Annotated in this window: 63 protein-coding genes and 1 pseudogene; 33 read left to right on the top strand and 31 right to left on the bottom strand. The window is 45.5% G+C overall.

Features of this window, described 5'->3' with window-relative positions:
• Window positions 1–169: 169 nt before the first annotated feature.
• Window positions 170–808 (bottom strand): annotated as a pseudogene (locus QUA00_RS21625) (phycobilisome rod-core linker polypeptide); the annotation flags it as partial.
• Between the two features lie 166 nt (window positions 809–974).
• Window positions 975–4682 (bottom strand): WD40 domain-containing protein, encoded by a 3708-nt coding sequence (locus QUA00_RS21620; protein WP_333141706.1) that lies wholly within the window; start codon window positions 4680–4682, stop codon window positions 975–977.
• 121 nt (window positions 4683–4803) lie between these two features.
• On the opposite strand from QUA00_RS21620, the gene QUA00_RS21615 reads away from it, so the two are divergent.
• From QUA00_RS21615 to QUA00_RS21605, 3 genes are all read left to right on the top strand, one after another.
• Complete coding sequence (locus QUA00_RS21615; protein WP_333411068.1) at window positions 4804–4926, top strand: hypothetical protein; 123 nt, start codon at window positions 4804–4806, stop codon at window positions 4924–4926.
• 312 nt (window positions 4927–5238) lie between these two features.
• Window positions 5239–5979 carry a hypothetical protein gene (locus QUA00_RS21610; protein WP_333411067.1) on the top strand — a complete coding sequence of 247 codons (741 nt, stop codon included), beginning with the start codon at window positions 5239–5241 and terminating at the stop codon, window positions 5977–5979.
• 87 nt (window positions 5980–6066) lie between these two features.
• Window positions 6067–7998: a S8 family serine peptidase gene (locus QUA00_RS21605; RefSeq protein ID WP_333411066.1), complete on the top strand. Its 1932-nt coding sequence runs from the start codon at window positions 6067–6069 to the stop codon at window positions 7996–7998.
• Between the two features lie 377 nt (window positions 7999–8375).
• Here QUA00_RS21605 and QUA00_RS21600 read toward each other — a convergent pair whose 3' ends face one another.
• On the bottom strand, window positions 8376–11150 hold the full coding sequence (locus QUA00_RS21600) for a phycobilisome rod-core linker polypeptide (protein ID WP_333411065.1): 2775 nt from the start codon (window positions 11148–11150) through the stop codon (window positions 8376–8378).
• A gap of 657 nt (window positions 11151–11807) precedes the next feature.
• Here QUA00_RS21600 and QUA00_RS21595 point away from each other — a divergent pair.
• Window positions 11808–12986, top strand: coding sequence for a class I SAM-dependent methyltransferase (locus QUA00_RS21595; protein ID WP_333411069.1), 1179 nt, complete (start codon window positions 11808–11810; stop codon window positions 12984–12986).
• Between the two features lie 435 nt (window positions 12987–13421).
• Here QUA00_RS21595 and QUA00_RS21590 read toward each other — a convergent pair whose 3' ends face one another.
• From QUA00_RS21590 to QUA00_RS21580, 3 genes are read right to left on the bottom strand one after another with little or no spacing between them, the layout of a single operon-like run.
• On the bottom strand, window positions 13422–13700 hold the full coding sequence (locus tag QUA00_RS21590) for a hypothetical protein (RefSeq protein WP_333411064.1): 279 nt from the start codon (window positions 13698–13700) through the stop codon (window positions 13422–13424).
• A 29-nt stretch (window positions 13701–13729) separates the two neighbouring features.
• Window positions 13730–13861 carry a hypothetical protein gene (locus QUA00_RS21585; RefSeq protein WP_333411063.1) on the bottom strand — a complete coding sequence of 44 codons (132 nt, stop codon included), beginning with the start codon at window positions 13859–13861 and terminating at the stop codon, window positions 13730–13732.
• Entirely contained in the window at window positions 13862–14143 is a 282-nt protein-coding gene (locus QUA00_RS21580) for a hypothetical protein (protein WP_333179978.1), read from the bottom strand.
• A gap of 469 nt (window positions 14144–14612) precedes the next feature.
• Here QUA00_RS21580 and QUA00_RS21575 point away from each other — a divergent pair, with 469 nt between their 5' ends.
• From QUA00_RS21575 to QUA00_RS21565, 3 genes are all read left to right on the top strand, one after another.
• Complete coding sequence (locus QUA00_RS21575) at window positions 14613–14744, top strand: hypothetical protein (RefSeq protein WP_333170347.1); 132 nt, start codon at window positions 14613–14615, stop codon at window positions 14742–14744.
• A 137-nt stretch (window positions 14745–14881) separates the two neighbouring features.
• Window positions 14882–15127 carry a hypothetical protein gene (locus QUA00_RS21570; RefSeq protein ID WP_333411062.1) on the top strand — a complete coding sequence of 82 codons (246 nt, stop codon included), beginning with the start codon at window positions 14882–14884 and terminating at the stop codon, window positions 15125–15127.
• 350 nt (window positions 15128–15477) lie between these two features.
• Complete coding sequence (locus QUA00_RS21565) at window positions 15478–15768, top strand: hypothetical protein (protein ID WP_333411061.1); 291 nt, start codon at window positions 15478–15480, stop codon at window positions 15766–15768.
• A 224-nt stretch (window positions 15769–15992) separates the two neighbouring features.
• On the opposite strand, the gene QUA00_RS21560 is transcribed toward QUA00_RS21565, so the two are convergent.
• The 5 genes from QUA00_RS21560 to QUA00_RS21540 form a co-directional block, all read right to left on the bottom strand.
• Window positions 15993–16223: a hypothetical protein gene (locus QUA00_RS21560; RefSeq protein ID WP_333411060.1), complete on the bottom strand. Its 231-nt coding sequence runs from the start codon at window positions 16221–16223 to the stop codon at window positions 15993–15995.
• Window positions 16224–16253: 30 nt separating this feature from the next.
• Window positions 16254–16469 carry a hypothetical protein gene (locus tag QUA00_RS21555; protein ID WP_333411059.1) on the bottom strand — a complete coding sequence of 72 codons (216 nt, stop codon included), beginning with the start codon at window positions 16467–16469 and terminating at the stop codon, window positions 16254–16256.
• A gap of 249 nt (window positions 16470–16718) precedes the next feature.
• Window positions 16719–18218, bottom strand: a complete 1500-nt coding sequence (locus tag QUA00_RS21550) for a hypothetical protein (RefSeq protein ID WP_333411058.1) — start codon at window positions 18216–18218, stop codon at window positions 16719–16721.
• Between the two features lie 183 nt (window positions 18219–18401).
• Window positions 18402–18578, bottom strand: coding sequence for a hypothetical protein (locus QUA00_RS21545; RefSeq protein WP_333411057.1), 177 nt, complete (start codon window positions 18576–18578; stop codon window positions 18402–18404).
• Window positions 18575–18718 carry a hypothetical protein gene (locus tag QUA00_RS21540; protein WP_333411056.1) on the bottom strand — a complete coding sequence of 48 codons (144 nt, stop codon included), beginning with the start codon at window positions 18716–18718 and terminating at the stop codon, window positions 18575–18577. The genes QUA00_RS21545 and QUA00_RS21540 overlap by 4 nt, the downstream gene beginning before the upstream one ends.
• Before the next feature lie 66 nt (window positions 18719–18784).
• Between QUA00_RS21540 and QUA00_RS21535 the strand changes: the two genes are divergently transcribed.
• On the top strand, window positions 18785–19378 hold the full coding sequence (locus QUA00_RS21535) for a Uma2 family endonuclease (protein WP_333198153.1): 594 nt from the start codon (window positions 18785–18787) through the stop codon (window positions 19376–19378).
• Window positions 19379–19448: 70 nt separating this feature from the next.
• A complete protein-coding gene (locus tag QUA00_RS21530) occupies window positions 19449–20039 on the top strand; it encodes a Uma2 family endonuclease (protein WP_333411055.1) in 591 nt (196 codons plus the stop codon).
• Here QUA00_RS21530 and moaA read toward each other — a convergent pair.
• Entirely contained in the window at window positions 20036–21025 is a 990-nt protein-coding gene (gene moaA / locus QUA00_RS21525) for a GTP 3',8-cyclase MoaA (RefSeq protein ID WP_333411054.1), read from the bottom strand. The two genes, QUA00_RS21530 and moaA, sit on opposite strands and share 4 nt — an antisense overlap.
• A 190-nt stretch (window positions 21026–21215) precedes the next feature.
• Between moaA and QUA00_RS21520 the strand changes: the two genes are divergently transcribed.
• From QUA00_RS21520 to QUA00_RS21480, 9 genes are all read left to right on the top strand, one after another.
• The gene (locus QUA00_RS21520; protein WP_333411053.1) at window positions 21216–21665 is read left to right on the top strand and encodes a nitrate reductase associated protein; all 450 of its coding nucleotides are present in this window, start codon (window positions 21216–21218) and stop codon (window positions 21663–21665) included.
• Window positions 21666–22132: 467 nt separating this feature from the next.
• Entirely contained in the window at window positions 22133–22594 is a 462-nt protein-coding gene (locus tag QUA00_RS21515; protein ID WP_333411052.1) for an ATP synthase subunit I, read from the top strand.
• 55 nt (window positions 22595–22649) lie between these two features.
• Window positions 22650–23408 carry a F0F1 ATP synthase subunit A gene (atpB, locus tag QUA00_RS21510; RefSeq protein WP_242717111.1) on the top strand — a complete coding sequence of 253 codons (759 nt, stop codon included), beginning with the start codon at window positions 22650–22652 and terminating at the stop codon, window positions 23406–23408.
• Between the two features lie 128 nt (window positions 23409–23536).
• Window positions 23537–23782: an ATP synthase F0 subunit C gene (gene atpE, locus QUA00_RS21505; RefSeq protein ID WP_242717122.1), complete on the top strand. Its 246-nt coding sequence runs from the start codon at window positions 23537–23539 to the stop codon at window positions 23780–23782.
• A 97-nt stretch (window positions 23783–23879) separates the two neighbouring features.
• Window positions 23880–24365: a F0F1 ATP synthase subunit B' gene (locus QUA00_RS21500; RefSeq protein ID WP_242717123.1), complete on the top strand. Its 486-nt coding sequence runs from the start codon at window positions 23880–23882 to the stop codon at window positions 24363–24365.
• 86 nt (window positions 24366–24451) lie between these two features.
• Window positions 24452–24979 carry a F0F1 ATP synthase subunit B gene (locus QUA00_RS21495; RefSeq protein ID WP_190740265.1) on the top strand — a complete coding sequence of 176 codons (528 nt, stop codon included), beginning with the start codon at window positions 24452–24454 and terminating at the stop codon, window positions 24977–24979.
• Window positions 24980–24982: 3 nt separating this feature from the next.
• A complete protein-coding gene (gene atpH / locus QUA00_RS21490; RefSeq protein ID WP_333411051.1) occupies window positions 24983–25528 on the top strand; it encodes an ATP synthase F1 subunit delta in 546 nt (181 codons plus the stop codon).
• Window positions 25529–25639: 111 nt separating this feature from the next.
• Window positions 25640–27157 (top strand): F0F1 ATP synthase subunit alpha, encoded by a 1518-nt coding sequence (gene atpA, locus QUA00_RS21485; protein WP_333037344.1) that lies wholly within the window; start codon window positions 25640–25642, stop codon window positions 27155–27157.
• Between the two features lie 380 nt (window positions 27158–27537).
• Window positions 27538–28491, top strand: coding sequence for a F0F1 ATP synthase subunit gamma (locus tag QUA00_RS21480; protein WP_333411050.1), 954 nt, complete (start codon window positions 27538–27540; stop codon window positions 28489–28491).
• A 296-nt stretch (window positions 28492–28787) separates the two neighbouring features.
• Here QUA00_RS21480 and QUA00_RS21475 read toward each other — a convergent pair whose 3' ends face one another.
• Together QUA00_RS21475 and QUA00_RS21470 are read right to left on the bottom strand one after the other, a co-directional pair.
• Window positions 28788–29339, bottom strand: coding sequence for a Uma2 family endonuclease (locus QUA00_RS21475; protein WP_333306947.1), 552 nt, complete (start codon window positions 29337–29339; stop codon window positions 28788–28790).
• A gap of 67 nt (window positions 29340–29406) precedes the next feature.
• Window positions 29407–29709, bottom strand: coding sequence for a DUF2442 domain-containing protein (locus QUA00_RS21470; protein WP_333411049.1), 303 nt, complete (start codon window positions 29707–29709; stop codon window positions 29407–29409).
• A 63-nt stretch (window positions 29710–29772) separates the two neighbouring features.
• Here QUA00_RS21470 and QUA00_RS21465 point away from each other — a divergent pair, with 63 nt between their 5' ends.
• Window positions 29773–30141, top strand: a complete 369-nt coding sequence (locus tag QUA00_RS21465) for a hypothetical protein (RefSeq protein ID WP_333411048.1) — start codon at window positions 29773–29775, stop codon at window positions 30139–30141.
• Between the two features lie 35 nt (window positions 30142–30176).
• Here QUA00_RS21465 and QUA00_RS21460 read toward each other — a convergent pair whose 3' ends face one another.
• Both QUA00_RS21460 and QUA00_RS21455 read right to left on the bottom strand, forming a co-directional pair.
• Complete coding sequence (locus tag QUA00_RS21460) at window positions 30177–30389, bottom strand: helix-turn-helix domain-containing protein (RefSeq protein ID WP_190735550.1); 213 nt, start codon at window positions 30387–30389, stop codon at window positions 30177–30179.
• A gap of 56 nt (window positions 30390–30445) precedes the next feature.
• The gene (locus QUA00_RS21455; protein WP_194009260.1) at window positions 30446–30658 is read right to left on the bottom strand and encodes a helix-turn-helix domain-containing protein; all 213 of its coding nucleotides are present in this window, start codon (window positions 30656–30658) and stop codon (window positions 30446–30448) included.
• Window positions 30659–30802: 144 nt separating this feature from the next.
• Between QUA00_RS21455 and QUA00_RS21450 the strand changes: the two genes are divergently transcribed.
• Window positions 30803–31246: a hypothetical protein gene (locus tag QUA00_RS21450; protein ID WP_333411047.1), complete on the top strand. Its 444-nt coding sequence runs from the start codon at window positions 30803–30805 to the stop codon at window positions 31244–31246.
• A 132-nt stretch (window positions 31247–31378) separates the two neighbouring features.
• On the opposite strand, the gene QUA00_RS21445 is transcribed toward QUA00_RS21450, so the two are convergent.
• Window positions 31379–34486, bottom strand: a complete 3108-nt coding sequence (locus QUA00_RS21445; protein ID WP_333411046.1) for a CHAT domain-containing tetratricopeptide repeat protein — start codon at window positions 34484–34486, stop codon at window positions 31379–31381.
• A gap of 50 nt (window positions 34487–34536) precedes the next feature.
• Window positions 34537–35313, bottom strand: coding sequence for a hypothetical protein (locus tag QUA00_RS21440; protein WP_333411045.1), 777 nt, complete (start codon window positions 35311–35313; stop codon window positions 34537–34539).
• A 385-nt stretch (window positions 35314–35698) separates the two neighbouring features.
• Here QUA00_RS21440 and QUA00_RS21435 point away from each other — a divergent pair, with 385 nt between their 5' ends.
• From QUA00_RS21435 to QUA00_RS21395, 9 genes are all read left to right on the top strand, one after another.
• Window positions 35699–36340, top strand: coding sequence for a PD-(D/E)XK nuclease family protein (locus tag QUA00_RS21435; protein WP_333411044.1), 642 nt, complete (start codon window positions 35699–35701; stop codon window positions 36338–36340).
• 194 nt (window positions 36341–36534) lie between these two features.
• On the top strand, window positions 36535–37074 hold the full coding sequence (locus tag QUA00_RS21430; RefSeq protein ID WP_333411043.1) for a Uma2 family endonuclease: 540 nt from the start codon (window positions 36535–36537) through the stop codon (window positions 37072–37074).
• Window positions 37075–37270: 196 nt separating this feature from the next.
• Complete coding sequence (locus tag QUA00_RS21425; RefSeq protein WP_333411042.1) at window positions 37271–38452, top strand: GTPase; 1182 nt, start codon at window positions 37271–37273, stop codon at window positions 38450–38452.
• A gap of 154 nt (window positions 38453–38606) precedes the next feature.
• On the top strand, window positions 38607–38735 hold the full coding sequence (locus QUA00_RS21420) for a hypothetical protein (protein ID WP_333411041.1): 129 nt from the start codon (window positions 38607–38609) through the stop codon (window positions 38733–38735).
• Complete coding sequence (locus QUA00_RS21415) at window positions 38736–39281, top strand: Uma2 family endonuclease (protein ID WP_333411040.1); 546 nt, start codon at window positions 38736–38738, stop codon at window positions 39279–39281.
• 243 nt (window positions 39282–39524) lie between these two features.
• Window positions 39525–39842, top strand: a complete 318-nt coding sequence (locus tag QUA00_RS21410) for a 2Fe-2S iron-sulfur cluster-binding protein (protein ID WP_333318936.1) — start codon at window positions 39525–39527, stop codon at window positions 39840–39842.
• A 57-nt stretch (window positions 39843–39899) separates the two neighbouring features.
• A complete protein-coding gene (locus tag QUA00_RS21405) occupies window positions 39900–40091 on the top strand; it encodes a hypothetical protein (RefSeq protein ID WP_333054545.1) in 192 nt (63 codons plus the stop codon).
• Entirely contained in the window at window positions 40088–41326 is a 1239-nt protein-coding gene (locus QUA00_RS21400; protein WP_333283894.1) for a DUF3326 domain-containing protein, read from the top strand. Before QUA00_RS21405 ends, QUA00_RS21400 begins: the two co-directional genes overlap by 4 nt.
• 234 nt (window positions 41327–41560) lie before the next feature.
• Complete coding sequence (locus tag QUA00_RS21395) at window positions 41561–42154, top strand: CPBP family intramembrane glutamic endopeptidase (protein WP_333145034.1); 594 nt, start codon at window positions 41561–41563, stop codon at window positions 42152–42154.
• 252 nt (window positions 42155–42406) lie between these two features.
• On the opposite strand, the gene QUA00_RS21390 is transcribed toward QUA00_RS21395, so the two are convergent.
• The 9 genes from QUA00_RS21390 to radA all read right to left on the bottom strand — a co-directional run bounded on the left by QUA00_RS21390 (window position 42407) and on the right by radA (window position 47425).
• Window positions 42407–42814: a TIGR02588 family protein gene (locus tag QUA00_RS21390; RefSeq protein WP_333411039.1), complete on the bottom strand. Its 408-nt coding sequence runs from the start codon at window positions 42812–42814 to the stop codon at window positions 42407–42409.
• A complete protein-coding gene (locus tag QUA00_RS21385; RefSeq protein WP_333411038.1) occupies window positions 42811–43665 on the bottom strand; it encodes a TIGR02587 family membrane protein in 855 nt (284 codons plus the stop codon). The genes QUA00_RS21390 and QUA00_RS21385 overlap by 4 nt, the downstream gene beginning before the upstream one ends.
• Window positions 43666–43793: 128 nt before the next feature.
• Window positions 43794–44051, bottom strand: a complete 258-nt coding sequence (locus QUA00_RS21380) for a type II toxin-antitoxin system PemK/MazF family toxin (protein WP_333145029.1) — start codon at window positions 44049–44051, stop codon at window positions 43794–43796.
• A 282-nt stretch (window positions 44052–44333) separates the two neighbouring features.
• Complete coding sequence (locus tag QUA00_RS21375) at window positions 44334–44573, bottom strand: DUF2283 domain-containing protein (protein WP_333411037.1); 240 nt, start codon at window positions 44571–44573, stop codon at window positions 44334–44336.
• 13 nt (window positions 44574–44586) lie between these two features.
• Window positions 44587–44838 (bottom strand): DUF4258 domain-containing protein, encoded by a 252-nt coding sequence (locus QUA00_RS21370; RefSeq protein ID WP_333314620.1) that lies wholly within the window; start codon window positions 44836–44838, stop codon window positions 44587–44589.
• A 102-nt stretch (window positions 44839–44940) separates the two neighbouring features.
• Window positions 44941–45096 carry a DUF2281 domain-containing protein gene (locus tag QUA00_RS21365; protein ID WP_333145026.1) on the bottom strand — a complete coding sequence of 52 codons (156 nt, stop codon included), beginning with the start codon at window positions 45094–45096 and terminating at the stop codon, window positions 44941–44943.
• A gap of 153 nt (window positions 45097–45249) precedes the next feature.
• Window positions 45250–45582, bottom strand: a complete 333-nt coding sequence (locus QUA00_RS21360) for a type II toxin-antitoxin system PemK/MazF family toxin (protein WP_333145025.1) — start codon at window positions 45580–45582, stop codon at window positions 45250–45252.
• A gap of 3 nt (window positions 45583–45585) precedes the next feature.
• Window positions 45586–45822, bottom strand: coding sequence for a hypothetical protein (locus QUA00_RS21355; protein ID WP_333145024.1), 237 nt, complete (start codon window positions 45820–45822; stop codon window positions 45586–45588).
• A 49-nt stretch (window positions 45823–45871) separates the two neighbouring features.
• Entirely contained in the window at window positions 45872–47425 is a 1554-nt protein-coding gene (gene radA / locus QUA00_RS21350) for a DNA repair protein RadA (protein WP_333411036.1), read from the bottom strand.
• A 162-nt stretch (window positions 47426–47587) separates the two neighbouring features.
• Between radA and rpaB the strand changes: the two genes are divergently transcribed.
• Both rpaB and QUA00_RS21340 read left to right on the top strand, forming a co-directional pair.
• Entirely contained in the window at window positions 47588–48319 is a 732-nt protein-coding gene (gene rpaB / locus QUA00_RS21345) for a response regulator transcription factor RpaB (protein WP_071587789.1), read from the top strand.
• 167 nt (window positions 48320–48486) lie between these two features.
• Window positions 48487–49128 (top strand): cofactor assembly of complex C subunit B, encoded by a 642-nt coding sequence (locus tag QUA00_RS21340; protein ID WP_333154030.1) that lies wholly within the window; start codon window positions 48487–48489, stop codon window positions 49126–49128.
• 407 nt (window positions 49129–49535) lie between these two features.
• Here the strand turns inward: QUA00_RS21340 and hpsJ-A are convergent, their stop codons facing one another.
• From hpsJ-A to rfbB, 4 genes are all read right to left on the bottom strand, one after another.
• On the bottom strand, window positions 49536–50213 hold the full coding sequence (gene hpsJ-A, locus QUA00_RS21335; RefSeq protein WP_333411035.1) for an HpsJ-like protein, cyanoexosortase A-associated: 678 nt from the start codon (window positions 50211–50213) through the stop codon (window positions 49536–49538).
• Between the two features lie 178 nt (window positions 50214–50391).
• Complete coding sequence (locus QUA00_RS21330) at window positions 50392–51060, bottom strand: cyanoexosortase A system-associated protein (protein ID WP_333145019.1); 669 nt, start codon at window positions 51058–51060, stop codon at window positions 50392–50394.
• Complete coding sequence (crtA, locus tag QUA00_RS21325; protein ID WP_333411034.1) at window positions 51060–51911, bottom strand: cyanoexosortase A; 852 nt, start codon at window positions 51909–51911, stop codon at window positions 51060–51062. The genes QUA00_RS21330 and crtA overlap by 1 nt, the downstream gene beginning before the upstream one ends.
• Window positions 51912–52297: 386 nt before the next feature.
• On the bottom strand, window positions 52298–53404 hold the full coding sequence (gene rfbB / locus QUA00_RS21320; protein ID WP_333145016.1) for a dTDP-glucose 4,6-dehydratase: 1107 nt from the start codon (window positions 53402–53404) through the stop codon (window positions 52298–52300).
• 357 nt (window positions 53405–53761) lie between these two features.
• Here rfbB and QUA00_RS21315 point away from each other — a divergent pair, with 357 nt between their 5' ends.
• Together QUA00_RS21315 and QUA00_RS21310 are read left to right on the top strand one after the other, a co-directional pair.
• Complete coding sequence (locus tag QUA00_RS21315; protein ID WP_333145014.1) at window positions 53762–54307, top strand: hypothetical protein; 546 nt, start codon at window positions 53762–53764, stop codon at window positions 54305–54307.
• A 466-nt stretch (window positions 54308–54773) separates the two neighbouring features.
• Window positions 54774–55379, top strand: coding sequence for a DUF1517 domain-containing protein (locus QUA00_RS21310; protein WP_333411033.1), 606 nt, complete (start codon window positions 54774–54776; stop codon window positions 55377–55379).
• Window positions 55380–55475: the final 96 nt, after the last annotated feature.

Below are 55475 nucleotides of genomic sequence, written 5' to 3'. Positions count from 1 at the left end.
CGTCCAGAAAGGGCGGGCTATAAGCCCAACCCCTACTCCCCACTTTCAAGAGTGTAAATTATTTAATTCGCGATCCTAAAATCTGCGGTTGCAAAAATCCCCCGCTACAGCATTACCATAGCGAGGGATTTTTGTCAACCTACCAACTCAATTTTCTTGCAGTTTGTTGTTAGCTTCTGTCAGTAGCAGCTACTGGTTCAAAGCTTGGAACCACCAACTCACCATTCTGCTTAGTGAGTTGATTGTACAGCCTTTCGGTATTCGGGAAATTCGCAGCCGGCAGAGTCGGAAAGCGACGGTAAGGAACAGTATCCTCGCCAAACGCCTCCGCATATTCAACGCTGTTCAACATCGCGTTGATAAAGCCCTTAATCCCTTTACTTGCCAAGATTTGGTTGTACGTCCGAATCTCCGCTTGATTGCGGGGAGCGCGGCCCAAGAAGTGCTTCGTTCCCAACTCAATCACCTTAGTATTGGGATAAGGTGCGTAGAACTGTTTGACGTACAGCGATGAGCAGCCCAAAGCCTCAATGAACTCCTTGAGATTGATTTCATTGTTGCCAAGTTTGCTTTCTAGGGCCGTAAATTCATTCTTCACAACGTAGGGATTCAAGTCGCGTTCAAAAACTTGACGGTAAGCAGCTTGAATTAAAGTTTTCAAAGCTACTTTGTCAGAAGTAGTCGTCAGCTTGAACACCTTAGTTTGTTCGCGCCGCTTGCTGACACCTTGAGCGAGGCTATTTTGTAACTCGAATTCGCCCCGATCGAGCGCAGCGCCCAATTCGATAAACCTCGGAGTTTCTTCCTCAGTCTCGACAGTTTGCTCGACAACAGAACCGCTGCGCGTAGTCACAAGCGAGCTTAACGAAGAGAACCTCTCTTCGTTAAGATCCGAAGAAAGGCAATCGCAGAAGTTTCGAGTTATTTACATTCTGTTACATAAGCGGGTTTATTTACGCCTACCTACTGAAATTTCATAATTGGTTTTCTATCGCTCCTAACGCCTTTAATGTTGCTTTTTGAGGTTCCGTTAATCCGGTTACTCCAGTAATATTCATGCCTTCATATAACCGATCGGGACGGAGAATCTTGAGACATTCTCCTGTTTGAACATTCCACAATCGCAGGGTTTCATCATAGCTAGCACTGGCTAGAATCAGCGGACGATCTGAAGAAACGCCATCACAATGCGGTTGAAACGCAATAGAAATGACCGCTCCTGTGTGTCCTTGCAGCACTCGCAGGCACTGCCAAGTTGTTGTATCCCACAGGCGAATTGTGCGATCGGTACTGCTGCTTGCCATTAATCTACCGTCTGGGCTGAAAGCAATAGAACAAATCGAACTCGTATGTTCCTGCAAAGTAACGCAGCATTGACCTGTATTAATGTCCCACAACTTCAACAAATGGTCATCACCACCTGTTGCCAGCAAGTGCCCCTGGGGATGAAAGGCCGCTGTCCAGTTGCGACTGGTATGACCCTGCAAAGCCATACAACGCTCGCCAGTGTTTGCATTCCACACTCTGACTAACGGATCGTTACTCACGCTTGCTAGGAGATGAGCTTGCGGATGAAACGCGATTGCTAGTACATTCCAATGCCCCCCATCAAATAGGGTTTTAATCGTGGTTTCAGTAGTAATATCCCAGAACCGAATCATTGCATCGCCATGACCCATCACTAAAATATCGCTTTGAGGATGAAAGCCGATCGCTTGCACCCAATGGGTATGCTGGTAAACCGTCTTAAGACGACAGTCAAATGCAGTTTCTGAAGCTTGACTGAGAGTAGAAGGTTGAGCAATTACCTCAAACTCCCACAGGCATACCTTGCCACCCAAATCGGACGTAGCAAACCAGTTTTTTTGGGGATGAAACGCAGTACCCCAAACCTGTATAGTATGTTCTGCTATAACTTTCAAGCAGCGTCCAGTTGCTATATCCCAAATTCTTACTTGACCATTTTCACTGCCACTAACCAGTAGAGTTCCCTGGCTGTTGCAGGCGAGGGTTCTAAAAGCAATCATCTTTCCTTGCAAAGTTCTGGTACATTGCCCGATTGTTGTATCCCAAAATCTGATGGTTCCGTTAACGCTGCCACTGACAACGATCGAACTGTTCGAGAAACAGCCAATTGCGAAGACAGCATCTCCATCGCCTTGCGACAGAACTTTAAGACATCTTCTAGTCCGGACATCCCAGAGGCGAACGGTGCCATCGCTACTGCCACTTACCAAAATGCTGCTATCAGCAGTGTAGCCGATCGCATTTACAGGACCTTTGTGACCTTCCAAAGTATGGAGACAGTCCCCCGTTTCTAGATCCCAGATTTTGACTGAAGAATTTGCTCCACCCGTCGCCAGATGAGTACCGTCAGAATTAAAAGCAACTGACCACACCATATCTGTATGGACAAATGTCTGCAAACATTCTCCAGTCGAGACATCCCAGAGTCTGACTGTTAGTTCGGCCCCAGCACTCGCCAGTAGCCTGCTGTGAGGGTGAAATGCCAACCCAATACCTTGAGCCTGACTGCCTGAAAGCACCCTGAGACATTGCCCGGTTTGGACATCCCACAGTTCGATCGTATTGCCATCTTTACTGCAGGCAACTAGCTTACCGTCTGGGCTAAATATCGTTACTAGCACAGAATTACCAACGAACCAGCTTTGCAGGCATCTTCCTGTTGTGACATCCCACAACTTGACGAGATGATCGTAACCACCACTCACCAGCAATCGTCCGTCTGGGCTAAAATCCAAACCTTTCAAGACTAAAGAAGTGTGGGCTGCTAAGGTAAGCACTCGTTGACCTGTTGCCACCTGCCAAACACAAATCATGCCATCGTTACCGAGCTTTGCGACTAAGGTATTGTCTGGGCTGACGGCAACTGCATTGAGGCTGCCCAGTAATTCGGCAAAGACTGAGTTAATCAAATGGGTATCAGCTAAATTAACTTGTTTAAGCGACACTTGTCGCAAATCTGCTTGACGAATCGTTAAGCCAGAAAAATCATATCCACTCAGATCGGCGTGCAATTGAGATAGTAGATTGATTAAGTTACCAGCTCCATATCCCGATCGGAGGTGAGGTTCTCGTTTCAGGCGTTCTAGCATTGGCTGTAATTGTTGCGCGATCGCCTGTTGAGTGCCAAAATGACCCAACAGTTGAGCAATCAGAGGTTGCACGAGCGCTCGCAGTTGCGCCTCTCGAATGTAATCTTTTGCCTGCGCTTTTAACAGTGCGTAGGTTGATAATAATTGCGGTGCCTGCTGACAAATTTCATCACAAACAGTTTCGATCGACTTCTGTGTCATGTATTCCATGACAACAGGTTGCTGGGTAAATCCTTGAGTGCTGCATTCAATCAGCGATCGCCGCCGCAAGTATTCTAATGCTTCTAGCAGTTTGGCTTTAGAAAGCGCAGGGAAAAAATCATTTTGCAATTCCTGAGTTGTTACCCAGTCTCGATTAATAGCCAGCCAATACATTACCTGTTTTTCTATATCCGACAGACGATTGAATTGCCCATCAAGTAACAACCGAATTCCGTTAAAAACAGCAGTTTTTTCCTGTATAAACGCAGAAATATTGCCGTCAAATACTTCGCTAATCGAGGTGGCGACAATCTTTAAAGCCAGAGGATTTCCCCCATAAAGTTCATTAAGCTGTTGGCGATCGGCATCTGAACCGCTCAAAGACTTACTTGAGAAAATGCCATCGCTTTCTGCAGCGCTTAAACCGATCGTTTGCAGTACCCGCACTAGAGAGATTTCTCCTGCTAGAACCGCAACTTCGTCTGGTTTTTCACGACTGGTAAAGACTAAACAGCTTTGATGGCTGCTCTCGCCAACACGCTGCAACAATTGTCCGTAGCCTTCATACTGAGGTAAATAGTGCCCGGCTCGATCGCCGCTCTGCAAGATCGATTCGCCATTATCTAGAATCAGCAGACAGCGATGTTTTTGCAAGTATTGCAATAAACGAGAAGTTTGTTCGTAAGTCGATCGAGGCAGCTCAATGTCTTGTTGCTGGGAAAGTATTAGAATTAGGTCTTTGAGCAAGTCTTCTAGGGGAGGCGCGTTCCGCAGCGATCGCCACACAACAAACTCGAAGTGTTCTTGAATCTGCTGGGCCAGTTTTACTGACAGTGCGGTTTTGCCAATGCCACCCATCCCTAACAGGGCGACTAATCGACAGCGCTCCCGCACTATCCACTGGGTTAGCTTGCCTAATTCTTGAGTGCGTCCGTGAAAAATGGAGACATCGATCGCTTCTCCCCAATCACAAAGAGGATCCACATTGAGGCAGCCGATCGCAGTGGCTGGTGTTTGGGCAAGGCTAGCTTGATGGTCAGCAAGAACAGGAGCATTTTTTTGTTTTTCTGTGTCTTGTCCCTGTTGTTGTGCAATTATTTGTCCGGCCGCAAGGCGTTCTATACAAGCACGAAAGCTTTTCTTCGTTACAGATTCGCCAAAGGCAGTTGATAAACGTTGCCATAACTGGGGTGCAAAGGTACGGCTGAGGTAGCTGGCAGAGTAGTTAGTTGTCTGTGCGATCGCTTCGTAGGTTTGTCCCAACCACGCACCTCTAAGCAGCGCAATTTCCATAGCAGTCAGAGGATTGCCCGTGCGATTTTTCACCAGCCGATCGACCCATTCAAGTCCGTGTTCCAGCTCCATACTTTATCGATAAAAGTATTAATTGTTACAAAAATTACCTATCGAACAATATTTCCTTTGAAGCTTACCAAATAATTTACGAATTTCAGCTATTGACAGGAAACGGATTTTGTGAATTGCAATGCGGTTAAATTTTTTGGACTCTAACCGACTGCCAGAAGTTGGCTCAAACTCCTTTAAGTTCAACAGTTTGGCTGTGGCAGATACCCTGCACGAACTTGCTCTGTGGAAAATCGATCTGTAACGCGAAGTTTATCTATCGACATGAAAGCCTGAATTCGAGATGCTGGTACACATGATGCAAACAACACCTTGCATTAGATTGAGAATAAATCGAATTAGAAATCAGCCAGTCCCAAAAATTATCGTATCCTATCGTGTAGGCGCGAGCGACCGCAATAACTATGCTTCGTATTCTGGACTTTAACCCGCACTATCCTGCTGCATAAAGTCCGCACTACAAACAGTTTTTGTTATGGTAATCGATCGGACACGAGCTCGGTTATCTGCTTGCTAAAACTTGCCGATAATTGCAAATATTTGTGAGGCTAAACCGATGAAATTACAAAAATCAATCCTAACAATGAAAGCAAAATTTGTTTCTACAGTCATGGGAATTTCACTGTTAAGCGTACCGGTGCTGTCTGATATTACCAATGCCCAAACCCCATCACCCGCCCTGCAAACCGGATTGCAATTTCAAGCATCTGAGGAATTCAATGTCGGTGCAGTAACTACTTTATCTGTCACTACAACTTACCAAGTAGACTCAGGCAAGTGTGTCGGTCAGTTCTACCACCCTAATATGGAGACTCACAGCCGCACCCACGAAGAGCTAGTCTTCGGGAGAGCAGCCTTCATTTCCCAAACTACGCCACCCGCTCCAGGGTTGCGCGTTACTATCAGAAATGTCACCCCCGGGCTCGATCGCAACCCTTCTCCTTATACCGATCGCGGATACGATAAAGCTCCAATGTCGCAAGGATTTAAAGTGTCTTTTGACATCACACACAAGGGTAGCTATTTAGCCGTACAACCTGGCAATAATGACTTTTCCTATGAGATAAAACGCGGTAATACCATCATTGAATCCGGGACTTTTACCGCCAGAATCGATCGGAGAAATCAAAGCATCACCCGCAACGAAAATTTCAGTTGGAACATGGGCTTTGGCTTAAATGACGACAAAAAGCGGTGTCAACAACAGCCTGCTTCCCAGCAGAATGGCTTCCCAATGCCGCCCCTCGATTGGCCGCCTAACATCCCAAGAGATTTGTTTAGGGATATGAAGCCGTAATTAAACGACTAAAAAGCACATGCACCGACAGCACCTAAGTGATGTCTAGTTTGGCGTGAAAAAATTTTGGAATTTGGCATAACTTCTATGAACATCGATCCTGTAAATATCAACTTATCTACTTTCCTCGATCGCCACAATCTGCTGCTAGCCAGTAACATGAAAAGCCCGATCGCGCTGCCCAACAATTTCAACGATTTGATGGCAAGATTCAACCATGTCAGCGATGCAATAAACAATCAAAGTGGCGATCGCATCAATGGACTTAGCGATAATGACATCCTGTTGGGCGATGTCGGCAACGATACGATTTGGGGGAATGCTGGCAGCGATTTGCTCGCGGGCGACGCGGGGCTAGATGTATTAATCGGCGGGACTGAGAGCGATATCTTCGTGTTGGAAGCCCAGGAAGGAACTGATATTCTCACTGACTTTAATCTTAACGATCGCGATCGGCTCGGTTTAGCTGCGGGGTTAACCCTTGATGAATTAATCGTTTATCAAGGCACAGGCGACAACAGCGACAGTACATTAATTAGCACTAAGACTGGGAATTTGCTGGCAATTATCAAAAACACCAGTGCCAGCGCGATCGACAATTCAGCCTTCCTCACTTTAAAACCTCCTGGATCTGTAACCAGCCTGGGCGATCGGGCCATGCGATCGGATCTCGCTAGAGAACAGTTTAAGGTAGATGGCACGGGCGTTAAAATCGGGGTTATATCTGATAGTTTCAACCGTTTGGGTGGAGCAGCCGCAGATATTAAAAGTGGCGATTTGCCTGCAAATGTTAAGGTGTTAGCAGAATATACGAACAATAAATTTTTACCTACCGATGAAGGCAGAGCTTTGCTGCAAATTATCCACGATATTGCTCCAGGAGCCGATTTGTTATTTCATACAGGCTCTGCAGCGGGTGAGTTTAACAGCTCTCTAGAATTCTTCAAAGCAAGTCAAAGAATTGTGGCTGATGGCATTCGCTCGCTGGCAGCACAGGGAGCGCAAATCATTGTAGATGATGTGGGTTTCCTATCTCAACCGATGTTCCAGGATGGCATCATTGCCCAAGCGATCGAGGAAGTAGTTAAAAAAGGAGTTGTCTACTTTACTTCGGCAGGTAATAAAGCTCGCGCTAGCTATCAAAGTGCTTTCAACTCGGCTGGTTTCTTTGCTGGTTTTGGAGAATTGCATGACTTCGATCCGGGGATTGGAGTCGATATCTATCAAAGCATCACGCTAGAGAAAGATGATTCCTTCACCATCTCATTCCAATGGGACTCACCGATGGGTCGATCGACTAACGACCTCGATATTTACTTTGTTGACAGTACAAAACAAAAAGTATTGGCTCACAGTATGCTGTCAAATGTAGGAGGAGATCCGCTCGAGGAGCTGACATTTCGCAATGATGGTTCCTTTGGCTCCAATTTATTCAATCTCATGATTGCCAAGCGATCGGGTGCTGCTCCCGGTTTAATGAAGTATGTGGCGGGCGTTTCTGCTACTTTCAAAATCAACAATTACAACACCAATAGTTCAACTGCATACGGAAAGGCAAATGCTAGAGGAGTCGCAGCAATCGGAGCAGCCTCTTACTTGCTCACCCCTGAATACGGTGTAAATCCTGCTATATTGGAAGACTTTTCTTCGGCTGGCGGTACTCCTATTTTGTTTAACGAAACGGGCGATCGTCTATCTAAACCTGAGTTGCGCCCGCAGCCGAGTTTCGTCGCTCCCAACAATACCAATACGACGTTCTTTGGCAACGATATTCTGGAAGATGCTGACAGTTTCCCCAATTTCGCGGGCACATCTGCAGCGGTTCCTCATGCGGCGGCAGTTGCGGCTTTGATGCTGCAAGCAAATCCCTACTTAAGCCCAGCGGACATTAATAGAGTCCTAGCGCAAACGGCTTTGGATATGGACGATCCAAACACGCCCGGTTTTGATGTTGGATTTGACCTTGCCAGTGGATATGGTTTGATTCAAGCCGATCGGGCGATCGAGCTAATTAGTTAAAAGTGTTCGGTTGTAGGCATTAGGTAATAGCTATGAGGTGATAGAGTTCGGTTGTAGGTGTTAGGTTTGAGGTGTGAGGCTATTTTCGCAAGTTGCCGAAATTAGCATTTCATATCATCCCATCAGCGTTTATCCGCGTTTATCCGCTAAGGAATGAGAATTAAATAACTTAGAATTTTGATGGTTCTTGTGGGATGGGCGTCCCGCCCGTCCAGAAAGGGCGGGCTATAAGCCCAACCCCTACTCCCCACTTTCAAGAGTGTAAATTATTTAATTCGCGATCCTAAAATCTGCGGTTGCAAAAATCCCCCGCTACAGCATTACCATAGCGAGGGATTTTTGTCAACCTACCAACTCAATTTTCTTGCAGTTTGTTGTTAGCTTCTGTCAGTAGCAGCTACTGGTTCAAAGCTTGGAACCACCAACTCACCATTCTGCTTAGTGAGTTGATTGTACAGCCTTTCGGTATTCGGGAAATTCGCAGCCGGCAGAGTCGGAAAGCGACGGTAAGGAACAGTATCCTCGCCAAACGCCTCCGCATATTCAACGCTGTTCAACATCGCGTTGATAAAGCCCTTAATCCCTTTACTTGCCAAGATTTGGTTGTACGTCCGAATCTCCGCTTGATTGCGGGGAGCGCGACCCAAGAAGTGCTTGGTTCCCAACTCAATCACCTTAGTATTTGGATAAGGTGCGTAGAACTGTTTGATGTACAGCGATGAGCAACCCAAAGCTTCAATGAACTCCTTGAGATTGATTTCATTGTTGCCCAGTTTGCTTTCCAGCGCCGTGAATTCATTCTTCACAACATACGGGTTGATGTCGCGCTCAAAAATTTGACGGTAAGCAGCTTGAATTAAAGTTTTCAAAGCTACTTTGTCCGAAGTAGTCGTCAGCTTGAACACCTTAGTTTGTTCGCGCCGCTTGCTGACACCTTGAGCGAGGCTATTTTGTAACTCGAATTCGCCCCGATCGAGCGCAGTGCCGAGTTCGATAAACCGAGGAGTTTCGGGCGTCCGAGCTTGGACATTTTGCTCAGCGACGGAACCCGATCGCATCGTCCGCATCGACAAACCACCGGGAGTTACATAGCGCTCGTAGGGCACTGTATCTTCCCCGAAAGCTTCGTTGTACTCCATGCTGTCCATGATGCTATCGACCAGCGCGTAGAAACCCTTCTTGGCGCAAATGTCAAAGTAAGCGTTCATTTCCTGGCGGCCATAGGTAGGGCGTCCCAGGAGTCGGCGGTGAATGTATTCGATCGCCTTACAAACGTAGAGCTTGCTCCAGTACATATTGCGGAACACGTCAGACTTCGCCAACATCCGAATAAACTCGCGCATCGGAATCTCGCCGTTTTCCAGCTTAATTTCCGCTACCTTTTGGCGCTGGCCGTCGAACACGTCGCGACCAAACACTTGCAGGTAAGCAGCCCGAATCACCGCTTGGGTGGAACTTTCGGTAAATTTGACACTGGAAGCATTGCTGTAGCTGCTGGAGACACCGCGGGCAGTTTTCTTGGAAGCAACATAGTTGCTCGGTAACTGGTCTAATTTAAAGACCTTGGGGCCCAGAGAACCAGGAGCAGCACCGCGAGCAGCCGGATTGCTCAACTGATTGTCAATACCTGCACCTTGACGGATCAGGATGCGGCGAGTGTCTTTGCCGAAGGGAGCCGGACGGCTCTTGGGGTTGCGAGTTTCTTTCGGGAAAATCGCGCCGAACTGAATTTCTAAGGGGTCATTGCCAACACCGTAAACGTGCTGGTCTGGCAGAGGCTGGGTGTAGCCGGCAAACAAGGTGATGAACTGAGGAACCTTGCGGAACGGAGCGCTGAAATTGAACAAATCAATTTGCGGGCCCCAGTTGCGACACTCCTGAGCTTCTTGGCCCAAACCGCGCAGGTAAGGCACTGTTTCTTCGCCGAAATAGTCGGAATATTCCTGGGAATAAACCATCGCGTCTACAAGGGCTGGCAGGCCGCCTTTGCTGACGATCGCAAAATACTTGCTAAATTCCTCCCGCGAGCTCAAACCGCGGCCGAGGAAGTGGCGGGCGGCAAGTTCTACAGCGCGGCTGTTGACAAACGGCTCGTAGAATTGCTGACGGTACAGAGGAGATTTGCCAAGGCGGCGAATAAACTCTTTCATCGAGATTTCGCCATTTTTGACCTTGGATTCCAAGTCAGAAATGCTTTGGCTGTATGCGCGGGTAATATCGCGCTCGAATACTTGGCGGTAAGCTGCTTTGATTACTTCTAGCTTTTCTGCCGAAGACAGACCGGTTTTCATGACGAATTTCGATCGGCGCTCGGCTGCGTTGAAGTAGATTTGAGGCAGTTGCAGCCCTTGCTGGTCGTTGCTTTCGCGCTGCCGCACCTTGTCTGAAGGTGTGGGAGCTTTGAATTCGGTAATAGCTACGTCGAAATACTGTCCGACGATCGCACTTGCCTCTGCATTGTTTCGGAAATAGCCCAAAGATGCTGCCTTCATTTCCTGCATTGCCACAATTGTGGCCGCCGAAGAGCAAGCATTTTCGATGATTTCCCGCAATCCGCGCACGTTCACCGAAATAATGTTCGGGTCGCCAGCTACGATCGCGTAGGTGATGTAGCGCAAAAACCAGCTCAAGTCGCGCAGAGATTTGGTCATGTTGCCCGGGCCGTAGCGCGAGACATTGATCGGCTGAAATCCTGCGGGCAGTGGGCCGCTGTAGCCGCCACCGTTGCCAGCAAATAGATTTCCTAGCCCCAAGAATCCGCCGCCGCCACCGCCGTTGCCGCCGCCTGCGCGACCTTCAACGTAGGTGACAGTTCCCAGTTTCATGCCTTCAGAGACATTGCCCGATCCGCCGCGAGCCGCGCCTGCTACAGCCATCGCAGGTTCTTGTGGTCTTTCCAAAAATGCCAGCGGGGAACCGCCGGTAAAAATCCGGTTGGCTGCGCGGGATACTATCAGTTCCGAGTTTTGGGTCAGCGTCGCAGAGATATCGATCCGAAGAGCCCCTGAACTGAAATAACTTGCCAGTTCGCTGAGTTCGCCCCGCTGTAGAAAGCGGTCTTGCTGTTCTGCTTGCGAAATTGTTGCGACCGGTACAGTTTGATATAGTTGCGGACGCGCAACCGAGCTTCCACCACTTGCTTTTACAGTCATTAGACTCTTTCGCTCCCTATCCAAATAGTTGCAGCATTTAACCAGACTAACCTTGCCTTCTGATGCAGGTCAAAGTAGGTATTTTTGCTTTGTTTACTTTTTGCCTTTACCTGTCACGAGGTTCGGGCGCGCTTACTTTCTTAGATTAAAATGTTTTGGTTTCATCTTTCTGCCTGCGGGGAAATGTCCGATCCGAAGGCAGGCACGGGGTACTCCCTCCGCTGCACTCCGCCGGCATACCCGTGGAAAAAAAGACTCGGCAGGAGAGTTGCCTTTGGGCGATCGCAGCCAGTGCCTTGAATTAAAGGAAAAGAAAATCAAAAATTTTCTTCTGCCTGTTTCGGGGCTTTTGACTTTCTGCGGAAAGACGCCTCCGCTTTACCCGACAGTTCAGCGGTGGGCTATTGACAGTCCTTGTTTGTTAAAAAGCCTGTCGAGATTTATTGTATAGATTTAAGAGAGCTTATATGAGAAAAAATGATAAGTTTTATTACGCAGAAGCTGTCAACCGATTTTAGATTTTAGATTTTAGATTTTAGATTGAAGAATCGACCCCACCGATAAATCCGGGGGGCGCGGATCAAATTGCTGTCGGTCAGTGGTCAGCGGTCAGTTGTCAGTCCAATCCCGAATCCCCAAGCGCAACAAATGTCACCTATGGATACTACACCAGATATCAGTGCTGCCGTGCGGCGGCTTTACGATACTTTCCCTTTCCCGCCCGATCCTTTGTCAGATGAACCGCCGCCTGGGTACAACTGGCGCTGGAGTTGGCCTGATGCTTACAATTTTTGCACTGGCCAAAAGCCGCCAAAACTCGATATTCGGATTTTAGACGCTGGCTGCGGGACTGGTTCGAGCACCGATTATCTGATTCACCTCAATCCCGAAGCTTCGGTGACGGCGATCGACCTGAGTGCGGGTGCTTTGAAGGTAGCACAAGAACGCTGTCGCCGATCGGGAGCGCGCGAAGCTGATTTTCGCCACCTCAGCCTGTACGATGCCGCCGAGTTAGAGGGTGAGTTTGATTTGATCAACTGTGTCGGCGTGCTGCACCACTTACCCGATCCGATCCGGGGCATTCAAGCGCTGGCGGCAAAGTTGGCCGAGGGCGGTTTGATGCACATTTTTGTGTATGCTGAGCTCGGACGCTGGGAAATTCAACTGATGCAAAGGGCGATCGCACTTCTCCAAGGCCCGCAAAAAGGTGACTATCCCGATGGTGTGAAAGTCGGTCGTCAAATCTTTGCTTCTTTACCAGAAAACAACCGTCTTGTCAAGTACGAAAAACAGCGTTGGGCAGGAGAAAATCAGCGGGACGAATGTTTTGCTGATATGTACGTTCACCCGCAGGAAATTGACTACAATATTGAGACTTTGTTCGAGTTAATTGACGCTTCGGGATTGGAATTTCTCGGTTTTTCAAATCCGGGATATTGGCAGTTAGAAAGACTTTTGGGGAAAGCGCCGGAATTGATAGAAAGAGCTCAGGGTTTGACGGAACGGGAGCTTTATCGATTAATTGAATTGTTGGATACGGAAATCACTCATTACGAGTTTTTCTTGGGCAAAAAGCCTGTTAATAAAATTGATTGGTCGGACGATAAGACACTTTTGGCGGCAATTCCTGAGTTGAGTGGTTGTATGCACGGTTGGCCGAGTCAACAAGTGTTTGATTGCAACTACCAATTGGTCAATTTGTCAAGTCCGGAATTTGAGTTTTTGCAAGGTTGCAATACCAAAACTGTGGGAGAGATTTTGGCGGATGTGGAGATGGGATTGGATGAAGTGCGATCGATCTTATCAAAACAGCTAATTTTGCTAACACCAAGTTGAGTCGTAGGGTGCGTCAGTCGCCGTTATTTTCGCGAAAAATCGATAATCTACGAACTGACGCACCTTACTTTAACTGATGTGGAGATTGGATTGGATGAAGTGCGATCGATCTTATCAAAACAGCTAATTTTGCTCACACCCGGTAAAATCTAAGGGCGGGCAAGATGCTTAACTCCTACTCCCCACAATCAAATTAGCTTGTTGTGGAACAGGCATCTTGCCTGTTCTTTGCTCGGAGTATAATTTACAGCATATTCCATGTAGATGTGGTACACACAATCTTCTAGCCCGTGTAAGGTGCGTCGCCACCCGTCAATCTGTAAGTTTTATCGACCAATATTTCGCAGCGACGCACCCTACAGATTAACACCACACAATATATTTATAGTGTACTTCATGAACCTGGAAAAGGCTGTATGTTAAATTCCCAATTAATCAAGGCTTTACAGTTGGAGGATTAACAGCCGTAATTTGTGAATAACGAGCGAAATCAGCAATGTTAAAAGTTAGGATATGGGTTAAACCATGAACTAGCATAGCAGCAACTAGCCGCGCATCATGAACGTTAACACCTACCACCTTATGTGTTATCACCAGTCGCTCCCATTCTTGATAAATTGCTTGGGTATCCAACAACAGAGGAAAAAGCTGTTTTAAGCGATTAATTTCTGCCTCGGCTTCTATTGCAGTACGCCCTAATCCATTTCTCTGCATGGGGCGCGTGCAAACGTTCCAAAACTCGATCAAATTTTGGGGTACGATATAAAGTTCCCGCGATCGCGCAGAGTAATCACGGCATTAACGGCATCAGGATTCATTGGGTGTGCTGTATCGATGCTACGCAGCAGTATGTTTGTATCTACGAGAAACGGCATTTAACCTCTGTCTCCATAAATGCTCTCTCTGCTAATAGCTTCATCTGAAAGAGTGGGGAGATTTAGGGTACGATGACTGTCAACCCATTCTTGAAATGCTATTGACCATTCTGTTGGGGTAGCTGTTTCATAAAATGGAGGTTGTTGAGGTTCAATTAGCTGTTTGAGCATGGCATCTAGTAATGGTTTAATCTGATCCGCCGTGCGGTTGGTGATTTTTCCCAAAACTTGAGTAATCGTCTGTATCTCTTGTTCGTGAGATTGCTGAAGATTGTGCAGCATAATTATCCTTGAGTGCAAGTTTTTGGGCTGATGATAGCGGGGTCGATCGCACTTTTTAAATTGATTTTAATATTCTAACTCTAGCGCAAAGCCTAGGAAGTAGGCGATTGCTCGTTCCTAGACTCTAGCCCATTGGTGACAACTTAAGACTGAAACCATTGATAAATCTCGCATTTAGCTAAGTCTAGATCCCCCTAAATCCCCCTTAAGAAGGGGGACTTTGAGAAGACTCTTGTCCCCCCCTTCGTAGGGGCGGTGCCCCCGTGCCCGCCCTAGGCGCCGGGGGGATCTGAGCTTAATACTCAAACAGCAGTCTGTGATTGGGTTTGACGTTAAGTTGTCGCGAATGGGCTCTAGCCTGGGAACCAGTTAATCCTGGATGCACGTACTAGGATTTTCTGTTATTGCGAAGGTAGTGAAGCAATCTCAAAGCTGACGCACCTTTCCCAAATCCCAAATCCCAAATGGATTGACACAGGCCCCCCTCTGCGGCTACGCTTTGAAGTTAGAGGTTGCTTTGCTTGTAGAGGAAGTAGCCCGCGTCGCCCAAAAATCTAGTTGCACTGCCCAAAGCTGTTGCGAGCAGCAATGGACAGCATAACCGCCAAACTGATCACAGCAGTCTGGAGGCTAACGGAGTATCTTAACATCCTCTGTAGCCGCCCTGCTATGTGTTGAAATGCGGGGCGGCTGGGTTTTTGGGTTTTTCTAGAAAACCCAAAACCAGGAGAACATATTATGTCACAGGAATTCTTGCCTGACGACAACAAATTTGCACGGCCAAATGACGACTCAGCAGCAGAATCGGAACAGGATGTGGTGTGTGTAACGGTTACAGGTTCGCCCCAGGGTGTCAGGGAAACCATACTCACTTTGTACCGCCTGGGATTTGCCCAAGTTGGCGATTGGAGTCCCGTACAACGTGCAGCTAATCCGAAGCAAGTAATGAGTGTGCTGATTCGCCGTCGCAAGCGCAAAGCGTAGGTGTTTGCTCGTTCCCAGGCTAGAGCTTGGGAACACGTTCCATGAGCATCTGCCTCCTGTTTTTGTTTTTATCCGCTAGCGAGGCAGAGCCTCTGGATCTCGGTTCCCAGGCTAAGGCCTGGGAACCAGTTAAGAAGACAAATATCAGGCACGTTATTTTACTAAATCAGGATAAGAGCATATCCTGATTTAGAGGCTGAAACATCTATAAATCAAGCTAGGCGGGGATACTCAAATTTCCCCGCCTAAGCTCTGTAACCCTTTCAGAATGGATGATGTGGTATGTAAACACTTTATATGTTATGTTAAAGTTAGCGTACAAAATTATTACAATCAACCGAGGTGACAAAATGCCTTCTGAAGATGAAGTTTTTGAAACAAAAAATAAACGATACCAAGTCTTAAATACTATTTATGACGTAGCAAAACAAGGTAAACTTATTATCAGCAATTCAGACATCACAAGCAACACAAACATTGAAGGTAGGGAATTACACGATATTTTAAAATTTTTACTAGATGAGGGTTGGATTAGTGAACGTTCATCTATCAAAAATCTACTTATGCCACATGGAAACGCGGGTGTTTCAATTACAAATACAGGGTTGCTTCATGTAGAAAGCACAAAAAACCAAAACTGAAACACGCGGTAAACAATTAAAAGCTGTTGTGAGTACCGCCCCGACACCGCACAGAACCCGCTACCCTTGCACGGTGGCGGGTTTTTCTTTGGTTTACAATTAAGTTCACTATAAAAACAAGCTAGGCGGGAAAACAGGTATTTCCCAGACTAGCTCTTGAAACTGTTACGGAAAGGTGGCAAGGTAAAGTTTACTCTGCATAACAGGTTTTTAAAATTGGATTATTACTGAGATTCTGATTGTTGGCTAGCCATTACTTTTAGAAAACCAACAGCTAACAACCCTCCTACTGCCACAACACCCGCTATAGGTAAAGCTACGGTTGTAGTGGTGGTAAACCCTATAACTCCAAGAATCCCCGGAGCCGAAGAAGTAATTGTAGCAATTGTCACAGAACCTGCCCCAGTAGCTGCCGCTGCACTGGTAATAGCACCCACCATTTTCAAATCATCCATAGGTCTTCCCTAAGATATCTAAAATTTCGTTTAATTGAAAAACAATTTCTTGAGTCCGTATGCTGCTAAACCGACAACAGCACCAGCAGCAACAACGGGTGCTGCACCAATTGCAACAGCGGTTCCACCAACTGCTAAACCCATCCCACCTACTGCACCAGCTACGGTTGCTCCCGCAGCAGCACCACCAGCTACATACCCAATTGCCTCTGTTTTATCTTCAGAGTCATCTTTATGATTAGACATTTATCATTTCTCCAAAAGAAAGGGATTACAAGTAAGTCCTATTACATATTTAACCTTTTTTCAATTCAGTGTCTACCGAGAAAATACTTAAACATCAACTCTTTACATAAAGACCTGTGACAGTGCCAGCCTCTCCGACCGCTAGACCGTCCGACCGACCGCACTAGACCGACAGTGCCACCGCTAAACCATCCGACCGTGCCAGCGAGACGATCGCTCCGACCATCCGACCTTAACGTCTAATTATTTTTACCATCTCGCATCAATAAAAAATATTTTAAAAAACTTACTTTCTATATATATGTTTTTTCCATTTTCATTAAATGATGATCTAATCTCGTTTTCTGACTTACCACCATTAACAATTATAAGAAATAAAATAGTAGTTGAATTAGTAGAATTAGCATGATTATTTTCTATTATTAATTTATGACATTTTTTAATTATTCCACGGCTAGAAGTGAATTTCAATATAATTATATCATGATTCGACAATTCTATAACATTCTCTTTAAGGACGCATTCCACAGTTAAACAACTATCTTTTAGATGATAGTCTAACAATTCTGATAGTATAGATAATGCTATTGTTTCTTCTTTAGGAACACGTTTTAATTTAGGAACACTTGTTACATTATAAAATTCTTTAAACAGCCCCCAACTTACAATTTGAGAAAAATATACACGTATTGTTTCTAACAATTCTTCGCTGTTAATAAAATATATATCACTAATATTTTCAATATTTAAAGGATATTTTTCAGCATAAAATCTTGCAACATCATGCCAATTAAATAAATTTTCAGGATCTTTAATAAAATCATAGGGGATAGGTTTTGTTGATTTATATGTATCAATTAATTTTGTCATCATATCAGGATGCTCTACAAGTAATTCTTGTAAACTCTTCTTATCTTTAACAATATCATTCCATGTTAAACCATCGGCAAATAAAGTTCGCATCCTATCATTCATATAATTTCTAAGTTCTAAATTATGATGTTTTATAGAATCTTTTTCACTCCACAAATAACTGATTGGAAGAAAAGTTAATATATTTTCTGGTACTAAAAGAATTCCTTTATTTAAGTAACAAGGTAAATTACAATACCTCTTACCATTAATATCAGTAGAATCAGCTTTGGGTAAATTTAATTGTTCTGCAATTCGACTTGAAAATTGAGCTAATTCTGGTAAAATTATAGAAATAATCATATCACTAATTCTATCAGCACCTATATTTTTTTGAAAAACTGCTGCTAATTGAAAAAGAATTGGATCTACTATCCCCACTTCTACAAAACTTGTAATATTATCTAATAAATCCCATGCTATACTCCACCCAATACCTTTACCTCCACTACCTTTATTTGAATATCCTAAACCTGCTAGAGGAGTTTCAGAAAATATTAATTTATCACGAACTTCAATTCTTACTTCTTTATACTCATTTTCAAGTCTCAAATATATCGGTGAAGGTCTATAAAAATAATTCTCAGAACTCTCCTTAATTTTTAATTCCTTAAGTTCTTTTTGTATTTCAATAATAATTTGTATTTCTTTTATTCTATTTTCAAAATAATTCATCACTTTTTCATCAGCATTTTTTAGCTCAATCACAGATGTTTTTGATAAAAGTCTTGGATCTATATAAAGTTTTGAATCGTTATCAATGAAACCATTAAAAACATTATGCTCCCTTAATACTATTGAATCTACCTGAAATACATCACTAATTCTTTGAGGCATATTTTATATTAAATACTGAAAATATCAGCGTTTACTGGTTTTGAGCGTCCAACCATTATATTAACCTATCTATAGTACACGTCTACTATTTACGTGACAAGTTGAGACGTTAAACTCACTACACCCTAACCGTGGCGGGTTTTCTGTCTGCTACCAGTTTAAAAAAAGTACAGTCTGATGTTATCAGTCGCACCTGTGACGCAAAAAAGCTAGACCGACACAACCCCGCAAGCGCTCCGACCGTGCCAGCGAGACGATCGCAAAACTTGCCAACCATGCCAGCCGTACCAGTGCGACAGTCCGAGCCTTAGCAGTCCTTATGGTGCGACTGTGCAAGCCGTGCCTGTCGTCACCAATCAATCACCCCAAAACCGCACAACAGCGCGTCTATCCTGCAATTTTGAAGCCGTGCCAACCGTGCCAGCCGTCCGTGATGTCGAGCCGATCGCCCCGTGTCGATCGGACAGTGCTACCCAGCTTGTTAATTCAATGAAAATCACTGCGGCCGCCGCTTCCCTCGGATGTGTAAATATTTTAATAACAATAGCAATCCTGGAAGGTAAAAGATGACACAAGCCCACAAACAGAAACTTACCTTTGAAGAGTACCTCACCTATGAGGACGACACCGACAACCGCTACGAATTAATTGATGGAGAGTTAGTAACATTGCCACCAGAATCGGGCCCCAACAATTTCATTGCTAACTATCTACTATTCACTCTGGCTAGTAGCGGGTTCATCCCACTGAGGCTGATCAGAACACATATGTGCGAAATCCAAGTTCCGATCCTGCGGGAGGGCGACGCAGCTAACCGCTACCCAGATTTGGTGGTTTTGCGCCCCGAACACATCTTGCTGACAGCAACCAGGCTAACCATTACCCAAACTATGCCACCTCCTCAGTTGGTTGTCGAGGTTGTTAGTCCAGGTAGAGTTGGGCGCGATCGCGATTACATTAGTAAACGAGCTCAATATGCAGCGCGGGGTATCCCTGAATATTGGATTGTTGACCCTCAAGAGGAGATAGTAGCGGTACTACGACTAGAATCAGGTGAGTATGTCGAAGTTGGGGTTTTTCAAGGGGAACAAGCGCTGATATCGCCGACTTTTCCGCAGTTGAACTTGACGGCCCAACAAGTCCTGGAAGGGGAGCTTTAGCCGCCGATTTACACGGAGAAAATGGATGTGTAAATATTTTAATAACAATAGAAATCCTGGAAGGTAAAAGATGATACAAGCCCGCAAGCAAAAACTCACCTTTGAAGAGTACCTCACCTATGAGGACGACACCGACAACCGCTACGAATTAATTGATGGAGAGTTAGTAACATTGCCACCCGAATCCGAACCCAACACCGCCATTGTCAGCTATCTGTTTTTAGTGCTTGTTAATACTGGCATCCCTTGGCGGTGTATCAAACTTCACCTGTGCGAAATCCAAGTTCCTATCTTGCGGGAGGGCGACGCAGCTAACCGCTACCCAGATTTGGTGGTTTTGCGCCCGGAACACATCTTGCTGACAGCAACCAGGCTAACCATCACCCAAACTATGCCACCTCCTCAGTTGGTTGTCGAGGTTGTTAGTCCAGGTAGAGTTGGGCGCGATCGCGATTACATTAGTAAACGAGCTCAATATGCAGCGCGGGGTATCCCTGAATATTGGATTGTTGACCCTCAAGAGGAGATAGTAGCGGTACTACGACTAGAATCAGGTGAGTATGTCGAAGTTGGGGTTTTTCAAGGGGAACAAGCGCTGATATCGCCGACTTTTCCGCAGTTGAACTTGACGGCCCAACAAGTCCTGGAAGGGGAGCTTTAGCCGCCAATTTGAGACATGGTGCGGCTGTAATTTCCTTGAGTAGTTCCCGAATCTCGCTGCTTGAAATTAATCTCCGGTTTAATATTCAATATTTGCCGCACTCGATCGCGCAATTCGCCTGTAGACACCCCATTCCGTAAAGCAGTTTTTAAGTCAATTTGCCCGGTTTCGTTCAGCAGACAAGGCCGCAGCCACCCGTCAGCAGACAAACGCATCCGGTTGCAGCGATCGCAAAAACACTCGGACATTTGGCTGATAAATCCTAAAGTGCCCTTCGCCCCCGGAATTTGAAACACATCCGCCGGCCCGTTACCGCGCACTCCCGACTCGGCTAACCCGTATTTGTCGGTAATTTGTTGCCGCAATTCGGCCGAAGCTACCCAACCTTTATCGCCAAATAAATCCCCATTCCCGATCGGCATAAACTCAATAAAACGAACGTGCCAATTCCGGTTAATTGTTAATGCAGCCAAATCCAATATTTCGCTGTCATTCACACCGGGAATTACCACAACATTCAGTTTCAAGGGGTCGAATCCTGCTTGATAAGCCGCTTGAATTCCCTCCCAAACCTGCGTCCACCGCGAGCGTCCCCGACTACCAATTATCTTATCGAAAGTCTCCGGTTCCAAGGAATCCAAACTGATATTAATCCGGCGCAAACCAGCATTGTAGAGATTTTCCGCCATTCCCGCCAGCAAAAAGCCATTAGTTGTCATTGACAAATCTCGCGTTTCCGGCATTGAGGCGATCGACCTTACCAAATCCACCACCCCAGGCCGCAGCAGCGGTTCCCCACCCGTCAACCGAAACTTAGTAAATCCCACGGGTATAAAAACTTCCCGCAGCAGAGTTAGCAATTCCGAGTGAGTTAACAACTGCTGCTGCAATACATAGTCCAACTCGCTACCTTCCGGCATACAGTAGAGACAGCGGAAGTTGCAGCGGTCTATCAAGCTAATCCGAAGGTAGTCTACGGGATTCATGTCAATACTTTGTAATATTATTTAATTATAAATGCTGACTCAATTTTCTGCAATTATTGATAGAGAGCAATAAACCTGCATAAATTTCTTTTCACCTTCTCCCTCCTCTCTTACTCTGCGCCCTCTGCGCCCTCTGCGGTTAATAAAAAAAATATCATTCACAACGCAAAAAAACTTGCTAACTAAATATATGTTTTTTGAATTTGAAGCTGATTTTGTGGAAGCTCTGCGCTGCATTCCGATGCAGGTACGTCTCAAGTTAGATACTTGCGGCATTAAATTAAAGTTGCAGGATTGGAATCATTTCAACCAAGCAGAACGGCAAAGTCTTGTAGAGTTACCTTGCTTGACACCAGCAGAAATTATCGATTACCGAGAAAAGCTAAATCAAATATTAATTCAACAGACAGGCAAACCGGGAACTGATTTGGCTGTTGATGAAAATCCCCCGTGGATGGATGCTGCAACTGTACCGGAGTCTGTTTCGGCAAAAGCGCAAGAGCTCGGCGTGACAATTTCTTTGGCACAGTGGGCGAGTTTGCAGCCTCTACAGCGATTTGCTTTGATTAAGCTTAGTCGATCGAGCCACGAGAATAAAAATTTCATTCCGGCGCTTCAAGAGTTTAAGGTTATTGAATGAGATCAAGTTTTAACTGACATCTTGCACCATTCTCAATTAGCCTTTTAGGAACAGGCAAGATGCCTGTTCCACAAGAAAATCTACTCTTTGTGGAACGGGCCGGAGAGCCCGTTCTTGAGAATGGTGCAAGATGTGAGTTTAATCAACTCTTCTAGGGCGCAGAGGGCGCAGAGGCAGACAAGGGAGAATTACCTCATCGATTCGGGCGATCGGCCTTTCTCACTTCTCACTAAGTGAGGCTTACTTAGTGAGAAGCCGGAGAACAATGTGTAATATAGTGCGATCGGGCGGTGGGAGAGGTAGGGTGAGGTCGATCGGACATTTAACGGCTTGAGGTTTCCGAAGCGCCCGACACCAAATTCCGAAAATATGATTAATTTTATTTTAAGTATTGTTACCGCCGCGTGGTATGATTTTTCTGAGTTTGCAAAGCACTCGCCTGCTACCTGCATTAGTTTCTGAGCTTCGTGAACACGCAAAACACACCCACCGAACCAACACCAGCAAACGAGGATATTCCTCAAGCTGGTACAGTCTCAACAGTCTCGACAGTCTCGTCCGAGACAACCAATCCCATGCAAGACTTTTATCGCCTCCAACAAGAGTTGTTGGTGTACACCCTTGCTTTTACGGCGATTATTTTTATCTCCGTTTGGATTTTTTACTCGCTCAATATTGCCCTGAATTATTTGCTTGGGGCGAGCACAGGTGTGGTTTACTTAAAGATGTTGGCTAGAGACGTTGAACGAATCGGCAGCCAAAATCAACGCATCAGCAAGACAAGGCTCGGTTTGTTTTTCGCGGTGATGATAGTAGGAACACAGTGGAATCAGCTACAGATTTTACCGATATTTTTGGGATTTCTGACTTACAAAGCTGCGCTGATGGTTTACGTGATCCGAAGTGCATTAGCACTAGACTACAGGTAAGTCAGGCAAGAAGAGCAAAACTCAACTCATCGATTTGTATGGGGAAGCCCGTTGAATGGCAATGCTTGACGTTCTAAACACCTTTAATCGTTTCCCCCTCGCCAAATTGGAAGTGGGCCAGCAGTTGTACTGGCAACTCGGCAATCTGAAAGTGCACGGGCAGGTTTTTCTAACCTCGTGGTTTGTAATTGCCGTTTTAGTCGTAGTTTCGATTTTAGGAACCAGCAAAATCCAGCGAATTCCCAGCGGAATGCAAAATTTTATGGAGTATGCGCTGGAATTTATTCGGGACTTGGCTAAAAACCAAATTGGGGAAAAAGAATATCGCCCTTGGGTACCGTTTATTGGTACATTATTTCTGTTCATCTTTGTGTCAAACTGGTCTGGCGCTCTAATTCCTTGGAAGCTGATTAAGCTGCCATCAGGCGAATTGGGAGCTCCTACCGCTGACATCAACACGACGGTAGCATTTGCACTGCTGACTTCTCTAGCATATTTTTATGCAGGTCTCAGCAAAAGCGGCTTGGGGTATTTCGCCCACTATGTTGAACCGGTGCCTTTCATGTTGCCGTTCAAAATCATAGAAGATTTCACTAAGCCTCTGTCCCTAAGTTTCCGTTTGTTTGGCAACATTCTTGCGGACGAATTGGTGGTCGGAGTGCTAGTGTTGCTAGTGCCTTTATTTGTTCCTCTGCCAGTGATGGTTCTGGGACTATTTACGAGTGCAATTCAAGCTTTGATTTTTGCTACCTTAGCCGCCGCCTACATTGGTGAAGCTCTAGAAGGCGGTCACGGCGAAGAACACCACGATTAACTAACGATAAACGGCGAAGCATGAGGGAGGAAAAAATAAATTTCTGAACTTAAACTTTCTGCCGTAAAATCGGACAATTCTCTAGACTTTCTGTTCTCAATTTTGTACTTTAGATAAGGAAAATCATCATGGACTCAACAGTTGCTGCCGCTTCCGTAATTGCCGCCGCTTTGGCAGTAGGTTTAGCTGCAATCGGCCCTGGCATCGGTCAAGGTAATGCAGCAGGTCAGGCTGTAGAAGGGATTGCCCGTCAGCCGGAAGCAGAAGGTAAAATTCGCGGCACCTTGCTGTTGAGTTTGGCGTTCATGGAAGCGCTCACAATTTACGGTTTGGTCGTAGCCCTAGTGCTGCTGTTTGCCAACCCCTTCGCATAATAATTGGAAATTTTAGATTTGAGGTTTTGGCGATTCTAATCCAAAATCTCAAATCTAAAATCGATTAAGCGAATTAGATGGAAGCCGTCAAAAAATCATGATGCACTGGACAGTATTACTAGCAGTTGAAGAAGCGGCTAAGGAAGGGGGACTGTTTGATCTAGATGCTACGCTGCCTCTGATGGCGGTGCAGTTTTTAATTCTAGTCGCAGTCTTGAATGTAATTTTTTACAAGCCGCTCAGCAAGTCAATTGACGATCGCGCCGATTACATTCGCAACACTCAAGTCTCCGCTCAAGAACGCTTGGCAAAAGCTCAGCAACTAGCGCAGCAGTACGAGCAAAAACTGGGAGAAACTCGCAAACAGTCTCAATCAGTAATTGCTGCTGCTCAAGCTGATGCCCAAAAAATTGGGGCAGCAAAAGTAGCTGAGGCTCAACAAGAAGCTCAAGTCGCGCGAGAAAAGGCGGGGCAAGAAATAGAGCAGCAAAAGCAAGAAGCAATGCGCTCACTAGAACAACAAGTAGACGCGCTCAGCGGCCAAATTCTCGAAAAGCTATTAGGGCAGTCGCTGGCCAAATAGCGAGCCGAAGAGTTTTAGATTTTTGATGGAATCTCAAATCTAAAATCGCTTCACCCAATCTGCACGCGCAATTATGGAAGAGTATCATGGGGACTGTTTTATTGCTAGCCACAGAAGCTAGCGGCGAAGGTGGTTTCGGTTTAAATTTCGATATTTTAGAAACCAACCTGATTAACCTGGTCATTATTATTGCAGTGCTGTTTTATTTCGGGCGCGGATTTGTAGGTAAAATCCTGACAGAGAGGCGTTCGGCCATCCAAGAGGCGATTCAAGAAGCAGAAAAACGCCAAAAAGATGCAGCAGCAGCTCTAGCAGAGCAACAGCAAAAATTGACTCAAGCGCAAGCAGAAGCGGAACGAATTCGTGCCGCGGCTGAAGAAACTGCCAAGAAAGCAAAAGAAGCAATTCTAGCTCAGGCAGCGCAAGACGTTGAACGCATGAGAGCAACAGCAGGTCAAGAGTTGGAAGCGGAGCGGGAAAGAGCGATCGCCCAACTGCGATCGGCGGTTGTATCTCTGGCATTAGCAAAGGTGGAAAGCCAGCTAAAAACTAGCTTGGACGACAGCGCTCAACACCAATTAATCGATCGCAGCATTGCGTTACTGGGAGGCTAAAACGTGAGTAGAGTCAGCACAGAAGTCTTACAGCCTTACGCATCTGCCTTGATGTCACTGGCTCAGTCCAACAATCTCTCAGAGAAGTTTGGCGAAGATATTCGTTCCTTACTGAGCCTGCTAGAAGGTTCGGAAGACTTGCGTCAATTTTTAGCCAATCCGCTGGTAAAACCGGATGCTAAAAAAGCCGTGATTCAGCAAATAGCGGGTGAAGAAATGAGCCCCTTGATGCACAGCTTTCTGAAGCTATTAGTAGACAAAGGAAGAATTCTTTTTTTAGAAGGGATTGGCAAACAATACTTGGCAAGGCTCCGAGAACTAAACCAAACAGTATTGGCGGAAGTTACATCGGCTGTCCCGCTTTCAGACGCTCAACAGCAGACTGTTCGCGAGAAAGTGCAGGCGATGACCAGCGCTAGTCAAGTAGAAATTGAAACCAAAATAGACGCAGATTTAATCGGCGGTGTGGTAATCAAAGTAGGCTCTCAAGTAATTGATGCCAGCCTGCGGGGACAATTGCGCCGTTTAGGAATTCGCTTGAATTCCTGAGAGTTAATAGCTGATGACTATTAGCTAATTTAATTAGCAGTTAACGGTTGGTAGTTTTGAACAACTGATAACTGACAACTGACAACAAACAACTGACAAAAAACAACTGACATGGCAGCAATCAGACCTGACGAAATTAGCAGCATTATTCGCCAGCAAATTGAACAGTACGACCAAGATGTAAAAGTCTCTAACGTCGGTACTGTTCTGCAAGTAGGCGACGGCATTGCCCGGATTTATGGCTTGGATAAAGCCATGTCTGGGGAATTGCTAGAATTTGCCGACGGCACTGTGGGCATTGCACTGAACCTCGAACAAGATAACGTCGGTGCAGTGTTGATGGGCCAAGGCCTCGGCATTCAAGAAGGTTCGGCAGTTACTGCTACTGGCAGAATTGCTGAAGTCCCCGTGGGTGAAGCAATGTTGGGACGGGTAGTTGATGCTTTGGCCCGTCCGATTGACGGCAAAGGAGAAATTAAAACTACTGAATCTCGCTTGATTGAATCTCCGGCACCGGGGATTGTTTCTCGCCGTTCTGTTTACGAACCCATGCAAACAGGAATTACCGCTATTGATGCGATGATTCCGGTGGGAAGAGGACAGCGGGAACTGATTATCGGTGACAGACAAACCGGTAAAACTGCGATCGCGATCGACACGATTATTAACCAAAAATCGGAAAACGTGATCTGCGTTTACGTGGCGATAGGTCAAAAAGCTTCTACAGTAGCTAACATCGTCAACGTCCTGCAAGAAAAGGGCGCGATGGACTACACTATCGTAGTAGCAGCCAACGCTAGTGACCCCGCAACCCTGCAATACTTGGCTCCCTACACAGGTGCTAGCTTAGCCGAGTATTTCATGTACAAAGGCAAGCACACTTTGGTCATTTACGATGACCTTTCCAAACAAGCACAAGCTTATCGCCAAATGTCTCTGTTGCTGCGCCGTCCTCCCGGTCGCGAAGCTTATCCCGGAGACGTGTTTTACCTGCACTCTCGCTTGCTAGAACGCGCTGCTAAATTGAGCGACGATTTGGGCGAAGGCAGCATGACTGCTTTGCCAATTATCGAAACCCAAGCTGGTGACGTTTCTGCTTACATTCCGACGAACGTAATTTCGATTACCGACGGTCAAATCTTCCTTTCTTCTGACTTGTTTAACGCTGGTTTGCGTCCGGCAGTAAACCCCGGTATTTCGGTATCGCGGGTAGGTTCGGCAGCTCAAACTAAGGCGATGAAAAAAGTAGCCGGTAAGGTGAAATTGGAATTGGCGCAGTTTGAAGAACTGGCAGCATTTTCTCAGTTTGCTTCTGACTTGGATAAAGCTACTCAGAATCAATTGTCGCGCGGTCAGCGCTTGCGGGAACTGTTGAAACAGCCCCAAAGTTCGCCTCTGCCGATGAACGAACAAGTGGCTGTAATCTATGCCGGTATTAACGGCTATATGGATGACATCCCCGTGGAAAAAGTCAGCAAGTTTACTGTTGGTTTGCGCGACTATTTGCGGACTAGCAAGCCGAAGTACGGCGAAATTGTTCAAGGCGGAAAAGCCTTGACTGATGAAGCTGAGAAGCTGCTGAAAGAAGGCATCACTGAATACAAGCAAAGTTTCTTGGTTTCTGCGTAATTAGTCATTAGTCATTAGTCATTAGTCATTGGTCATTAGTTAAGTCACAGATCCCCCCTAGCCCCCCTTAATAAGGGGGGGACAAGAGCGTTCAAAGTCCCCAGTTAAGTCACAGATCCCCCCTTAGCTTGCCCCCTACTCAACCCCTACTCCCCTTAATAAGGGGAGTAGGGGGTGGGACAAGAGCATTCAAAGTCCCCCTTCTTAAGGGGGATTTAGGGGGATCGAGACTTTGAAAAAAACGAGAGATACAGGTGGTTTCGGTCTTAAGTTGACACGAAGAAGGACACGGTGCCGTGTATCTACCGTAGCTAAGCTTAAAAATTGATGACTAGGAACTAAAAACTCGGAAATAAAGGCTAAGAACTAAGGAGAAAGTTATGGCAAATCTGAAAACTATTCGCGATCGCATTAAGTCGGTCAAGAACACTAAAAAGATTACAGAAGCAATGCGCTTGGTGGCCGCTGCAAAGGTGCGCCGCGCTCAAGAACAGGTGACTGCTACTCGACCTTTTGCCGATCGACTGGCAGAGGTATTATACGGTTTGGCGGAACGCTTGCAGTTTGAAAACCTGGATTTGCCGCTGCTGAAAAAACGCGAAGTGCGATCGGTGGGACTGTTGGTAGTTTCGGGCGATCGGGGTTTGTGCGGCGGCTACAACAGCAACATCATCAGATATGCCGAAAATCGCGCTAAGGAAATCAAAGCTGAAGGCTTAGACTACAAATACGTGTTGGTAGGACGTAAAGCTACTCAGTATTTCCAGCGCCGCGAACAGCCGATCGATGCTACTTACGCTAACTTAGAACAAATTCCCACAGCACCGGAAGCCGCGCAAATTGCTGACGAATTGCTTTCCTTGTTCCTGTCGGGAACTGTGGACAGAGTTGAGCTAATTTACACCAAGTTTGTATCGCTAATTAGTTCGCGTCCGGTAATTCAAACTTTGCTACCCCTCGACCCCCAAGGTTTGGAAACTCCCGATGATGAAATCTTCCGCTTGACATCGCAAGGCGGACAGTTTCAAGTATCGCGCGAGAAGGTTGCTTCACCTACTAAGAAGAGTTTGCCCCGCGACATGATTTTCGAGCAAGATCCGGCGCAAATTCTGGATGCTCTTTTGCCATTGTATTTGAACAACCAATTGCTGCGGGCTTTGCAAGAGTCTGCTGCTAGCGAGTTGGCTGCGCGGATGACGGCGATGAATAATGCTAGTGAGAATGCTAGCGATTTGATCGGTAGTTTGACGCTGACTTATAACAAGGCGCGGCAAGCGGCAATTACTCAGGAAATCCTGGAAGTTTGCGGCGGTGCTGAGGCTTTGAATGGTTAGGTTAGGGTTGACAATTTGTTGATTTTATGGTATGCGTCTGAGGGAACTCAGGCGCTTTTTTTTAGTAAAAATACAAAAAAATTCGACGATCTAAACTTACCTTGAGATATCCCACATTCCGCACGGAGACTGTCACAATCGTTTTTTTCGGGAGTTGGATCGAAAATTAAGTTTTTTTTTTATACAAAGATACCGATCACTCGTGGCAACGATCGGCAGTTTCAGGCGATCGAATAACCAAAATTCGTAGTGTGCCAGTTGGGGGTGCGGAATGTGGGATATATGGTGGCAATAATTTACCTGTTCATTAGTTGAGAAATATGGATGGTAAGATCGGGAAAAGCAAGGGGTTCAATGGTGCCAGTTCGGAAAGTATTTCGCTGCTGGTAAAAATCGCCTTCCGGGAAGCGAAACACAATTAATTGTCGATCGCGCAGGTTAACAACCCAATATTCTTGAATTCCGGCTGCTGCATAAATCTTGCTTTTTTCCTCTAAGTCTTTAGTCAAACTGGAATCAGCATATTCAATCAGCCAAAAAATGTTTTCTGGATATGGGTGATGTTCCAGATAGATATCGTTGAGAGGTTGAACGACGGCAATATCGGGTTCTGGTTCTGAGTTATTTGGCAGAGTAATCGGTCTGGCTTCGCGAATTTGGGCTCTCGTAGATAATGCGACTCGCAATCGGTTGGCAAATCGATCGCTAAAATAAGTATGCGCCGTTCCTTCGGGTACCATTTCGACTATTACTCCATTTAGTAATTCGACTTTGCGATCGTTTAAAATGCCGGCTTCGATCATTTTATGGTAGTGATCTATTGTCCATTTTGCTGTAGTTAATGTCATCGCGATCGCTCCTTGCTTATATCTCACTATGACTTTTTGCTGAATTAACTTATTTTAGGCGATATACTCATGTTCTATCGGATTTTTTACGTTCTTCTAACCACCGCTGAAAAGACTTCTGACTTTCTCCAGATGGTTTACCGAGAATAATATTTTTGATGCTAATGTCTTCGTCAATATCAGGCCAGTGGATTCCATCATTTCCACCAATAAATCGCCAATTATTGCGTTCGTTTGGTGTGCTATGCAATAGCCTAGGATACCAAGCTAAAGGAACAGAAATAGTACGACCATCGGATAGATCGACTGTTAGCGCGTCGTCTGTAACAACTACGTTTTGTGCTTGGGGGATTTCTAGCAACTCAACCATTAAAAAAGTTATTATTTCAGGATATGTGGCCAGATTACCAAGATTAAAGGAAAGGGAGGAAAAATGGCAAAAAAAATCTGGATTGTCTACAAAACCGAAAGCATGAGTGCTCCGGGCTGGGAAGAACGTCAGCTTATGCCGAGGGGCGGTCTCACTAATATACTTTGGGAAAATTGGACTTGGGAAGAAAACCCAGAAATTCCTCAAGTAGGGGACAAAACCCGCGATTATGAAAATCTATCTGACCCCGGTAATGGAGTCACCCACGGGAAAGATGGAGATTGGGTAGTTACTCGCGTTCAGCAGTTTTCTGCTTCTGATACTGAGGAGCGAATTGTGGTGTGTTACTGTTCTTACCAACCTGTTACATCTGATTGGGAAGCACTACAACGGGGTCAGTCTGTCAATCAGATGCTAGCAACTGTCGAGTAATATTGACTGGATAATTAGTTCGTAAAAGCGATCGACTATTCCTGCACAATTTCCACCAAGTCTTCAATCATCACATCAAAGGTTCGGGCCAATTTGTGTATGGAAATGAAGTCAATGGTGGACACTCCCGGACAGCGGGCGTAGTGTCTGACGGTGCTGTAAATTACTCCCGATCGCTCTGAAACTTCTTTCAGCGTCCAGCCTTTCTCGCTAGCTAGTTCTCTGACTTTTAACCTGACTAAACCCATACTTGACAAATGATGGTATACCATCATAAGATATTTTTATCCCAAAAAGCGATCGACTACTCTTTGACGACCTCAACTAAATCTTCCACCATCACGTCAAAAGTACGTGCCAACTTCAGCAGACAAGTAAAATCAACCATTGCCATTCCCGGAGAACGTGAATAGGTGCTGAGTGTGCTGTAAATGACTCCCGATCGCTCAGAAACCTCTTTGATCGTCCAGCCTTTCTCAGCAGCAAATTCTTTAACCCGCAATCTAATTAAACCCATTGACAAAAAACTAGATTTAGTTTTTAATAAAAAAATCGTAAAAAGCGATCGCCCCCAGGTCTGGAAAACTAAAAAGCGATCGCCTATCCAAATTCAATCCCTTTACAAAAGTTTGTACTCTTTACAAAGGATTTGCTTAACATCATGTTAACAAAATTTTCGCGAAAATCAACCCCCAGACACAGATTGAGCCGGTTTGTGACGAAAGAGGCGATCGCGCGGCTGCTCAAAATCAAGGTAGAACAAATATATCGCTTCGAGTGCTGGGCGCATATCCTGTACGTGCACGCCAAAGGGATGAGTCGGTTTGTCAGTTATGCGGACTTTCCGCCAGTTTTGGGAGTGGAATCGCCCTCTGGTTTAGATTTTGGTTATTGGAAGCGCCGGATAGCGAGTCAGAAACAGAGACACGCGCCGGATTTTTGGGTGGATTTTTATGCGGATAGATTTCACAAAGCTGTTTCTGTTTCTGAATTGTTCGAGTGGGGAAATTTGGTGGGGGTGATTAAATTGATGTTGGGGGCGATCGGGCTGGAGTCGCTGCGAAAGGTTTATGCACAAGAGAAATCTCTGCTGCAACATTTTTAAATTATGACTAAAACACGGGTGATTAGAAACCGGGTTTTTTGCCCAGAAGATGCCATGCAGCCTGCAGATACGGTAAAAAACCCGGTTTCTGTGGTTTTGATCTGTCCAGGAATGTAAATGCTACTGTTTCTCCTACGCCAAACCCTGCGATACAAACCCCGCCCAATTATAGGGACTGACAAACGGCAATTCTTGGCGGCCAAGCAAATCTAAACGCAATCGCACATTTTTGACAATTTCTGCTTGCTGTTCTCCTTTTTGTTGCTGCTCAAAATAATCCTCTAACTGCCGTTTATATTTAGCAGACAACTCATCGCCTGTCAAGCTTCGTAGCTTCAATTGTGCTTTTCGTAGCGCTTCCGAACGGCTATTATCCTGCTTTTCCTGATAGTATAAAATGCAAAATAAAGCGGTTGCCAAATCATCCACAGCCCACAAGGTACTGACCACATTTCGCGCCCCCGCACAGAGGAAACCGCTAGCAATGGACAGCGGATCGTCGGTAATTTGGGTAAAAGTTAAATTTGTTTCGCAGCAGGAGAGGAATACTTCGGCTAAGTCTGAAAATCTCCAGGTAAAAACACGACCGAGGTTGATATCGCCATCAAATAAATGCAGTTTTGATTCTAGGGAATTATTCAGATCGGCACTGGCGTGATGGCTGGAATGGAGGACTTGCACTTGGTTGAGTAAGTTTTCATAGTTGCCGATCGTCGCTTGCTGATATTGGAGGCGGGAATTTTTATCAATTTGGTGCATTGTTGCCAGGGTTTCGCACTCGTAGCCAGTGAAAACGAGGTCGCCTGTGGCATTTTCGACGATTCCCATTGTCGCAGGTTTGAGGTTGCCTCGCTGGTGGCAAAAGTTGAGTATTTGGCAACTAGGAACGATGCGGAGGCGGAATTTATCGCTGAGGTATTCGGGTTGCTTTTGGGGTGGGGTTTTGGCAGGGGTGATGGTGGGTTTGCTGAGAGGTTTTAAGCCGCGTGTTCTGTCGGAAGCTGTATTGCTGTGGGGAATGGGACTGTTATTTAAAGGTAAGGCAGCAAAGGGGATTTGATGCAGGTACAGGTGAGGGATGATAATCAGTTCTTTGATGCCGTTGAGATGTTGGGAAATTAGTTGATTAATTTGCAGGCGGTTAGCGAGTTCGGGGAGAAATTCACCCATTTGATTTTGCCATGCGATTGGCTTTTCTTTATAGGGCTTTAACCAGTTGTCGATTAGCCAACCCTGCAAAGTTTCATATCCTTGTCCTTCGCAGGTGTGGAGTTGGGTTGATTGATTTTGACGCAAGATGAAAATGTGGATATGCTCATCAGTGGTGTAAAAATTGAGGATGGCGGTTTCGGCATCGGGAATTAAGGCTTGCATCTGGTCGAAACTGAGGGGGGCTGGTTGCAATTGAGCCGCCAAAACTTGGTCTTTGCTGCGAATTTTTAGCCAAGCTTTCTGTTTTTCATCTTCTAATTCTTTAATCTTTTCGATGATGGCGTCGCCGTTGGGGGTTGGCTGGCGAGTGGCGGCGATCGCTTTTGTACCGTCATTTTCAGAAATACGCAAGCGATCGCTTTGTTGTTGCAGGCGATAGTATGCTTCGACTTCGGGGGGAATTTCGCCTTGGGGGTAGAGGTCTTTGCTGGCGAATAAGTCGGCGAGGTGGCGCGATCGGGAACGATCGGCGGTTTCGACGGCTTTATCGTATTGTTTGAGGTTGATGTAGCATTGGACGGCGTTGGCGTAAACGGAGATGGCTTCTTTAATAATTTCTTGGCGGCGTTTGTCGGTGGTTGAGCCTTTGCGGAGTTGTTCGACTGCTTTTATGGCGGGTTCGTATCCTTCTAATGCGAGATGCCAGTCGCCTTGGGTAAAGCCGATGTTGCCAAGGTTCCGACCTGCTTTTAAGCATTCGGCTGGCATGGTTTTGGCAGTTGCAATTTTGAGGGAGTCTCGATAGTTCTTAATAGGTTTCTCTGTTTCCTGCAATCGGCGGTAAACGATGCCGATGTTGTTAAGAGAATTCGCTTCCCCTTGACGGTTTTTGATTTCCCGTTCAATAGCTAAAGACTGTTCGTGATAATCAATCGCTCGTTCATATTCTCCCAGAGAATGGTAAGCAATGCCTAAACCTGCGAGAGAACTTGCTTCCCCTTGACGGTTTTTGATCTCCTGAAAAATGGTTAAAGACTGTTCGTAGAAAGCGATCGCTCGTTCAATTTGTCCTAAAGAATAGTAAGCATTACCTAAAGCTGCTATAGAACTTGCTTCCCCTTGACGGTTGTTGATATCCTGAAAAATTGCTAAAGATTGTTCGTGATAATCAATCGCTCGTTCATATTCTCCCAGAGAGTCGTAAGCAGTGCCTAAACCTCCCAGAGAACTTGCTGCCCCTTGACGGTTTTCGATCTCCTGAAAAATGGCTAAAGACTTTTCGTAGAAAGCGATACCTCGTTCATTTTGTCCCAGAGAGCGGTAAGAATTGCCTAAACTTCCCAGAGAACTTGCTTCCCCTTGACGGTTTTTGATCTCCTGAAAGATGGCTAAAGACTTTTCGTGGAAAGCAATCGCTCGTTCATATTCTCCCAGAGAGTCGTAAGCAGTGCCTAAACCTCCCAGAGAACTTGCTTCCCCAAAGCGGTTTTTGATTTCCCGACTAATAGCTAAATGCTGTTCGTGGAAACTGAGCGCTCGTTCATATTCTCCTAGATAGTAGTAAGCAATGCCTAAACCTCCTAGAGAACTTGCTTCCCCTTCGCCGTATTTAATTTCCCGACTAATGGCTAAAGACTTTTCGTAGACAGCGATCGCTTGTTCGTATTCTCCCAGAGAACAGTAAGTAATGCCTAAATTTCCGAAAGAACTCGCTTCCCCTTGACGATCGTGAATAGCTTGATAAATGATAAGGGATTGTTGCCAACATTGAAAAGCGGCGAAAATGTGGCTAATGTAATATTGCTCGGTGCCCCAATTTAATAAAATATCGCCTGTCTGTTTTCTGATTGCCGTTGGCTGATGATCGTTACCGAGAAACTTACCCAATTCTAAGGCAATGTTAGTTAAAAAATTAGCCTCATTTTGGTTGCCATCATCAAATTGTTTGGCAACTGCGATTATCGTTGCCAAAAGTCCGGGATCGAGTAAGTCGGAGTGTGCGTTTAAGATTTGCGATTCTTCCCCTTTAGAAGATTTGAGCAGTTTTTGGATGAGTTGCCAATAGGCGGCACTGCGATTTTCGTACATTGTTGTTTTCCTCTCTTATCTGTAATTTTTTTTAGGGTTCCCAACTCCAATTAGGCCGTTTCCACCACCTCAAAGCTTTGATAAAACACTTGCCAATTATCTTGTTTTTCCAATTGTTCAAATAACTCTTTAAGCCGTTCAGCATTCCATTCCGGTAAAGGTTCCTCTTCACGGGGAATCAACCAAGGTAAACTCACAGGGTTTTCCACTGCAATTGCTACAAATTCTTCCTTTCCTAGTTCCTCGAAAGTAAATACTTCCTTATTTTGAGGTAGCCTCATCGGTGGTTGATTCACACCATTAGGTGCATATCCAAAAGATGGACAGAGTATATATTTCATCTCAGCACTGCGATACAACAAAAGCATTTGATAGTTAGGATATGCCAAATTTACAATCATCGACAACGGCTGATTAATTGGAACCGTGGGGTCATTTTTTGGTGCAGAAGATCGAGGCGATAGCGGCTTAAGTCCTCTAGTACCAACTCCCACTGATGCAGTTTCCTGCTCAGTTGAAAACTGTATCCAATCGGGAGCAGTTTTAGCTTGTTTCTTTAAAATCTCCCAAGCATTAATATCAACCCACCGCAGGTATTTATGATTCCACAGCCACTTATAAGCCTCTTTCCAAGGACTAATTTTTTTGTGACTCTCTTGATCTTCTTTTCCTTTAAGTGTCCCCCCTGCTTTAAGATTTAATAACGCCTCAATATTCACGCCATCCGCTTTCATCTCTTCTCCGTAGGCTTTATGAAATACCTCAATCACTTTCCGAATGGTTTGATTTATTTTGTTTTCGCAATAAACTGCTAAATCGTTTTTCATTAGTTTAGCAATTTCTTTATTAGTGCTTACTCTGTTGTCCGGGTGATTCTCCGGGGCGAATCGCCGCAGAAAACAAGCCTTCTCCTCACTCAGGTTTCCAGGAAATAGCGATTCAGCGATTTGGTTTTGAAAATTTTGCTTAAGATTCATACATCCACTGCCATAACTCAGCCTTATCAGCTTATCTTAGCAAGCTTGTCTCTAGCTGGCAACTCCTTAGCGCAAGTCATTATTTAAAATTATTTGCCATAATTTGACATTATTTGCAATTATTTAATCACTCAAAATTCTCATTTATTATCACCAAGAATTATCGGAAATTAACTAGACATCATTTGGGAGTGAGTGTCATCGTAAAGACATCCCAAACACACCTCTAAAAAATATGCCAACACAAGCGCAAAAAAGATTCAATCCCTACGCCACTGTAACTGGGCTTGCCGAAGTCTTAGCAACCGAAAAAGATTGCCTACACGCATTATGGCAACGAACTCACTATCAATTTGAAAAACAACCGAGTACCTATGACCCCTCAGAACATGAAGAAAAGCTGATTCAACGAGCAGTACAACTGCAAAATGAAGGTTTCACCGTCTATGTTGAAAATCAAAATTCCTTCAAATATAAAGGTCAAACCTTTGATATCTGCGTTGCCGGCAGACCTGATATCATTGCTATAAAAGATGATTGGGCTGTTGTCGAAGATATCAAAACCGGCAAGCGCAAAGATTCACATAAAATGCAAGTGCTCCTCTATATGTCAATGTTGCCCTTTGCGCCGGAAACTAAAAATCTGTTTAAAGGTCACATTCCGCACGGTCGCTTAGTTTATGGAGATGGGATTTTAGATATTCCCAAGTGGTATGTTAATGAGCAATTTAGACAGCGTTTGCAGCAGTTAATTGCGATGCTTTGTAATTCTCAACCTCCCAACCCAAAACCTAGCGATTGGGAATGTCGCTATTGTAAGGTTCCCTCTGCGTGCTGTTCTGTAAAAATGAGCCGAGGAACTGATTTATTTGCATAAGTCGATCGCCGGAAATACCCGTAATGCCGACAACCGATAGGTTAAAAGCTGTCGCTATTAGAAGCAACTCAACCTACGTTGCTCGGCCTGACGGCGTTACAGTATAATTTCAGCAGTGTCGGTCAAAGTGCGATCGGCCTTGCAGATCAGCCATAATAGTAACAAGTGAATTTTGTAAAAACGAGGAAATAACTATGGTCACGGCTACCATAATATCAGACAATTTAGCTCTAGAAGAGTTCACGGTCGCTCCGCCCGACAACATGGAATTGGTAGACGGCCAACTTGTGGAGAAAAATGGCATGACACTAAAGACGGGTAAAATTCAGTTAAGCCTGGGGGATGCTTGGAAAAATTACAAAGATTCTAGCGGACAAGGTGGAGAGGCTTATGTCGAGGTTCCTTGTCGCACTAACCGACAAATTCGCCGCCCTGATGTCGCTTATCTCACACCAGAATTAGTTGCACAATTTGGCAATCTTGCCACTTTACCCCAAAGTTTCCCTTTAATTGCCGAAATAGTTTCACCCACCGATATCGCTGAAGATGTCTTTCTCAAAGCACAGGAATATTTAGAATCTAGCTGTCAGGAAGTCTGGTTAGTTTTTCCCGAAAGTCGTTTAATATTCGTGATGACTCAAAATCAAATATTGACATTTAGATCCGGCGATACCGCCCGCACTCAGCAAATCCTGATCGGTTTTAGCATCGATGTCGATCGATTGCTAGCTTAAACTAAATTCTACAACCTTTCATGTAGCAGCACGCAACACAAAACTCTCCTCTACCCGTTGCACCAGTTCTGAAATCAAATTGCTACAATATTCTTAATACTCCGCCAGTCCGCCTTCACGGACTTCGTTTCTATAGCATCGGAATTCTATTCGGTGGTATTGAATTAATATCCCACCATTATCGGAGCAAACCGCCATGTCAGACGACTTTTCCTTAGACGAGCTTTTAAATAGAAGTTATTACGCCTTCAAAGACGCAGAAAACCAAGTGGGACAGTGCAATGTTTTAGTCATCGGCAAAACTGGTGTTGGCAAAAGTACCCTGATTAATTCCGTTTTTCGCCAACGCTTAGCAGAAACCGGAGTCGGCCGCCCCATCACTCAAGGCATTCGCCAATATACCAAACCGAATTGCCCAATTACCGTCTACGATACTCCCGGACTCGAACTCAATGCCGAACAAATTAAAATTATTCAATTAAACGTTGCTAAACTAATTGAAGACCAAAGACTCCTGCACCCCAAAGAACACATTCACGTCATCTGGTACTGCATCAATCACAGCGCCAATAGAATAGAATCTGTAGAGGAAAACTGGCTAAAAGAAATGGAAGTCAAAGACGTACCAGTTCTTTTAGTGCTGACTCAGACGACATCTAAAAAGCCGGGCGAGTTTTTCAAGCAACTGGAACACATGAATTTGCCAGTCAGTCAAATCATCCCTGTGATGGCTGAGCCGGAAGAAATAGATGAGGATTATACAGTAAAATCTCACGGTTTAGATAAGTTGGTAGATGCAACTTTTCAACTGCTGCCGGAAGTAGCTAAAAAAGCTTTTGTTAAAGAACAAATTGCTAATATTGCGCTCAAATCCGATATGGCATTTAAGTATCTAAGTGCTTATGTTGCAGGTTCTGCAATTGTCGGCGCGACTCCTGTACCGTTTGCTGATGCGCCGATTTTGATGACGATGCAAACGGCAATGATTGCTAATATTACTGTGATTTTTGGAATGCCCTTTGATAAGGGCTTTATTTCGGCAATGCTGTCTGCTATTAGCGGCGCTGGCGGGGTTACTGCTATCGGCAGAAGTATTGTTACTAATTTGATTAAAATGATTCCTGGTGCGGGTACAGTTGTCGGCGGTGCTATCTCCGGTGCAACCGCAGCAACTCTCACGCTTGCTCTAGGTTTGGCTTACATTGAAGTGCTTAAAGCTTACATGAAAGCTCAAATTAATGGGGAACAACTTTCTTTGCAGCAGTTGACAAAGATGTTTGTGGATTTTTATAAGGATTATGCTAGTTCTGGGCGTAAAACTTTGAAGGATGAGAAACCGGATCAACCTAAGCCTCCCAATCAAATTAATATTGAGTAAATTGGGCATGGGGCATGGGGCATAGGGCTGGGGCATAGGGCATAGGTTATTTTTTTACTCCAACTGAGATATTTCACCATTCTCAATAAGCCTTTTATGAACAGGCAAGATGCCTGTTCCACAAAGATATTGATTTTATTGTGGAACAGGCATCTTGCCTGTTGCTGAAAATGGTGCAATATCTCAGTTCCAATTCCTAATTCCCAATTCCCAATTCCCAATTCCCAATTACCCATTACCAATTGATTGCTACAATATGAGTGAATTCTGCAAAAGAGAGTAAATGGCTATGGCAATGGCTGCCGTTTTATCAGAAAATGTTTCTCTAGAAGACTTTATGGCTAATCCCCCCGACGATATGGAATGGGTGGACGGGCAAATCGCGGAGAAAAATGGCATGACAGTAAAACACAGTCTCATCCAATCTAGACTAGATCGTTATTGGGGAAATTACAAAGATTCTAGCGGACAAGGAGGCGAAGTTTATGTCGAAGTTCCTTGTCGTACTGACAGACGAGTGCGCCGTCCTGATGTAGCTTATCTGACTCCTGAACTTGTTGCTCAATTTGGCGATGTTCCTACTTTGCCTCAAAGTCCGCCGTTAATTGCTGAAATAGTTTCTCCTACTGATATTGCGGAAGAGATTTTTCTTAAAGCACAAGAGTATTTAGATTCTGGTTGTTTGGAAGTTTGGATAGTTTTTCCAGAAAGTCGCTGGATATTGATCGTGACTAAAACTCAAAAGTTAACCTTTAACCAGGGTTCTACCGTCAGCACTCAGTTAGTGCTGGCAGGTTTTAGTGTTGCTGTTGAGGAGTTGTTGGCTTGAAGGCAAAAATTAGTTAGGTATAAGTGCTTTCTGGCAGAGTTCGCCCGTGACGATCGTTATAATTTGTGAAAAAGTCATTGACAAAATGCCACTCGCTCGCCCAGCCAATTAATAAAAAAAATTATCAATAAAAAATGCAGTTGTAAAATTGCACAAAAGCACAAAGAGCGGTAAAATACTGATTGCTTTGTTTCCAAATCTAGCGTAAATTCCAATTGGGGAATTAAAACCAATAATTGAAATATGTCTAAGACTTACACAGTTGAATTGATCCACCAAGGCACTACCTATACCGTAGAAGTACCCGAAGATAAACAAATTCTCCGCGCCGCCAACGCCGCAGGCATTGAGTTGCCGAGTTCTTGCAATGCGGGGGTTTGTACTACTTGCGCTGCTAAAATTATTGAGGGTGAAGTCGATCAAGTTGATGGCATGGGCGTTAGTCCCGAACTTCAGGCAGAAGGTTATGTGTTGCTGTGTGTTGCTTATCCCCGATCGAACTTGAAGATAGAAACCGAAAAAGAAGACATTGTGTACGATCGCCAATTCGGTAAATCCTAGCACTAAGCTAAAATTGACCTAAGTACCGTTAGCGGTAAAACCACTATGGATCGCCCTATGACCACCCATTTCATTTCCGCAGAAGTTGACCTCCACGATACCGCCGAGCAACTGCACTCGGCTATTGAAATTGAACTGCAAAAGCACGGGGAACCCCTGCGGTGGGCAGTCACAGACGTGGATGTCGATCGGCAAAAGGCTGTGGTAGAAGGCTACGTGCTCGTGGAAGCATCCCCCGCAACACCGTGAACCCCCGCCCTTTAACAGTGGTTTTGATAGTCCCCACAGGCGTTGGAGCCTCGATTGGTGGGTTTGCAGGAGATGCGCTGCCGGTGGCTAGGGCGATCGCCCAAATTTCAGACACCCTAATCACTCACCCCAACGTCCTCAACGGCGCTCAACTTTATTGGCCCATACCTAACGCTCTCTACGTTGAAGGTTACGCCCTTGACAAATTTGCTGCCGGATGCTGGGGTCTGCAACCGGTACATCAAAATCGCATCGGCTTAATCCTCGATGCCGGCATTGAACCAGACTTGCAGTTGCGGCACTTGCAAGCGGCTGATGCAGCGAGAGCTACATTGGGTTTGAATATAACCGATTGTGTTTTAACCGATCGCCCCCTGCAAGTAGAATTGCGTATTTCCGAATCCGGGGCATCCTGGGGGACGATCGGCAATCCCGACAGTTTATTGCGCGCGGCAGAAAAATTAATCACACAAGCAAGAGTAGAGGCGATCGCAGTTGTAGCCAGATTTCCCGACGATGAAGGCAGCCTCGCCCTCGAAAACTACCGCCGGGGCAAAGGAGTTGACCCCCTCGCCGGCGCGGAAGCTGTGATCAGCCACCTCGTCGTCAAAACGTTTAAAATCCCCTGCGCCCACGCCCCGGCGCTGTCTGCGCTTCCCCTCGATCCGCACCTGTCCCCGCGATCGGCTGCTGAGGAAATCGGCTATACTTTCCTACCTTGCGTGCTTGCCGGCCTGGGCAAAGCTCCCCAATTTGTCACTCCTACTGTGGGACAGGCATCTTGCCTGTCACAATTTGTCACTCCTACTGTGGGACAGGCCTCTGACCTGTCACAATTTGTCACTCCTACTGTGGGACAGGCATCTTGCCTGTCACAGGTATTGGGCGGGCAAGATGCCCAACCCCTACTCCCCACAAGAGAGAAATTCTATGCAAACAGGCGAGATTTCGAGTCTCAGGGTTTGTGGGCCGATCGAGTCGATGCAGTGGTGATACCCGCCACAGCCTGCGGCGGCAGTGCTATTCTGAGTTTGAGTGCGCGATCGTCCGTACAAATCATCGCTGTCGGCGACAACAAAACCCAGATGCAGGCGACTCCAGAAAAACTCGGAATCAAAGCTTTGCAGGTAAACTCATATTTAGAGGCGATCGGAGTTTTGGTCGCTTTGCGAGCCGGCATCAGTCCAGCTTCCTTGGGTGCAGACATCTCCTCCCTGCGTTGTTTATCTGACTAATACCAATTTAATGTGAAGTTGCACATATCTCGATCCCCCTAAATCCCCCTGATTGTTGGGGAGTAGGGGTTGACTTTGATCCGGCTCTTGTCCCCCCCTTAGTAGGGGCGGTGCGACCCCTACTCCCCGTGCCCGCCCTTGGCTAGGGGGGATCGGATTCTACGGGGCCTCATAAAAAATTGGTATAAACCCAACAAATCTCAAATCTCAAACCTCAAATCTAAAAGTGATTAAGTGGCAGAAAAACTTCCCGGAAATCCTGAAATTGAACCCTTGACGCGCACCCAAGTTTTAGTAGCAATGGGCGTGACAGCAATTATGTTGCTGGCGGTAGCTAAATTGTGGTTGCTATTTGCATCGGTATCGCTTTTGCCAGTCAAATTGATAGGAATCGATTTGCTCCAAGGATGTGCGCTCGGACTGGCAATTACAGGCGGTAGTGCGATCGTTTATCACCTCTGGCCGGGTTATCGCCGGAGTGCTGATGTTTACTTGGAAGTAGTGCTCAAACCTTTGTTTTGGCCGGATTTGATTTGGCTGGGACTGCTGCCGGGACTTAGCGAAGAATTGCTATTTCGAGGCGTGATGCTGTCTGCTTTGGGATTGAATGTTACCAGTTTAGTTTTATCGAGTTTTTGTTTCGGCATTCTGCACTTGGGAGCCCTGGATCAGTGGCCTTATGCTGTTTGGGCAACGGCTGTCGGATTGCTGTTGGGTTACAGCGTTTTAGCGACTGGGAATTTGTTAGTGCCAATTACGGCTCATATCTGCACGAATTTGATTTCTAGCTGTGTTTGGAAGTGGGAACACGATCTGGTGAAGCGTTAGCTCGATCGCACGCTCAATATCGAGACCGGGGCGGGTTTAATGAATCTCTCGCCGGATTGGAGACATGGGTGAACCCGCCCCTACGGTAATTATGTTTATTTAACGTGATACCGAGTCAATAAACGTAAATTTTGTAGGGGCGGGTTCACCCGTATCTCTGCTTAATAACCAAGGTATTTTTAAACCCGCCCCCACCCAGCGACAGGATTTTATTAGGGTCACACTTAACGGACACGAGACTTGAAAACTTTGTTAAGGTAGTTGATAACTGCTCGATCGCACAATCAATTGACCTTGACTGGGGTTACGACTGAAAATAAAAGCTCCTTCTTGAGTTTCGCCGGTTGACAAAAAATCTATTTGTTGATCGCCGGATTCTACAACTTCGCCATTTACGCGCAATTCGGCAATAATTTGCACTGATTCGGCTGTTTCACCGCCCGTGTTTGTCACTGTAAAAGGTACGTAAAATTGCCCTTGATTTTCGCGAATTGGTGTGTTCCGAGTGACCGAAATAATCGGAGGTTCCTGCTTTTTAGTCACCCAGTTGTAGATTACGAGTCCGGTGAGGGTAAAAAGGATCAAGCAGGCGATCGCAAATGTCGCCCATTCAGCAAAAGTTCTTTTTTGCGGCTGTTCTTTGTTATTACTTTCACTCATACCGCCAACCTCCCCGCCGCGCCGCCAATAGTCGCCGGCAATCCCAATACTAACGTATAGTTCAACCAAATCGACCACGGGTCGTCAAAACTGAGTTTGTGGAAGAAAAACATCATAAATGCAGAAGCCGCTAGCGACACTAAATAGGCCATGACAGTTTCGCTGAGGGGACGCTGAAAAATCCCTTGCTGCTGCTGTCGTTTTGCTTGATAAGTAAAGCCTGCTACAAATACAATACCGTAGGAAATTAGCAGGGAAGCGGCGATAATTGCTAATTGCCAAGGCGGCGAAATACCTGCCGCTAGCATGGGAATTTCGTCAGTTGGGGCGATGTTGAAAGCAATGATCATCGCGCCGATTAAAGTAGCGCCGATATCTGCTACAGTTGGATTGATGCTAGGTTCCTTTTCGCTGTCTGAGCTTTGATAGCGATCGCCGCTCAAGAAACCGCTTGCCAGGGCAACTCCCAAGGCAAAGGGCAGGCCTTCAAAGATGATTTTCCCCAAAGTTTCTTGCAGCGGAGTTTCCGGCGTAATTTCCCTGAGCAAAAATAGGACAAAAGCCGCGCAGACAATGCCAATGGCGATCGCTTCTACGGTATCGATTGCAGCATCTAGCCAGCGGATGTCTTGAGTTTTGCGAAAACCTTCAGTGCGAGTCAGCAAGAAAACGATGACAAAAGTAGTTGCGATCGCGATCGACATTTCCGCTGGTTCAGTATGCGAACCGATCCACCAAACCTCCATCGTATAAAGCAGCGGAATCCCGAATAAAAAGCCGCCAGATGCACCTCTAATGATGTCGTTTAGTTCATTTGACCACTGATTTTTGTGTCTTTTTGATTTCTTCATTTTTTAGTGAAAACGCACCTCAAAAATTTGGCAAGTAAATATTTTTTTAAACCTGCTAAAATAGAATACCATATTTGTTGTATTCTTTCTCTAACTTGCGTCCAGTCGCTAGCGGTTAAAATTCCCAATCAACGATTGATAAAACGCTTTTCTATTGTGTTCACCTTATGCAGCCGAACCACTGACGAACGCAAGAAACCTGCCTGCTCCCATTCTACAATCTCAACATCAAAAACAGTCCTATTTGTTTGACTTGTCACTCGTGCAACAACAATATCTTCATCTCCTGCATCCAAAAGTACCAGCACAGGACGGAGTTTTGATGTTGTTACATCGGCAAAAGGTAGTGCCAGTAAGAGAACTTCTCCTGATTGATAATTTGGCATATTTCAAATATTGTCGTAGATAGCATCTTCCTCGCTGTAGCCAGCCAATAATTGCTCAGCAGCAAGGATCTGCCAAGCAGCGTTTTCCTCTTCTTCATCTTCTTCTGTGTCAGTTGATCCTTTTACCCGAACAATAACTCTGACTTCTTGGTTAGCTGCAAAGTGTTTTAAGATGCGATCGGGAAATAAATTCTATTTTCCCTTCATCTGTGACTTTTGCTAAAAATTCGTAGGGTTTCCTGGTAGGTTTTAATCTCTATTAACCTAATTTTATTAAGGCAGTTATAGTGCGAGTTTAATCTCAGAGTAATCTCCCAAAGCTTCGTTGACTACAATCAGTTTTCCTTGACTATCTGCCCCTAATTGTTGATTGGCATTGAGTAATTCAATTCCATAAATAGTACCGTCGGGGGCAATGTCCACATTCATTTGATCGCTAACTTGGATAGTTTTTACCTGTGTGGTTTTTTCTTTCAGGTATATATAAGCTACGTTGTATCTTGGATCGTAAGTCAGTTTCACGGGAACCTCCTGCTCAAAAGAATTTGACAATTACAGTGATAATTATCCAGTCTTCGCCTTCTGGGGCTGCGATCGCCTCCACTTTCTTCATAGCATAAACTTTTCCCTGCCACTCAGCATTGAAGGAAAAGTTGCGCCTAAATCCGGTTCTGCCAAATTGAGCCGGAAAAGTTGTGCCACTTTCAACAGTAGCAATTACTTCTGCCTCAGTTGCACCTCGCTCAATCAATCGTGCTTGAGCATGGGGATGTAATCTAACGCTCACGTTGCTATTACCTCCTTTTTGCCTCTTTATTTTTGCACTAACTTAATTCACCACAGCCGCGCATAAGCATCAAAATAAAGGCATGAGTGTCCCACAACAACCTCATTCCATGTACTCCTTAAACTCTTCTAGCGGTTCGTCAAAATCATCGGACATCCCAACCATTCCTTTGGCACTTCCTGCTTGCCGATTGGGTTTAGCTTGTTTGGGAATTCCTACCAATTTTACAACAGGCTGGTTATCTTGAGTAATCGCCACTTATTCCCCTCTCATCGCCGCTGCGATTAATTCCAAAAGCTTTTCTTTTGCCTCAAGAATGTCTACTTGATACATAATTCGGGCCTCCGCATACAGTTGGAAATTTGAGATTTGAGATTTGCCGTGACTAATGAAGCTTGCGATCCTGTATTTTCATCCAATGAAAGAGCAGATTTGTTTGACTCTATCTCGCACTTGCACCAAATCATCAGGGGTTAATATTCCCAGTCTCCTTTCAACTAAACTTTTTTGTAATGTGTTTAGTTTATGTAAGCGAACCGCTGAAGGTCGCTTTAATCCTGCTTTTTGCCATTCCTGAATTTCGACATCAAAGGTTGTATGAGGGATTTGACTGGTTATCTTGGCAACAATCATATCTTCATCTCCTGTGTCCAACAGTACCAAACCAGGACGGTGTTTAGTTTCGGCTGTACCCGCAAATAAGAATGCGACTATAACTAATTCTCCAAACTGATAATTAGTCATTGCTCAATCCTCAGCGTAAATTGCATCTTCTTCGCTGCAATCCGCAAAGAATTGTTCGGCGGCAAGACGCTGCCAATCTGTTTTTTCCTCTACTTCATCGGCTTCTGAGTTTGTTTGTTCATTCACCAGAATTATCACTCTTACATCTTGGTTGACTGCCAAGTATTTTAAAATGTCATCGGTCAAGTTAATTTTGCCTTCCGATGTAACTTTTGCGGGAAATTCGTAGGCTTTCATCATGTGAATTTTAGATTTGTGTTTACCCAGTTATTGCTACTTTAACATAATCTCAATTAGACAAATCATCCTCCAAATCAACAGACTGTAATTCCATATCACCAGACTGCAACTGAGCGGGAGTAGCCGGAATCGCCGCAATTATTGCATCGATTACCTTAGCCACCGGAATAATCTCCATCCCCAACTCCGGCACCGGTTGATTCTTAGGAATAATCGCCCTTTTGAAACCCAATTTCGCCGCTTCTCTCAGCCGCAACTCTAATTGGGAAACCGGCCGCACCTGTCCTCCCAAACCCACTTCCCCAAGCAAGACAGTGCGTGCATCAACCACCCGATCGCGAAAACTGGCCACAACGGCGATCGCAACTGCCAAATCCGCCGCTGGTTCATCCACCTTCAACCCGCCCACCGTCGCCAAAATCACATCTAATTTAGATAAAGGAATCCCCACCCTTTTCTCCAAAACCGCTAAAATTTGCTGCAATCTAGCATTGTCCACACCAGTAGTAGTGCGGCGCGGCGAACCGAAACTTGCAGGGCTAACTAACGCCTGAATTTCCACTAAAATCGGTCGAGTTCCTTCGCAAGTAACCGTCGTCGAAGTACCCGGAGAAAATTCATCTCTATTCCCTAAAAACAACTCCGACGGATTATCTACTTCTCGCAAACCGTTGGCTACCATTTCAAAAACACCGATTTCGTGAGTCGCGCCAAAACGGTTTTTCATCGATCGCAAAAGTCGATGAGAAGCAAAGCGATCGCCCTCAAAATACAGTACAGTATCTACCAAATGTTCCAAAACCCTCGGCCCCGCCAAAGCTCCATCTTTCGTAACGTGACCGACAATAAATAAAGTAATATTTTCTCTTTTCGCAACCTGCATCAAAGCAGATGTACATTCCCGCACCTGAGCCACCGAACCCGGAGCCGATGTTAAACTAGCAAAATAAATAGTTTGGATGCTGTCAATCACCGCCACATTCGGTTTCAGCGCTTCCAACTCCCGCAAAACAACCTCTAAATCCGTCTCCGGAAGCAAATAGAAATTCTCCGCTGAATTGTCATCGGAATCCTTTCTAGCTTCCCCGTTACTGCCGGATTTATGCCCGCCGTTGCTTGACAACTCAACCGGATTAGCCACACCCAAACGCTGCGATCGCAACTTCACCTGCTGGCCGGACTCCTCCGCACTGACATACAGTATCCGATCCTTGCGGGCCAACATATTCGCCACCTGCAACAGCAGCGTCGATTTCCCGATTCCCGGTTCCCCCCCAATCAACACCAGCGAGCCCGGAACAATCCCGCCTCCCAAAACTCGATCGAGCTCCCCGTAACCAGAAGGCCAGCGAGACTGAGTTTGGTCGGAAATCTGCGATAATCTGAAAGATACCCTGGGTTGACCCTTCGACTTATCAGGGGGCGAACCGCCCACTGTCTTAGTTGTCACCCCAGTTAAACCCACTCGCGACACAGCAGCAGTAGGTTGTTCTAACTGCTCGTCAAAAGAATCCCACTTCTGACAGCTAGGACATCTGCCAAAATATTGTGGTGAATCATAGCCGCATTCCCGACAAATATATTGTATTCGAGGCTTAGGCATTGTTTTATGATAAATAGTCACCCTAACATTTAGAAAAGTCTGAGTTAAAGCAATTATCAAGCTTTCAGACCGATCGCCGCCCATGATTCAATTTGTGTCTTCTATGATAGGGTACAAAAAATTAACATTATCTGAAATGTAACTTAAGGAGTGCTCGGTAACTTGGAAAACCATAAAGAAAAAATTCTGGTAGTCGATGACGAAGCCAGTATCCGTCGCATTCTGGAGACTCGCCTTTCCATGATTGGCTACGATGTCGTCACCGCTGCTGACGGCGAAGAAGCTCTCGAAACATTTCGCAACACCGAACCCGACTTAGTGGTTTTGGACGTGATGATGCCGAAGCTAGACGGTTACGGCGTCTGTCAGGAGTTGCGTAAAGAGTCAGACGTGCCTATCATCATGCTAACTGCTTTGGGAGACGTAGCCGATCGCATCACCGGTTTAGAATTGGGCGCCGACGATTACGTCGTCAAACCTTTCTCTCCCAAAGAACTTGAAGCCCGCATCCGTTCGGTACTGCGGAGAGTTGACAAAAACGGAGCATCGGGCATTCCCAGCTCTGGAGTCATCCACGTCACCAATATCAGGATTGACACCAACAAGCGCCAAGTTTACAAAGGCGACGAACGAATTCGCCTCACGGGCATGGAATTCAGCCTGTTAGAACTGCTTGTCAGCCGTTCTGGAGAGCCTTTTTCGCGATCGGAAATTTTGCAGGAAGTCTGGGGATACACGCCAGAACGCCACGTAGACACCCGCGTAGTGGACGTTCACATCTCGCGGCTGAGGGCAAAGTTGGAAGACGACCCCAGCAATCCCGAATTAATTCTCACCGCCCGCGGCACCGGCTATCTCTTCCAGCGAATTGTCGAAATTGGAGAAGTAGGATAAGGTCAGTTGGCAGTTGGCAGTTGGCAGTTGGCAGTTGGCCTTAGTTAAATTACCAACTACCAATTACCAATGACTAATGACTAATGACTAATGACTGCTGACTAATGACTAATGACTGCTGACTAATGACTAATGACTAATGACTGCTGACTAATGACTAATGACTAATGACTAAATCTGATCCCAATAAAGTTTTGCGGCAATTGCCCTTAGTTGCAGGAGGGTTAGCAGGTACGCTGCTAATGGTAAACCGCTTGCTGACAGAGCAAATTACAGATTCTCAAGCTCGATCGGACGCTTTGGGAGTAATTATCAGCGCTTTGCTGATTTTAACAGGTTTGCTGTGGCAGCAGGTGCAAGCGCGATCGCCCGATTCCGTAAAACTTATCGGCGAAGAAGGTTTTGAATTTGCGCCGGATTTGCCGGAGGCTGTGAAAATAGAATTAGCTTGGGCGTCGCGTTTGCTGTTGACAAATACCGCCACAAGGTCGATCGTAATTGTGTATCAGGGAAAAGTTCTATTGCGGCGCGGTATTTTAGGCATCAATCCCGAAGTCAAACCAGGGCCGATTTTGCAGCGAGTGCTCGACAAAAATAAACCAGTTTATTTAGTAAATCTTAATATTTACCCCGGCAAAATTGAATTTGACTATTTGCCAGAAAATACTCAAGGAGTCATCTGTCAGCCGATCGGCACCCAAGGCGTTTTAATCTTAGGTGCTAACGCGCCCCGCAGCTACACAAAACAAGATGAAAACTGGGTTGAAGGCATTGCCGACAAACTAGAAAATACCATCAATCGATTTTAGATTTTAGATTTTAGATTTTAGATTGTGGATTGTGGATTGTGGATTGTGGATTTTAGATTAGGGATTTTAGATTAGGGATTGTGGATTAGGGATTGTGGATTAGGGATTGTGGATTGCACAATGCCAGCCCGCGTCTTGGTGCGATCGTCTTCGAGGGCTGCGCTAACGACGGATTTGCCTCATTCTCGGTGTTGGCTATCGGCAATAAACAAGATTTATTACCGATATCTTTTGAAAAGAAGAAGATCCAGCGCTGCCCCCAACGAAATTTCCAGGGTTTGAGGGTCTTCTTAACCACCAAGACGCGGGCTGCGTGTACAGGGCGCATCTTAGTCCTCAACAAGACTCTCCGGGTGCGCTAGGCGCACCTTAGTAGCTCAAAACTCGCAACTCAAAACTCAAAACTACTAGCGAGCCCAGTCAGTACCGCGCCACAGCGTAAAAAACAAAACACTAGAAATCAGCGCGCCCAGCAGCCACTTAACAGCATTTTTAAATAACCCCAAGCGCTGACTTTGCTGAACCGCAGCACTTTGCGTCTGTAACCGTTCCTTAGCCGGAGTAATTCTCGAAAGAATTTGCTCTTTCAATTGCTGTGGGTTTTGCGTATCCGCTTGTACCCCCAAACGAGTAAGTTCCCCCGCCAAATTCCTTAAATCTTCAGGACTACCCTTATTCAGCCGTTCTTCCACCTGCTGCAACTGAGCTAATTGTTGGTTTGCTTGAGTAGTAATTTGCTGGTTGTTTTGGTTGTTGACGTAGATAGTGCCAAAAATTCCCAAAGGCAGCATCAACAGAAAAAGCAGACCTAGCAGCAGACAAACCCAAGACAAAACCTTCAAAAAAACGTCTTCCAAGCCTCTGCGGTCGTACCCTTCGCCAAAAAATATCAGCGCCATTGCCAGTAAAGGAACCGGCACCCGTTCCACTACAGCCCCAATCGTTTGCAATTCCCAGAGGCGATTGCCAAAATTGGCTGGTATAAGAGTTGCGATCGTATCTAATACAGACAAAATTAATAGACCGTAGCCAATCCAACGCAGTCTGTAGATAGAAAAACCTTGTTCGCCTTGTAAGTCATTCATAAAATAATCAGAGTTGTTGTTAAGAAAAATCTCTCTTGACCCCGCTCAAGAACGGATACAATCCCCCGACAACAGTCGTGGAGAGTCTAAAATTTTAGACTCTTGTTCAAGCTTCCAGATTCACCTGTGCAGTAAATCTAAAAGCTAAAAGCTAAAAGCTAAAATCGACTGAATCGAGTCAAGGTTCGGGGAATCGCGGCTGCCACCACTCATACCAAGAAACCCAAGCATTCTCTAGAATTTTTTGGGCATCTTCTGGAGTTGTTTTATCCAAAGGCACAGACATCTGAGTCCACAAACAGCGCCGGTCTTGAATATTTCCCCTACCCAACAACCAAAACAGAATACGGTTTGGCTGCCAATCGCGAGTATTTCGATTATATCTAAACTGTTGGGAAGTTACTGTAGCACTGCCACGAGGATTGATACACGAACTCAAATACAGTCGATTTTGCTGTTGCAAAATTGCGTGAAACCCCGCGCCTTGAGTGTTTACTAATGCTAGTTTACCAGGAGACGACTTGAGAATAGTATGTCCCTTCATCATACCTTCCACATCTCCAATGGTGTTTACCGCATACCGCATCTCTATTTCTAGATACCTGCTATTTTTTTGATATTCATATTTCCTGGCAGCTTTGAATCCTGAATTGTCCCTAATTTCCAGAGGCACGCTCTTGTTTAGTTTCCAATCGGCTAAAGGCACCGACTCGGGAAACTCAAACGGGGTTGCCACATTCTTGCCGTCCGATGGATAGAAAACCAATTTTCCGGCAACCAACAAAACGCCTCCCAAAGTAACAGCCAACAGGGAAAGCCTAAGTGGTTTCCAAGAGGTAATAGCCATTAGCAATTCTGTCCTTCCTTATTTGGGGGTTGGTCTTTCAAAATTGCAAACCAGCAGAATAACCCGAAAATAAATACAGCAATCATCGAAAATATTACCGAACCATTTCCTTCGTGCCAGTATTTAAATGCTGCGGGTTGAGATAGCGATACCAGCACTGCCAGGAGACCAACGCGGGCGGCATTCACTACAAATGCAGTAATTATTGCCACGAATGGCAATACCATTTTCTGACCAGTAGTGGTAGGAAACATCAGTAAGAAAACCAGAGCTAGTCCTAACAATTGTAGCATCCCATTAACCCCGGAACAGCCGTGATTTACTTCCACGCTTCCCTTTTCCAGGATTAGAAAAACCCCTTTTTGCACCACTTCAAATCCTACATAGTGCAGGATGAAAGCTGAAAATTTAGCGGTTAATAGGGGGACATCAACCAATACTCCGATCAATCCGGGAGGAATAGCTGTATAGCCAAGAATTAGAAGTTCCTGCCAATATTGTTTCAGTCCTTTTGTGCCGGAAGCCAGCAATGCGAGACTAATTGCCGACAAAAAAGGCGTTGCTCTGATAAAAAAGTCGTATCCCGATATCGAGGAACTTTTGAGCAATATTAAAGCAATTAACGCTGTCCCAAAAAAGCTGGCGAAAATGCCGCTTTCAAAAGTTAAGGATTCGTGCTTTTCCCAAATGAGAAATGCTACGACTCCCCAAAACAGTAACATTGTACCGAACAGGTCAGTGTCGTTTGTTCTGGAAGTCAGAGTTAGGTGTATGGCAATCAAACCGGAGGCGATGCCTAACAGCCAGTATTTAGGTTCTTGGATGTGCTTGAGCGAGTTTATTTCGGTCATTGCTGCTTTTTGTTTTGACTAAAAGCTTCTAAAATGCTTAATCCTGTAACTCTATTAAAATTATCAGCTACAAACACTTAAATTTATGCGTTTGGGATGATTTTTCACTAAATCTTCACAAAGATTGACAAGAGTAAATATGTGTGATAAGTACCTTCACCCAATTAATTCTGAAGTTAGGAGCAAAGACCAAAGAAAACAGGTTTTTTAACTCTGATCGATCGCACTTAACGAAAGATTTTCCTTTCTCTAACCCGGTTTCTGCGCCGGGAGTTTAAATGTAAAGCTTGAAGGCAAGACAGAAACCTTTCTGGACGCACTCTTGAGCGGGAAAACCAGTTTTTTACGGGTTCTGGTTTGTGGTAGCCCGTGCGTCCAGGAGTAGATTAGTTAGAATAGACTTTCCGGTAGTAAGTTTGATATTCCTCCGAAAGCAGGGGTTCCCACCACTCCCGATGGGCTAAGTACCATTCTACAGTCTGTCGCAAACCTTCTTCAACTGTTACTGAGGGAGTCCAACCTAACTCTGTTTGAATTTTGGTGGCATCAATAGCATAACGCCGATCGTGCCCGGCTCTGTCTTTGACAAATGCGATCAATTGTTCGCAAGGACGGGCGGGTAAATCAGAAGCTAATTCGTCCATTAGCTGACACAGCATTTTTACTAAATCGAGATTTTTTACCTCGTTGTTGCCGCCAACATTGTAGGTTTCCCCAGGCTGACCACGGTGAATAACGGCATCTAAAGCGCGGCAGTGGTCGAGAACGTAGAGCCAATCTCGCACGTTTTGACCGTCGCCGTATACTGGCAGCGGTTTGCCCAATAACATATTGATGCACATTAATGGAATGAGCTTTTCTGGGAAGTGATAGGGGCCGTAATTGTTTGAACAGTTGGTGATAATTGTCGGGACGCCGTAGGTGTGGAAATAGGCGCGGGCGAGGTGGTCGCTGCCAGCTTTGGAGGCTGAGTAGGGACTGTTGGGCGAGTAGGCCGTTGTTTCTGTGAAGGCTGGGTCATCGGGGCCGAGACTGCCGTAAACTTCGTCGGTAGAAACGTGGAGGAAGCGCATTTGTGCTTTGAGAGATGCCTCATCAATTGCTTCAAAATGCTTGCGGAAGGCTTCTAACAGTGTGAAGGTTCCGACAACGTTTGTTTGAACAAAGGCTGCGGGCCCGATAATTGACCTGTCAACGTGGGATTCTGCGGCAAAGTGCGCGACTGTGGTGATGTTTTCTTCTTTGAGCAAGGTATCGACTAAGGTACGATCGCAAATATCCCCCTGTACAAACCGAAAATTTTCGCCTCCTTCCAAAGTTGCCAGGGTTTGTCGGTTTCCGGCGTAGGTTAAAGCATCGAGTACGACTACTCGATCGCCCGGATAGCTGCTGCACCAGTGATGCACAAAATTCGAGCCGATAAATCCAGCCCCGCCCGTCACCAACAATCGGCGCGCGGAGCGCTCAATGCCTTGATTCGCGTTGTCTGTCATAAAAATAAGAGTTATTCCAATAACTAAGCCTTTACAAAAGTAGCCTTAAAAGTAGTTTGTCACCAAGTGTTTGCCGCTCTGTAATTAAAATTTCTACTGTCTCACCTCAGATTTTCTAATGTGGGCGCGATCGAACTCTTGGATCACCTGACTGGAAACTCTACCCCTATCTTAGTCCAAACGCTTACATATTAAGCATTGCAGATTTTTAAGCGGGCAATTTTAAATTTGAATTGCGTGAGGCTATAGCTGACTTTTGCGATCGATCCGCGATATGGGCGGCGCGCAGAGTTGATAGATTTGTAAAGAGCTGTTACCATTAATTTTTTAATTATCCTTTACAATCTCCCAAGCATCATGAAGAAGTTTCAAGTGTTAGCTGGCATTGCTTCCGTCGTCGCGATCGCAAGCAGCATCGCCATAGGTGACGCCGCATCTGCTTTCCCCTGTTCCTACAGCAAATCTGGCGCGTCTAAATCTGGTTCTGCGACAACCCTCCTAGGTTCCGGCGGCTCGGAGCGCATTAATCCGTGGAAATCCTACAAAACAGCAGCTCTCGGTTTCCTAGGTTTGGCTGGAGTTTTGGGTGGCGGTGCGGCCTACATGAGCTACCGTGCCGGCAAGCGCGCTTCTGCTGCTTGCGCTGCGATGACCGATAATTTTGAAGTTTTTGAAGAGCCGATCGCTCCGATCGCAGATGCAGGTGTTTCTGGACACATGGAAGTTCCTGCCTTGCTCGATTTGGCGGCGGCGGGTGCTGTAGCTGAGTCAGCAAATGCGGTTGCAGTCGTTCGCGAACACCCAGAAGCTCCAGGCGGCGAGCTGGATTTGCCGGTTTCGCCAGTTGCTGAGTTGAGTTCTGAAATTGCGATCGAACAAGTCCAAAGCGCGAGCCTCAAATAGTTATCTCAAACCAAAGTATTCGCTTAGCGCACCTCCAATCTTGCAAGATTGGAGGTTTTTTGATTTGAAATTATCTACCATACAATTTCTGGTCATTGCGATCGCGAAGCACTGCAAACAATAGACAGATGAATCGAGCGCACACAATATCATATTCCGGCTAAGCAAACGAGCGCTGAATTAATATCAATTAAAAAAACTCTTGCTACCATCATCAATCTCATACCAATTATTAAAAGTCGCCGCTCTCCGTCAGGACAAGGCTGTGCGGTTTTCCTACTGTATTTGAACTGTATTTGATCCGATTGAAAACTGCTATAAAATTAGATGAGTCAAAGCGAGACAGTAGGCGGCCGAGGCGATCGCTAAAAATACTCTTCAGATCAATCTGAGGGTAGACGGCAAGAGTTCAAATCCCCTGCTATGGTTGGAAATATAGCCCTACAGATTACAACTCTAGGTTATTATGAATGCTTGGCGCGATCGATTCAATCAATTTACAGGTCAAACTAGATTGGCAGTTTGCCGCGTGTTCGTTCACCTAACAGGCGAAGATGTTGCACCGCTGTTAGGAGTTCTCAACCGCACCGCCAGACAAGCAATTGATGCCGATGGCGACATAGCAGTTTTAGGAGAAGGTCTGGTAGAAATTTGCAATCATCTGTTGCAGTACGACAACTACTGGCAATCAGCCGCCAATGAAGGCGATGTTTTTTGGAATGAAGGCGAAGCGGGCGATTATGTGGATGAACTTTTCATTGATTCAGCCGATCGCTATCTCAGCGAGCCTCAATACAGTACATCTGTTTACGATAAAAATTCCCCCTTGTCTTTGCCCGTAACTAGAAATGTGGTGGTGATGCTCACAGTTGCTTATGAAGGCGAAGTTCCTGCCCTAGAAACTGACCTTGCTGACATCAGCGCGCTGAAAGTCGGTTTAAAAGCACTGATTAATTTACATTACCAAGAAAGGCTCCGAGCTGTGCAAGTTCACTTTTCTCCCGCACAGTTGGGAGACGAACTTACCAACGACCAAGTGTTGGTCAATTTCCCAGAACTTATTCCCCTTTAAGGAAGGAGTAATTAGTTATTAAGCTGTTCAGCATCTAAAACGCATATTGCATAGTATAATATGATGATATTTATAAAAAGTCAATGCCTACTAAAA

This window comes from Microcoleus sp. T2B6, assembly GCF_036700475.1.
Taxonomy (GTDB): domain Bacteria; phylum Cyanobacteriota; class Cyanobacteriia; order Cyanobacteriales; family Microcoleaceae; genus Microcoleus.
Note: the sequence above shows the minus strand (reverse complement) of the source record. Positions and strands in the feature narration are given on the sequence as shown.

Excerpts from the sequence above, each read along its gene's own strand:
- QUA00_RS21460 (WP_190735550.1), bottom strand. The coding sequence starts at position 30,389 with ATGGGTTTAGTCAGGTTAAAAGTCAGAGAACTAGCTAGCGAGAAAGGC.
- QUA00_RS21310 (WP_333411033.1), top strand. The coding sequence starts at position 54,774 with ATGAATGCTTGGCGCGATCGATTCAATCAATTTACAGGTCAAACTAGA.
- QUA00_RS21410 (WP_333318936.1), top strand. The coding sequence starts at position 39,525 with ATGTCTAAGACTTACACAGTTGAATTGATCCACCAAGGCACTACCTAT.
- QUA00_RS21465 (WP_333411048.1), top strand. The coding sequence starts at position 29,773 with ATGGCAAAAAAAATCTGGATTGTCTACAAAACCGAAAGCATGAGTGCT.
- QUA00_RS21475 (WP_333306947.1), bottom strand. The coding sequence starts at position 29,339 with ATGACATTAACTACAGCAAAATGGACAATAGATCACTACCATAAAATG.
- QUA00_RS21600 (WP_333411065.1), bottom strand. The coding sequence starts at position 11,150 with ATGACTGTAAAAGCAAGTGGTGGAAGCTCGGTTGCGCGTCCGCAACTA.
- QUA00_RS21405 (WP_333054545.1), top strand. The coding sequence starts at position 39,900 with ATGACCACCCATTTCATTTCCGCAGAAGTTGACCTCCACGATACCGCC.
- QUA00_RS21535 (WP_333198153.1), top strand. The coding sequence starts at position 18,785 with ATGACACAAGCCCACAAACAGAAACTTACCTTTGAAGAGTACCTCACC.
- QUA00_RS21435 (WP_333411044.1), top strand. The coding sequence starts at position 35,699 with ATGCCAACACAAGCGCAAAAAAGATTCAATCCCTACGCCACTGTAACT.
- QUA00_RS21530 (WP_333411055.1), top strand. The coding sequence starts at position 19,449 with ATGATACAAGCCCGCAAGCAAAAACTCACCTTTGAAGAGTACCTCACC.
- QUA00_RS21500 (WP_242717123.1), top strand. The coding sequence starts at position 23,880 with ATGATGCACTGGACAGTATTACTAGCAGTTGAAGAAGCGGCTAAGGAA.
- QUA00_RS21315 (WP_333145014.1), top strand. The coding sequence starts at position 53,762 with ATGAAGAAGTTTCAAGTGTTAGCTGGCATTGCTTCCGTCGTCGCGATC.
- QUA00_RS21520 (WP_333411053.1), top strand. The coding sequence starts at position 21,216 with ATGTTTTTTGAATTTGAAGCTGATTTTGTGGAAGCTCTGCGCTGCATT.
- QUA00_RS21450 (WP_333411047.1), top strand. The coding sequence starts at position 30,803 with ATGTTAACAAAATTTTCGCGAAAATCAACCCCCAGACACAGATTGAGC.
- QUA00_RS21590 (WP_333411064.1), bottom strand. The coding sequence starts at position 13,700 with ATGCAGAGAAATGGATTAGGGCGTACTGCAATAGAAGCCGAGGCAGAA.
- atpE (WP_242717122.1), top strand. The coding sequence starts at position 23,537 with ATGGACTCAACAGTTGCTGCCGCTTCCGTAATTGCCGCCGCTTTGGCA.
- QUA00_RS21340 (WP_333154030.1), top strand. The coding sequence starts at position 48,487 with ATGACTAAATCTGATCCCAATAAAGTTTTGCGGCAATTGCCCTTAGTT.
- QUA00_RS21455 (WP_194009260.1), bottom strand. The coding sequence starts at position 30,658 with ATGGGTTTAATTAGATTGCGGGTTAAAGAATTTGCTGCTGAGAAAGGC.
- rfbB (WP_333145016.1), bottom strand. The coding sequence starts at position 53,404 with ATGACAGACAACGCGAATCAAGGCATTGAGCGCTCCGCGCGCCGATTG.
- QUA00_RS21445 (WP_333411046.1), bottom strand. The coding sequence starts at position 34,486 with ATGTACGAAAATCGCAGTGCCGCCTATTGGCAACTCATCCAAAAACTG.
- QUA00_RS21360 (WP_333145025.1), bottom strand. The coding sequence starts at position 45,582 with ATGACTAATTATCAGTTTGGAGAATTAGTTATAGTCGCATTCTTATTT.
- QUA00_RS21610 (WP_333411067.1), top strand. The coding sequence starts at position 5,239 with ATGAAATTACAAAAATCAATCCTAACAATGAAAGCAAAATTTGTTTCT.
- QUA00_RS21425 (WP_333411042.1), top strand. The coding sequence starts at position 37,271 with ATGTCAGACGACTTTTCCTTAGACGAGCTTTTAAATAGAAGTTATTAC.
- QUA00_RS21440 (WP_333411045.1), bottom strand. The coding sequence starts at position 35,313 with ATGAAAAACGATTTAGCAGTTTATTGCGAAAACAAAATAAATCAAACC.
- hpsJ-A (WP_333411035.1), bottom strand. The coding sequence starts at position 50,213 with ATGAATGACTTACAAGGCGAACAAGGTTTTTCTATCTACAGACTGCGT.
- QUA00_RS21355 (WP_333145024.1), bottom strand. The coding sequence starts at position 45,822 with ATGATGAAAGCCTACGAATTTCCCGCAAAAGTTACATCGGAAGGCAAA.
- QUA00_RS21385 (WP_333411038.1), bottom strand. The coding sequence starts at position 43,665 with ATGAAGAAATCAAAAAGACACAAAAATCAGTGGTCAAATGAACTAAAC.
- QUA00_RS21565 (WP_333411061.1), top strand. The coding sequence starts at position 15,478 with ATGCCTTCTGAAGATGAAGTTTTTGAAACAAAAAATAAACGATACCAA.
- moaA (WP_333411054.1), bottom strand. The coding sequence starts at position 21,025 with ATGAATCCCGTAGACTACCTTCGGATTAGCTTGATAGACCGCTGCAAC.
- QUA00_RS21560 (WP_333411060.1), bottom strand. The coding sequence starts at position 16,223 with ATGGATGATTTGAAAATGGTGGGTGCTATTACCAGTGCAGCGGCAGCT.
- QUA00_RS21605 (WP_333411066.1), top strand. The coding sequence starts at position 6,067 with ATGAACATCGATCCTGTAAATATCAACTTATCTACTTTCCTCGATCGC.
- QUA00_RS21415 (WP_333411040.1), top strand. The coding sequence starts at position 38,736 with ATGGCTATGGCAATGGCTGCCGTTTTATCAGAAAATGTTTCTCTAGAA.
- QUA00_RS21495 (WP_190740265.1), top strand. The coding sequence starts at position 24,452 with ATGGGGACTGTTTTATTGCTAGCCACAGAAGCTAGCGGCGAAGGTGGT.
- QUA00_RS21430 (WP_333411043.1), top strand. The coding sequence starts at position 36,535 with ATGGTCACGGCTACCATAATATCAGACAATTTAGCTCTAGAAGAGTTC.
- atpA (WP_333037344.1), top strand. The coding sequence starts at position 25,640 with ATGGCAGCAATCAGACCTGACGAAATTAGCAGCATTATTCGCCAGCAA.
- QUA00_RS21585 (WP_333411063.1), bottom strand. The coding sequence starts at position 13,861 with ATGCCGTTTCTCGTAGATACAAACATACTGCTGCGTAGCATCGATACA.
- QUA00_RS21620 (WP_333141706.1), bottom strand. The coding sequence starts at position 4,682 with ATGGAGCTGGAACACGGACTTGAATGGGTCGATCGGCTGGTGAAAAAT.
- QUA00_RS21615 (WP_333411068.1), top strand. The coding sequence starts at position 4,804 with ATGCGGTTAAATTTTTTGGACTCTAACCGACTGCCAGAAGTTGGCTCA.
- atpB (WP_242717111.1), top strand. The coding sequence starts at position 22,650 with ATGGCAATGCTTGACGTTCTAAACACCTTTAATCGTTTCCCCCTCGCC.
- QUA00_RS21570 (WP_333411062.1), top strand. The coding sequence starts at position 14,882 with ATGTCACAGGAATTCTTGCCTGACGACAACAAATTTGCACGGCCAAAT.
- QUA00_RS21550 (WP_333411058.1), bottom strand. The coding sequence starts at position 18,218 with ATGCCTCAAAGAATTAGTGATGTATTTCAGGTAGATTCAATAGTATTA.
- QUA00_RS21595 (WP_333411069.1), top strand. The coding sequence starts at position 11,808 with ATGGATACTACACCAGATATCAGTGCTGCCGTGCGGCGGCTTTACGAT.
- QUA00_RS21380 (WP_333145029.1), bottom strand. The coding sequence starts at position 44,051 with ATGCCAAATTATCAATCAGGAGAAGTTCTCTTACTGGCACTACCTTTT.
- crtA (WP_333411034.1), bottom strand. The coding sequence starts at position 51,911 with ATGACCGAAATAAACTCGCTCAAGCACATCCAAGAACCTAAATACTGG.
- QUA00_RS21580 (WP_333179978.1), bottom strand. The coding sequence starts at position 14,143 with ATGCTGCACAATCTTCAGCAATCTCACGAACAAGAGATACAGACGATT.
- QUA00_RS21390 (WP_333411039.1), bottom strand. The coding sequence starts at position 42,814 with ATGAGTGAAAGTAATAACAAAGAACAGCCGCAAAAAAGAACTTTTGCT.
- QUA00_RS21555 (WP_333411059.1), bottom strand. The coding sequence starts at position 16,469 with ATGTCTAATCATAAAGATGACTCTGAAGATAAAACAGAGGCAATTGGG.
- QUA00_RS21470 (WP_333411049.1), bottom strand. The coding sequence starts at position 29,709 with ATGGTTGAGTTGCTAGAAATCCCCCAAGCACAAAACGTAGTTGTTACA.
- radA (WP_333411036.1), bottom strand. The coding sequence starts at position 47,425 with ATGCCTAAGCCTCGAATACAATATATTTGTCGGGAATGCGGCTATGAT.
- QUA00_RS21480 (WP_333411050.1), top strand. The coding sequence starts at position 27,538 with ATGGCAAATCTGAAAACTATTCGCGATCGCATTAAGTCGGTCAAGAAC.
- QUA00_RS21330 (WP_333145019.1), bottom strand. The coding sequence starts at position 51,060 with ATGGCTATTACCTCTTGGAAACCACTTAGGCTTTCCCTGTTGGCTGTT.